Raw genomic sequence first — 48,333 nt, forward strand, 5'->3', positions numbered from 1 at the left:
TGCAGCCGTGTCGCCGGAGTCACCCTCAGCAGCAGGATCAGCGGCAATGACGCGAGACTCGGCGGCCTTGCGATTGCTCGACTCGGTCCAGATGCCTGCCTTGCGTTCGGATTCCAACTCCGCGCGGCCAGCAGCCTTCGCATCGCGACGATCCTGCTGCTCTTCACGCTTCTGAGCTCGCGTGGGTCGATCGCCAAGATCCAGTAGACGCAGGTCAGTACCGCGGGGGGCCGCCAAATGCTCGGCACCACCCATCATGGTGGGCTCCCAGTCAAAGATCATGCCGTGCTCGCCACCAATGACCACCGTGTCACCGGGTGTGGCACCGATCCTGAAGAGTTCCTTCTCGACGCCGGCCTTCGCCAGCCGGTCTGCCAGGTATCCGATGGCTTCCTCGTTCTGGAAATCGGTCTGTTCAACCCAACGCTCGGGCTTTTCACCGCGAACGCGGAACAACGGAGACAGGTTGCGCTCTTCGCGGCGAATTGTGAAGGATGATTCGTTGACGGCACGGGGGCGCAGAACCACCGGGGTGGCCGTGACGGGAGCATCGGCGACGGCCTTGCGTGCTGCCGTGACAATTTCTGCCATCGCGAAGCCAAGCTGCTTCAGGCCCTCATGGCTTGCCGCGGAGACTTCGAAGACACGGTAGCCGCGGGCTTCCAAGTCAGATCGGACAAATCCGGCCATGTCCCGGCCGTCCGGGGAGTCTACCTTGTTCAGTGCAATCAGGCGGGGACGGGCGTTCAGGGGAACCACGTCACCGTCGGTTCCTGCGAAGCTCATGTCGACGTCGTACTGGTCGAGTTCGCGCTCAATGACGGCCAGGTCGGTGACGGGGTCACGGTCGGCCTCGAGTGCTGCGCAGTCAAGGACGTGCACAATCGCGGCGCAACGCTCCACGTGGCGCAGGAAGTTGTGGCCGAGGCCCTTGCCTTCGCTGGCGCCCTCGATGAGGCCGGGCACGTCGGCCATGGTGAAGCGGACGTCGCCGGCTTGGACAACGCCCAGGTTGGGGATGAGCGTGGTGAAGGGGTAGTCGGCAATCTTGGGCCGGGCCGCAGACATGGCAGCGATGAGGCTGGACTTACCGGCGGACGGGAAGCCCACCAACGCGATGTCGGCAATGGACTTCAGCTCAAGGACAATGTCGGCCTCTGAGCCTGCAATACCCAACAGTGCGAAGCCCGGGGCCTTGCGCTTCAGTGAGGAAAGGGCATTGTTGCCAAGCCCGCCCTGGCCACCTGCGGCAGCGACGTACTCCGTGCCGATGCCAACGAGGTCGGCGAGGACATTGCCGTCCCGGTCCTTGATGACAGTGCCATCGGGAACTTCAAGGATCAGCGAATTCCCGTCCTTGCCGTCGCGCCAGTCTCCCATGCCGGGCTGGCCGTTGCCGCCGCGACGGTGGGGTGCGTGGTGGAAGTCAAGCAAGGTGGTGGTCTGGTCGCTGACACGGAAGGTGACACTACCGCCATCGCCGCCCTTGCCGCCGTCGGGCCCGCCCAACGGTTTGAATTTTTCACTGTGAACTGAGACGCAGCCGTGGCCGCCAGTCCCGCCGGATACGTGCAAAACAACCCGGTCAACAAAGCTGGCCACTGAAATCTCCTTGAATAGAACTTACTCGTGCGCACTAATTCTAGTCCGAACCTGGACTAGGGCCTGATGCCGGCCGAAAAGTGTATCTGTTTTAAAAGCCAGTGGAGCGAGCCATGCGGCCCGCTCCACTGGAAAAGCTTTGGTATTAGACCGCAGCGACGATGTTCACAACACGACGTCCACGACGTGTGCCGAACTCGACAGCGCCTGCATCCAATGCGAACAGCGTGTCATCCTTGCCACGACCAACACCCTCACCGGGGTGGAAATGTGTGCCGCGCTGGCGAACGATGATTTCGCCTGCCTTGACAACCTGACCGCCGAAGCGCTTGACGCCCAGGTACTGAGCGTTGGAGTCACGACCGTTGCGAGAGGAACTCGCACCCTTTTTATGTGCCATTTGAAAATGCCTGCCTTTTTACTAAAAGATTCTAAGTGGATCGAACTTCTGACCGCTTATTAAGCGATTGAAGTGATCTTGACCTTGGACAGTTCCTGACGGTGACCCTGACGCTTCTTGTAGCCGGTCTTGTTCTTGAACTTCTGGATGACGATCTTCGGTCCACGAAGATCCTCCAACTTCTCAGCCGTAACCTTCACATTAGCCAGGTCCTTCGCGGCTGTGGTGAGCTTGTCACCATCAACCAAGAGCAAAGCGGGCAGCTCAAGCGTGCTGCCAACTCCACCGGGGACGCGGTTCATGGTCACGTGGTCTCCGACGGAAACCTTTTCTTGACGGCCGCCTGCGCGGACAATCGCGTACACCACTGGGGAACTCACTTCTCTCGACGTTTATTACAAAGTTTTTGTGCCGGTAGGAATCATAATTGACAGCTACCAACCGTATGCGCCCGCAGTTCAAAATAGAACGGGCACGGGATGCAGACTATGTGCCTCAACGCCGTGGACCTCAATGGAGTTCTGCCATGGAGTGGTTGCCCTAGGTGTTGGCGTAAGCACCGAAGATCAAGAATACGCTAATTCTGGCTCCGGGAGCAAATGACACTGGTTTCTCGCGTTCTTGGTGGCCGTTGAACAAACCTAAATTTGCTCGGTTGCCATAGAGGTGCGCGAAACCGTACTCACCAACTTTAGCGTGGATGTGGGGAAATATTGCCATTTCACCCCGTGACGCGCCGCGTTTTTGTCTCAGAGCTGGTGGTGTTAATCACCTAGGGGTCTAGCTGGCCCTGTTTTAGCGCCATCACACTGTGTGGGGCGGCAAAGAAGTCCACCTCATACTGGGCCGAATGGGCGAACGCCGCCTGCATGCGCACACGTTCTTGTGCCGAACCACGCCGCGCGGCGGAGTCCATGATGGTGACGGCAGTTTCTGTGGCCTGGGCAAAGGATTCGTCGGCATAGGTCTGCAGCCACGTCCCATAGGGGTGCTCACCCGCGAAGGACAAATAGTCCTGGTGCAGTACCCGACCAACCTCTGCATAGAGCCAGTAGCACGGCAGGACGGCAGCCACCACTTCACCATAGCTACCGGAGAAGGCCACACCTTGGAGATGGTCAACATAGTGCTTGGTGACAGGTCCTTGCTGCGAGTTCGTGGGGTACCGGCTGAGCCAGTCACGGTGGAGGGCCAACTCAACGTCCAAGCAGTTCTGCGCACCATTGGCCCAAAACTTTTGTTCCGCCTCGGTGGGTGCCAGCGCGCTGGCCCGGGCAAGAACCCGCGCGTATGTACCCAAGTACAGGGCGTCCTGGGCCAGGTAGTAGGCAAAGTGGTCGCTGCGCAAGGTCCCGGCGGCCAGCTCCTTGATGAAGTCGAGGGCGAAAATCGACTCGCGTTGGCCGGCACACTCGTGCCACAGCTGCTGACTAAAGGCGTCCAAGCACGGTGCGGCACTGTCCCACAGGGCGTGGAAATGGTTGATGGGGCCGGCCCCCTCACCCACTTCCAACTCATCGGCGCTCTCCAAGGCGCCGCTCAGCCAGGCTTTAGCGTGGCGCACGCTGCTTGCCCAGTCCCCCGATTGCGCCTGCAAGGTGGCCACGGCGGCTGAAAGCGAACAGCCCGTGCCATGAGTGTTGGGGGTGTCCACGCGTGGAGCTGAAAACTTCTCAACGCTGCCGTCGTAGCCAATGAGCGCGTCGGGGCACTCCTCCCCCGGCAAATGCCCGCCCTTGACTAGGACACTGACACCATGGGCGGCCGCCAATTGCTTGCCCTGCTGCAGTGCCTCCTCGAAGCTCTTGGCCTCGGGCTGCCCCAGCAGAACGGCAAGTTCCACAATGTTGGGCGTGACCAAATGCGTGCCTTCCATCAGACGCAGCAGCGCTTGGCGCGCGGCCGGCGCCATGAGCTCATCGCCGCTGGTGGCGACCATGACAGGATCAAGGACCACCACTGCCGGCCGGGTTCGCGCCAACCAGTCCCCCACGACACCCATCACCTCGGCCGTGCCGAGCATGCCAATCTTCACCGCATCAATGACGATGTCGGCCGAAACTGCCTCCAGCTGCTCGGCCAGAAAGGCCGCCGGTGGCACGTGGACGCTGCGCACGCCTGTGGTGTTTTGGGCCGTTAGGGCTGTCACCGCGGCCATGGCGTAGCCACCATGGGCGCTGATGGCTTTGATGTCGGCCTGAATTCCGGCACCCCCTGAAGGGTCGGAACCGGCAATACTAAGCACGCGCGGGTGTCGAACCCCGCGTGGCTGGTGGGGCGGGGCAGCGTCTGGTGAGGCCGAAATTTGCGGGGCAGAAAGCAAGGTTTCCATGGACATCCCTTCGCCGGTGCTGGCCGGGCAGGTTCAACGGGTCTTTTCTCAGCCGGACCTAGTGTCCAGGCACCCCGTGTCGCTTTCAACCCTAGACCCAGCCCCGGCACTTAAAGGAAACTGACCCGCAGAAAACGCCGAGAATCGCGTCAAAGACGCGTATTCTCGGCGTTTTCTGCGGGTCAGTTTCCTGATGGGCCGCTGGCGCCTAGAGCTCCGAGGCGGGAACTCCAACACCGAGGATGATCGGCTCGGAGCTCTTGGCCGGCCGGGTGGCCGCCGGAAGTTCCACGGCAGCGCTGCTGTGCTGCGTCGACCCCTGGGCGGTGGCCGAAGAATCGGTGGTCTCCACTGCCGTATCGGCTCCGCCCTGGGCACTGCGGGCGCTGCGGTTGCGTCGTCCACGGCGTGAGCGTGAACGGCTGTTGCCGCCCTCTTCGCCGGCGTCAGCGGCTGACTGCTCCTGGCCGGGGCTCAGCAACTGATCCAATGCCTGAGTCAAGCCGGCCAGGGCTGCTGCCTGGTCGGCGTTGCTGGCCTCGGCGAAACCGGAGCTTTCGGTGCGGTGGCCGCGAGGAAGTTCAATGGCCTCCCCACCCAAGGTCAGGGTCGCCGCGTCATCTGACTCACTGTCTTCCGAGCCGCCCTGCGCTGAGCCCGGCGCTGACGCCGGAGCAGGCGATTCGGCGTGGCGCTCATGGTGCGACGCTGCAGCAGCCGCGGCAATGTTGGCCAAGGCGGCACGGGCTTCATGGGCCTTTTGAGCCTTTTGCTCGTCAGTGGGTTCCTCATGCACCTCCACCGGGGCGTGCTCTGCAAGCTCAGACTCGGGCTTGGAACGGTTGCGGTTGCGCTTGCGTTCGCTGCGTGTGGACCTGTTGGCTGTGCGGTCGCCGTCGCGCTGTTCCTGCGCCACCTTGGCGGCCTGGGCCTGCGGCGACTCGACAGCCACCGTGTGGACGCGGCGGTGCTCAACGGGGATCTCGTGCGTGACCATGCCGCGGCCGGCACAGGTGCCACACTGCTCGCCGAAGACTTCCAGCAGGCCGGTACCCATGCGCTTGCGCGTCATCTGCACCAGGCCAAGGCTGGTCACCTCGGCAACCTGGTGCTTGGTCCTGTCACGGCCCAAGCACTCAACCAGGCGACGCGAGACCAAGTCACGGTTGGATTCGAGCACCATGTCGATGAAGTCGATGACAATGATGCCGCCAATGTCACGCAGACGCAGCTGGCGCACCACTTCCTCGGCAGCTTCCAAGTTGTTCTTCGTGACTGTTTCTTCCAGGTTGCCACCGGAGCCAGTGAACTTGCCGGTGTTCACATCAACCACCGTCATGGCTTCCGTGCGGTCGATGACCAGTGAACCACCCGAGGGCAGGAACACCTTACGTTCTAGCGCCTTGGAGATTTGCTCGTCGATCCTGTGGACGGCGAAGATGTCGTCGTTCTTCGTCCACTTTTCCAGGCGGTCCAGCAAATCCGGAGCAACATAGGTCACATAGGCCTCAATGGTGTCCCAGGCGTCCTCGCCGGAGACAACCAGCTTGGAGAAGTCTTCATTGAAAACGTCGCGGACCACCTTGATGGTCAGGTCAGGCTCGGCGTAGAGCATCTCGGGGGCAAGCGTCTTGTGTGAGGAGGCACGGTTGTTGATGCCCTCCCACTGGGCGCGGAGCCTGTTGATGTCATTGGTCAGCTCTTCTTCGCTGGCACCCTCGGCCGCCGTGCGCACAATGACGCCGGCATTTTCGGGCAGGTGGTCCTTCAGCACGCGCTTGAGACGGTTGCGTTCGACGTCGGGCAGCTTGCGGGAGATGCCTGTCATGGAACCGCCGGGCACGAACACCAGGTAACGCCCGGGCAGGGAAATCTGGCTGGTCAGGCGGGCGCCCTTGTGGCCCACCGGGTCCTTGGACACCTGCACCAGCACGGAGTCACCCGACTTCAGGGCGTTCTCAATGCGGCGCGGCTGGCCGTTGAGGTTGGCGGCGTCCCAATCAACTTCGCCCGCGTACAGGACTGCGTTGCGGCCACGGCCAATGTCGACGAAGGCAGCCTCCATGCTGGGCAGCACGTTCTGGACCTTGCCCAGGTACACGTTGCCGATGAGGGAGTCCTGCTGGGTCTTGGAGACAAAGTGCTCGGCCAGGATGCCGTCCTCGAGGACACCAATCTGGATCCTGTCATCGCTCTGCCGGACCACCATGACCCTGTCCACCGATTCGCGGCGGGCCAGGAATTCAGCTTCCGTGATGACCGTGCGACGGCGGCCCGAGTCGCGGGAGTCGCGGCGGCGCTGCTTCTTTGCTTCCAAACGGGTGGAGCCGCGCAGGCTCGTGACGCGATTAGACGCGCTGTCGCTGGGCTCGGCAGGTGTACGCGGGGCACGCACACGGGTCACCGTGTTGGGCGGGTCCTCGTCGGTGCCACCTGTCAGCTCCAAGTCTGCATCACCGCGGCGACGACGACGGCGGCGACGTGAGGTCACGCCGTCGTCGGGCGCATCAGACTCCGGCTCAGTGCTGGCATCGTCGTCGTGCGGCGCCGCGTCAGGCTCCGTTGCGCGGGTGCGACGGTTGCGGCCGCGGGCCCGGCCGCGGCGGTCTCCGTCGTTGTCCTGCTCGACGTCGTCGCGGTCGGCGTTGTCATCTTGCGCAGCAACGGCAGGTACTGCCCGGCTCATGTCCGGGGCCATGAACAGTGTGGACATGCCACTGCTCGGGGCCATGAACAGGGAATCGGTCACGGCGGGTTCGGCCGCATCGTCCGCCAGCGGCTCCTCGACGGGGGCAGCGTCAGCTGTCACTGCCGGTGATGCCACAGGCGTTTCGGCGGCGGGGGCGGACTTCTCGACGGCGGACCGGCGACGGCTCCGCGTGGTCTTCGGCGCCGCCGGTGCCTGGGCGGTGGCATCCTGTGCAGCGGATTCAGCACCGGCATCCAGCACCATCTCGCCCTGGACGGGCACCTCGGCAGCCGGGGCCGCCGCCTTCCTGGTGGCGCGGCGGGGGGCCTTGGTTTTGGTGGCAGGCGCCGTGACCGGCTCCTGCGCCGCCTCCACAACTGCCTCAGTCGAGGGTGCGGCAGTGGCGGCTGCGGCCTTGGTGGCGCGGGTCCGCCTGGCGGGTGCTTTGGCGGCCGGGGCCTCGGGGGCGGCTTCATCGCCGGCAAGGCTCAGCTCACCTTGAATCGCAACAGGTGCTGTGACGGGTGCTGTGGCACGACGGCGGGTGGCTCGCTTGACGGGCGCTGCCGCGGTTTCCGGGGCCGCGGCTTCCGGGGCTGGCACGGCATCGGCCGGAGCGGGGTCCTTTTTGGCACGGTTGCGGCGGGCAGGAGCCTTTTTGGCCGGAGCGTTGGTGGCAGCAGCTGTTTCCCCTGCTTCCGTCGAAACGGCGGCGGGAGCTTGTGCCGGGCTGGTCACCGCGGCGGTGGCACGGCGTGAGCGAGGAGCTTTGGCGGGGACCGCTGCAGCCGCCTCTGCGGCATCAAATGTGGGTTGTTCATTATTCATAGTGGGCGTTACTTTCGCGCCAACACAGCGCCCCCCACATCGAGCGCCGAGATCGGCTGATGTGTCAACACCCGCAGGCGTTGACGGAAGTCGTCTAATTACTTTTCAGGCGGCACCAACTCCTGGGTGCGCAAGCGCTGAAAAGCCAATGGTTTACGGAAACGCGCCGGTGGATGGCTGCACGCAGTGGCAGCGTCGTCACCGGCAGCCCGTGGGCGTGCCATTGGACTGAAAGGCGCATGTGGATCGCCGGCCAGCCGAAACCATTGTCTCATACGCGCCCTGCCATGGAGCAGTTTTGTCCATGGCGCGCCAAGAAACTCACGCTACAATCAGGACACAATCACCTCATCCGATGAAAAGGACACAATGCCTAGCACCAAAGTTTCCACCAGCGATCCGGCGGACATCGACAAGCCGGGCCTGGTACGTGCCAAACCGTTCGGGTGGTTCTTGATCATCACAGGCGCCATCGCCTGGGTAGCGTCCTTCACTTTGGTGCTTGAGCGCATTCACCTTTACCTGAACCCGGACGCGAAAGTCAGCTGTGACTTCAACTCCTGGATTTCCTGCGGCGACGTCATGAAGACCCCGCAGGCAGCCATTCTCGGCTTCCCCAACCCGTTCATTGGTGTGGTGGCGTTTGCCGTGGTCATCACCGTCGGCGTTGTCTTGCTCGCCGGGGCACACATGCAGCGCTGGTTTTGGATCTGCATGCAAGTGGGCATCACCGCCGGCATGGCCCTGGTGTGCTGGTTCTGGTTCCAGGCTGTCTACGTGCTGGCCATCCTGTGCCCGTACTGCATGATCGTCTGGGCCATGATGATTCCACTCTTTGTCTGGACCACCGTGCGGAACCTCCAGCACGGCGTGATCCCGGCTCCCCCGGCAGTGACCAGGTTCCTCACCGACTGGGCCTGGGTCATAGCGGGTCTGCTTTACGTGGCCGTCATTGCCTCCATCATCTTCAAGTTCATGCACCTGATCGTCCCCTCCAACGCCTAACCCCCACCATCGGTGTGGCAGTAGATGGACTGGAAATCGCTTTCCGACGCCGATTTGATGCAACAACTGCCACATAGATTTTTAAGGACAGATTTTCACGGACGTAGATTTTTCACGGACTTGGGACGAAGGCCCCCCCCACGCGGGGGGTCCCCCTCCCCCCCAAGTTCGTTAGGCAGCGGTGTGCTTAGACGAACCAGATGCCGATCTCGCGCTCGGCGGACTCCACCGAGTCGGAGCCGTGGACCAGGTTTTGCTGCACCTTCAGGCCCCAGTCGCGGCCCATGTCACCACGAATGGTGCCGGGGGCTGCTGTGGTGGGGTCAGTGGTTCCGGCGACTGCACGGAAGCCCTCGATGACGCGGTGGCCTTCAAAGATCGCTGCCACGACGGGCCCGGAGAGCATGAACTCAACCAGCGGCTCGTAGAACGGCTTGCCTGCGTGCTCTGCATAGTGTGCCTCGAGCTGTTCACGCGTGGCGGTGACCTTCTTCAGTTCTGCCAGGGTGTATCCCTTGGCCTCAACACGGGCCAGAATGGCTCCGGAGAGGTTGCGGGCCACGCCGTCGGGCTTGACCAGGACAAGAGTGCGCTCAATGCTCACAGTAACTCCAAAATAGAATAGTTAAAAAGGATTTCAGCTTCAGTTTACTTCGCTGCTGGGGCCGTCTTCACTGTCCCCGGGGTGTTCACTGTCCCAGGCCGCCTGGACCTTGGCCCGTTCAACATTTTCCCGGTCAATTCTGGCGCCCGCGTACAAGGCGTACCACCAGGCGGCCGCGAACAGCACGCCCACAACGAACATGGACGGCTCCCAGAAACCACCGGCAATGAGTGCCAGCTGCAGCACCCAGCCAAAGGCTGGCCCCCACGGTTTGCGCACGACGCCGCACGCAGCAATGAACAGCACGGCCAGCACGGCGGCCACCACCAAGTAGATGGGGTTTTTGTCCTTGAGCCCGAACAGCCCCAACCCCAGGAAGAGTGCCACGAACGCTTCCAGCATCAGCACCACTGAGGCGAACATCAACTTGGTGGAGCGCGCTTTTTTAGGCGTATTGGGCTTCCAGTCGCGTTGGGCGCGGGTTAGTTTCGCCATGACTTAGGCACCTTCCTTTTCGCCGGGACGGCCCAGCAGGATGCGGGCTTCGCCCACTAGCGTGAGGGAGCCGGTGATCAGCACCCCGCCTGCCAGGTCGTGGTTGGACTCGGCGCGCTCAACAGCCCACTCAATGGCGTCGTCGAGCTTCTCGGCAATGTGAATATCTTCTTCCAGCCAGCCCAGATCCGCTGCCAGTTCGGCCAGCTCGGCGGCCGGAATGGCGCGCGGCGAGTTGGACTGTGTCAGGCAAATCTCCGCTGCTTCCTCGCCGTAGGATTCCTTGAGGGTGCGCAGGATTTCTTCCGCGTCTTTTTCGGCCAACACGCCCAGGACCACCACCAGCTTGCTGAGGGCAAAGGACTCCTGCAGCGCCTTGGCGCTGGCGGCAATACCGGCCGGGTTGTGGGCCGCATCCACCACAATGGTGGGCGAGGTGCGCATGACTTCAAGGCGCCCCGGGGAGGTGGCGGCGGCAAAGCCTTCCTGCACCAGATCGTGGTTAAGTTCCTTCTCGCCCCCGCCCAGGAATGCTTCCAGTGCGGCCAGCGCCACGGCAGCGTTCTGGGCCTGGTGTTCACCGTGCAGGGGCAGCAGGATTCCTGGGTAGCGTCCGGCCAAACCCTGCAGGTCAATCATCTGGCCGCCCACGGCAATGGTGCGTGACTCCACCCCAAACTCAATGCCTTCAAAGCGGAAGTCGGCATGCTTTTCGCGTGCCTTGTCCAGGAGGACCTGGGCGGCGTCTGCCGGCTGGGCGGCGCTGACCAGGAACGCGTCCTCCTTGATGATGCCTGCCTTCTCCGCGGCGATGAGCGCTGTGGTGTCACCCAACAGCTCCACATGATCCAAGGAGATGGGGGTGACGACGGCTACCTGCCCGTCCCCCACATTGGTGGCATCGGTGATACCGCCCAAACCAACCTCCATGACGGCAACATCAACCGGCTCATCGGCGAAGATGGCAAACGCCAAGATGGTGATGCACTCAAAATATGTCAGCCGCTGCTCACCGGCGGTGGCAAGCTCGGCATCAACAATGTCCAGGTAGGGGCGGATCTCGTCCCAGATCCGCACAAACGTGGCATCGCTGACGGGTGCGCCGTTGATGCTAATCCGCTCCGTCACCCGGGTCAGGTGGGGGCTGGTGTAGCGGCCGGTGCGCAGATCGTGGGCCAACAGGCCCGTCTCGATCATGCGCGCTGTGGAAGTTTTTCCGTTGGTTCCGGTGATGTGGATGATGGGGAAGGCCTTGTTGGGCTCACCCAAAATGTCCATGGCCCGGAACAGCGGGGCAAGCCGCGGCTCCATCTTGTTCTCCGGGGCGCGGCCCAAAAGTTCGGCGTAGACACTCTCCACAGAGAATTCGTCGTGATTGGCAGTCATTAGGCTACGGTCCGTTCAACAGTGATGGTGGTTTCAACGTCACCGGGGATGAGTTCTAGCTTCAACGTCAGGGTCTCGTTCTTGACCAGCTCGGCGTTGGCGTGCAGGGCATCAACAATGTCCTGCGGGGCGCTGATGATGGTGCGGATCCTGTCACTGACCTGCAGGCCGGTGTCCTTCCGGGCCTGCTGGATGGCGCGGACCATGTCACGTGCTGTGCCTTCGGCCTCGAGCTCCTCGGTCAGCTCCGTGTTGAGCACCACGAACCCGCCGCCGGGCAGCATGGCAACAGCGCTTGCGCCGCCGTCGGCCGCGTCAGCCACCACTGTCTCCAGGGTGTATTCGGAGGGCTCCAGCACCAGGGAACCGGCGGTGACAACGCCGTCGGTAACTGACCAGTCCCCGGACTTGGCACCCTTGATGGCGAGCTGGACGTTTTTGCCCAGGCGCGGGCCGGCGGCGCGGGCGTTGACAACCAGCTTCTGCGAGATGCCGAACTCCTCCGGTGAGGCGTCGGCAGCGTCAACGAAACGCACCACGCGGATGTTCAGCTCATCAGCCACCACGCCGGCACCGTCGGTGAGCAGGCTGGCCTGCGGGGCCACCACCGTGAGCTCCGCCAGGGGCAGGCGCACGCGCAGCTTGGCAGCCTTGCGCAGGCTGGAGCCTGTGGAACAGATCTGCTGAATCCTGTCCATCTGCTCCACCAGGGCCGCGTTGGACACAAACAGATCGGCGTTGGGCCAGTCGGTCAGGTGCACCGAGCGCCCGCCCGTCAGGCCACGCCAGATTTCCTCGGTGACCAGCGGCAGCAGTGAAGCAGCCACGCGGCACACAGTTTCCAGCGCCGTGTACAAGGCGTCAAAGGCGTCGTGGTTCTCGTCAAAGAAGCGGGTGCGGCTGCGGCGGACATACCAGTTGGTGAGCATGTCAAAGTAGACGCGCAGGGATTCGCACGCGCCGGAGACATCGTAGTCATCGAGCTTGGCCGTCATGTCCCGGACCAGGTCCCCGGTGTTGGCCAGCAGGTACTGATCCAGGGGATCGGCGTAGCCGTCGTAGCGCAGCGCGGCGTCGTAGCCGGCACCACCATTGGCGGTGTTCGCGTACAGGGTGAAGAAGCTGTACACGTTCCACAGCGGCAAGATGACCTGGCGGACGCCGTCGCGGATACCCTGCTCGGTGACAACCAGGTTGCCACCGCGCAGGATGGGGCTGGACATGAGGAACCAGCGCATGGCGTCGGAGCCGTCGCGGTCTAGGACCTCGGAGACGTCCGGGTAGTTACGCAAGGACTTGGACATTTTCTGCCCGTCGGAGCCCAGCACAATGCCGTGGCTGATGACGTTCCTGAAGGCCGGGCGGTCGAAGAGTGCCGTGGAGAGGATGTGCAGCATGTAGAACCAGCCGCGGGTCTGCCCAATGTACTCGACGATGAAGTCTGCCGGGTTGTGGGTGTTGAACCATTCCTCGTTCTCGAACGGGTAGTGGACCTGGCCGTACGGCATGGAGCCGGAGTCGAACCAGACATCCAGCACGTCCTCAACGCGGCGCATGGTGGACTTGCCGGTGGGGTCATCCGGGTTGGGGCGGGTCAGCTCGTCGATGAACGGGCGGTGCAGATCCACCTCGCCCTCATTGTTAACCGGCAGGCGGCCAAAGTCGGCCTGCATCTCGGCGATGGAACCGTACACGTCCGTGCGCGGGTACTCCGGGTCATCGGACTGCCACACCGGGATGGGTGAGCCCCAGTACCTGTTGCGGCTGATGGACCAGTCGCGGGCGTTGGCCAGCCACTTGCCGAACTGGCCGTCCTTGACGTTGCCGGGGATCCAGTTGATGTCCTGGTTTAGTTCCACCATCCTGTCCTTGAACGCGGTAACTTCCACGTACCAGGAGGAGATGGCGCGGTAGATCAACGGTGTGCGGCAGCGCCAGCAATGCGGGTAGCTGTGCACGTAGCTGGCCTGGCGAATCAAGCGGCCGACGTCACGAACAACCTTCGTGATGGTCTTGTTCGCGTCAAAGACCTGCACACCGGCAATCTCGCTCAGCGGGCCTTCGGCAAAGAGCGGCAGGAAGTTCGCGCCCTCATCAACGGAGAGAACCACGGGGATGCCGTATTGCTCGCACACCTTTTGATCCTCCTCACCGTAGGCGGGGGCCTGGTGGACAACACCGGTACCGTCGGTGGTGGTCACGTAGTCGGCGATCAGGAACTGCCAGGACTTGGCCGTGCCGTACGTTTCATCGTCGGCAAAGTAGTCCCACAACGGCTGGTACTTCAAACCCTCAAGCTCGGCACCCGCGTACGTGGCCGTGACAGCGGCAGTCGCGGCAGCAGCGTCGTCGTACCCCAAGTCCTTGGCGTAGGCACCCACCAGCTCAGCGGCGAGCAGGAACTTCGCAGCCGTTGCGCCAGTTGTGACCCCGTTCGGCCCAACGGGCACGACGGCGTAGCTCACCTTGGGCCCCACGGCCAGGGCCTGGTTGGTGGGCAGGGTCCAGGGCGTGGTGGTCCAGGCGATCGCCGCAACGCCAGCCAGCTCCTGGGACAGCGCGGATTCGCCGGCCAGGATGGGGAAGGTGACGGTGACCGTCTGGTCCTGGCGGTCCTTGTAGACGTCGTCATCCATGCGCAGCTCGTGGTTGGAGAGGGGTGTCTCATCCTTCCAGCAGTACGGCAGCACACGGTAGCCGTTGTACGTCAGCCCCTTGGAGTGGAGCTGCTTGAACGCCCACAGCACGGACTCCATGTACTCGACGTTGAGGGTCTTGTAGTCGTTGTCGAAATCCACCCAGCGGGCCTGACGGGTGACGTATTCCTGCCACTCGCCGGCGTACTTCATGACGGAGGAGCGGCAGGCGTCGTTGAACTTGTCGATCCCCATGGCCTCGATCTGGGCCTTGTCGGTCATGCCCAACTGCTTCATGGCTTCCAGCTCGGCGGGCAGCCCGTGCGTGTCCCAGCCGAAGCGGCGCTCCACGCGGCGCCCGCGCTGGGTCTGGTAGCGGGCCACCAGGTCCTTGGCGTAGCCGGTGAGGAGGTGGCCGTAGTGCGGCAGTCCGTTGGCGAACGGGGGGCCGTCGTAGAAGACGAACTCGTTGGACCCGTCGGCTCCGGCGTCGCGCGCATCGACGCTGGCCTGGAACGTTCCGTCTTCGTCCCAGTACTTCAGGACGAGCTCTTCGACCTTGGGAAAGCTCACGGAGGCGGGAACGTGTTTGGTGCTGGCGTGCAGGCCGGCGGCAGCAGAGGCCTTCGGGAAGTGGGTCATCACATCATCCTGGTTGTGGGTGTTCTTGATCAGGATGCAAGGACGGCTTGCGCCGCGGTACCACCTCGCTTACCGCCCCCGTTGCCTTTCGACGCCGGGTGCGGCCGCTCATTAGCTGCTGTGACGGGCTTACCCGTCCGGTTCTACTGACCCCTTTGGCGCATTTTCGCCACAAGGGTGTTCCTCCGGAAGCTCACCGGTGATGGCCGGGTCAACGCTTTGTACGCCATTCTACGGGATTGGCATTGCTGATGCGCGCACCGGGGCCTCTAGCGGCGGATGAGCTTGTGGTTGGCGGCCTGAGCCACGGGCCGCATCACGATCTGATCCAAATTGATGTGGTGTGGGAGCCCGACGGCGTAACCCACCACATCTGCCACGTCCGCCGCCGTGAGTGGTTCAGCCACGCCCTGGTAGACCTTGGCTGCGGCCGCCTCATTGCCGCCGAGGCGGTTGACAGCGAATTCTTCGGTGTGCACCAAACCCGGCGCCACCTCAATCACGCGAATGTTGTGCTCGGCCTCTTCCAGGCGAAGTGCACCGTTCAAGGCGTGCTGGCCAAATTTGGCGGCGTTGTAGCCGGCGCCGCCCTCATAGGCCACGAGTCCTGCCGTGGACGTGAGGTTCAGGACAGTGCCGTGCCCGTGCTCGCGAAGGCCCGGCAGGAACGACTTGGTAACTTTCAAGGTGCCCAAGACGTTGACGTTGAACATCCACTCCCAGTCGTCAATGACTGATGCACCCACGGCATCCGCCCCGCGGGCACCGCCGGCAATGTTGATCAGCGTGTCCACGCCAGCCGCGCCGAACGTTTCCGTGGCGAAGGCGAGCAGCTTGGCAACGTCGCCGTCATCGGTGATGTCCGCCGGGCACGCAATGGCGCCCGTTTCCTGCGCCAACTGTGCCAACTTCTCCGCCCGGCGGGCCACGGCGATGACGGTCCACCCGTCGGCACAGAGTTTCCGGACGGTTGCGGCGCCAATCCCCGAACTGGCACCTGTGACAACTGCATGCTTGGAACTGTTTTTAGCCATGACTTAAATGTAGCGTGCCAGCGCCACAGCCGGTCCACCGGCCGACCTCTGACGCCTGCGCATCATTCGCTGTACATATGGCGCCACTGTCAGAGCTGCGCACGATGCTGACAGAATGGCGCGCAGATGCCATCAGGTTGCCTAGTGGGCGGAGTACAGTTCCCTGACCCGCTCCACCGCAGCATCGTGGGGCAGGAAATACGTGCACTGCCATTTCTGGGTGCTCCGGGCCTGGGCGTTGGTGGTCAGGACGTCGGGCGCATAAACACGGATCGCCCGTTTGCCGCCCTTGCCCTCCACTGACACCACCCCGTGGCGAGCCAGGGCACGCGCCGGGAACACGAACTGGCCCGGCCCCGCACCCGAGGCGCCCTGGACAACAAACAGTTCAACGCCGTCGTCCATGTCAAAGGGCCGGATGGGGCCTTCAACTGACCGCTGCCACAGGGTCACGAACTGCCCCACCTTCGTGGGGGTGGTTTTGGCGACACGGAACAGGGCCTGGCGGCCACCAAGTGTCAGCCGATGCGCGGCGTACTCGGCGCTTTCGGGCTCGGACCGAACATCGTCGCACGCCAAGCCCGCCGGATTCCAGACAGCCGCCCGCGTGGCGAGCAGTGACGGGTGAGATATTGCCATGCTCAAACGGTTCCTCTGTTCGCAATAGTTGACACCAGCAGCGTATCAACCCGCCGCCGCCAGCGGGGAGAGTCCCAGTTCTGGGGCAAGTCATGAAAGAATTGAAAAATGGCTGACATCATTCCGGGCACAGACACGCCCGCACCCACCCCAAGCAACGTTCCCGACAAGCCCGTTCTGGAGGGACTCGAGGAGTCTCTGACCAAGCGCTGGCTCGCTGAGGGCACCTACAAGTTTGACCGTGAGACCACCCGGGAGCAGGTGTACTCCATTGACACTCCCCCACCCACGGCATCGGGTTCCTTGCATGTGGGGCACATGTTCTCCTACACGCAGACTGACGTGCTGGCCCGCTTCCAGCGCATGAGCGGCAAGAACGTCTTCTACCCCATGGGGTGGGATGACAACGGCCTGCCCACCGAGCGCCGCGTGCAGAACTACTACGGTGTCCGGTGCGATCCGAAGATCTCCTTCGACGCCGGCTACCACCCGCCAGCGACGCCCGCCAAGAACCAGCGTGACTTCGATGTCATCTCACGCAAGAACTTCATTGAACTGTGTGAAGAACTGGCCGTTGAGGACGAGAAGGTCTTCAAGCACCTGTTCCAGACCTTGGGCCTTTCGGTTGACTGGGATTTGACGTACAGGACCATTGACGAGCACTCCCGTGCCGTATCTCAGCGGGGCTTCCTGGCGAACCTGACCGCGGGCGACGCGTACATGGCTGAGGCGCCCACCCTGTGGGATGTCACCTTCCGCACGGCTGTTGCCCAGGCGGAGCTGGAAGATCGCGAAATGCCCGGCGCATACTACCGCTACCCGTTCTTCGCCGAGGACGGCACCAAGATTTACATTGAGACCACGCGTCCGGAGTTGCTGGCCGCGTGCTCGGCTTTGGTGGCCAACCCCGACGATGAGCGTTACAAGCCGCTGTTTGGCAAAAAAGTCACCTCACCGTTGTTCGGTGTTGAGGTGGAGGTTCGCCCGCACGCCCTGGCCAAGGCCGACAAGGGTTCAGGCGTTGCCATGGTGTGCACCTTCGGTGACCTGACCGACGTCATCTGGTGGCGTGAATTGCAGCTGCCCACCCGTGCCATTGTTGGCCGTGACGGCCGGATCCTGGGTGACACGCCCGAGTGGATCACGACCGAGGAGGGCCGCGCAAATTACGCCACGATTGCCGGCAAGACTGTCTTCAGCGCCAAGGAAGGCGTTGTGGAAATGCTGACCGCGGCAGATCTGCTCGATGGTGAGATCAAGAAGATCATGCACCCGGTGAACTTCTTCGAAAAGGGTGACAAGCCCTTGGAGATCGTCAGCTCCCGCCAGTGGTACATCCGCAACGGCGGCCGCGACGAGGACCGCCGCGAACACCTGATCAACCGCGGCAAGGACATTGAGTTCCACCCGGCGTTCATGCGCTCACGCTACGACAACTGGATCTCGGGCCTGAACGGTGACTGGCTCGTCTCCCGCCAACGCTTCTTCGGTGTGCCTGTTCCTGTGTGGTACCCGCTGGATGCCGATGGCAACCCGGATTACGACCACCCCATCCTGCCCACCACGACGATGCTTCCGGTTGATCCGGCGGCGGATGCAGCCCCGGGCTACACGGAGGATCAGCGCAATGTGGCCGGCGGTTTCGTGGGCGACGCCGACGTGTTGGACACCTGGGCCACGTCGTCGCTGACACCGCAGATTGTGGGCGGTTGGGGCGTTGACGAGGACCTGTTCGGGAAGGTCTACCCCTTCGATCTGCGCCCCCAGGGCCACGACATCATCCGCACCTGGCTGTTCTCCTCCGCAGTGCGTGCCGATGCGCTGCAGGGCAACGCGCCGTGGAAGCACGCCGCCATCTCCGGGTGGATCCTTGACCCGGACCGCAAAAAGATGTCCAAGTCCAAGGGCAATGTGGTGGTCCCCACCGACGTGCTCAACGACTTTGGCGCCGACGCTGTCAGGTACTGGGCCGCCTCCGCCAAGCTCGGCGCGGACACCGCCTACGAGATTGCGCAGATGAAGATTGGCCGCCGCCTGGCGATCAAGCTCCTGAACGCCTCGAAGTTTGTGCTGAACCTTGGCGCCACCGAGTCCGATGTGCTGGTGGCAGAGACAGCGGTTCTCAGCAATCCGCTGGACCGCGCCGTGTTGGCCCAGTTGGCTGAGGTGGTGCGCTCGGCAACCGCCGCGTTTGAGAAGTATGACTACGCCCGTGCCCTGCAGCTGAGCGAAAGCTTCTTCTGGCACTTCACCGACGACTACGTTGAGCTCATCAAGGACCGTGCTTACGGAGCAGAGGGCGACGTCGGCCAGGCGTCAGTTTTGGCGGCCCTGGCCACCACCTTGGACTCCTTGCTGCGTTTGTTCGCCCCGTTCCTGCCGTTCGCAACGGAGGAAGTGTGGAGCTGGTGGCGTGCCGATTCGGTGCACCGCGCCGCGTGGCCTGTTGCTGTTGAGGTGCTCGACGGCGACACCACCTTGCTGGCCACCGTGGGGGACGCGCTGAGCGGCATCCGCAAGGCCAAGTCCGAGGCCAAGGTCAAGCAGCGCACCCAGGTGCTGCGCGCCACCGTTACCGCCGGCGAGGTCCAGGCCGCGCAGTTGATGGCCGGCCTCGGTGATCTGAGGGCTGCCTCGAACGCCCTTGAGATCACTGTTGCCGTGGGCGACGGCGAACTGACGGTGAGCGATGTTGAGCTGGCACCCGCTGAGGAGCCCGCGCAGGCCTAGCCCGCACCACAACTGGCCCGAAGGAAAAACCGAAAACTCAAAGTTTTGCCAGGTTTTTTGGTGTTTTCTGCGGGGAAGTCGGGGTTTTCCACCCCCCCCCACACCGCCCCAAAAAAACCCCCAGAAAGCTCCGTGTTTCCCTGTTTTTTTTCTCTTTCTTCACGGGCCAGTTGTGGTTGTCCACGGAAGCGGACCGGCCTACCTGGCTGCGGCGGGACTTTTCGCGGCCAGGGCGAGTTTCTTCAGCCCCTTCCTGGGCGGCACCCGAACGGGCACCGGCCAGCGCGGGCTCAACGAATCACCCAAGGTGGTGCCCCGAAGCTTGCGGCCAACCAGGGGCAGCACCCAGCCGGTGACCCACGCGTACTGCTCACGGGTCCGCTGCCGGACACTGCGAGCCGCCCGACGCCCGTGCTTGTGCACGATACCGTGGGGCACCCCCAGGGTGTTCAGCACCTGCGCGGCGAGGAATTTGTGCCCGGCCTTGGACATGTGGAGCCTGTCCGGACCCCACATGCGCGGGTTCGTGTACGCCTCAAATCCCGAATAGTCCACCAAAATTGCGCCATAGGTGGCGGCGACTCTCCTGACACCGTCGTTATAGGCATGGTTCTTGCGCCGCAGCGGGCCAAGAAGCGGTGAGACCTCCACGTCGTATCCGGTGAAGAGGATCAAGGTGGCCCCCGTCGCCGCCAAATCCGCCACGAGCTGCTCGTATTGGGCCAGAATGTCGGCAATTCTTGTCCCCAGATCCATGACATCGTTGCCGCCGGCGTACAAGGTGATGAGTGTTGGCTCCATGGCGATGGCCGGCGCCAGCTGTTCGGCGATGATGTGGCGCAGCCGCTTGCTCCGGATGGCAAGGTTGGCGTACTCCCATCCGGGCGCCTCCCGGGCAAGCCCCTCGGCCACACGGTCAGCCCACCCCTTGACCCCGTTGGGCAGGTGTTTGTTGGCATCCCCCACGCCCTCGGTGAACGAGTCGCCAAGGGCCACAAACCGCCCCGGGGCGCTCGGGAGCCAGTGCTCGTTCGGGTTCACGCGTCCCTACGCAGCGGCCTGGGGCAACCCAGCGGATGGCACATTCTTGGCAAGAACCTGGCCGCGTCCTATCCCGTGATACTCCCACCCGGCCGCCTTCCACGCTGCGGGATCGAGTGCGTTGCGCCCATCCAGCATCACCGGCCGCTGCACCAGTGCGGCAGTCAGCGCCGGATCAAGCGATAGGAATTGCGGCCATTGCGTCAGCAACAGCACCATGTCGGCGCCACGCAGTGCCAAACTGACGTCGCTTTGAAAGGTAAGTTGCGGATACTGCAGCCATACATGGTCCCCCGCCTGCGGATCGGTGACGGTCACGTGCGCACCCTGCGCCGCAAGCTGGCAGGCCACATCCAACGCAGGGGAATCCCTGATGTCATCCGTGTTCGGTTTGAAGGTGGCGCCGAGAACCGTAATGGCCCGTCCCCGGACCGAACCACCGCACAGCCGGACCGCCGCCTCGGCCGTGTGGTAGCGGGCATCGGCATTGATGCCGTCGACCAGGGAGAGCATCTCATCAAGTGACTCAACCCCATTCCGATGAGCCTGTGCCCTGAAGGAACGCAGATCCTTGGGCAGGCAGCCGCCGCCGAATCCAACCCCTGCCTGGAAGTAGCGCCCGCCAATGCGCTCATCCAACCCCAGCGCCTGGGCAAGCTGTACGACGTCGGCCCCCACCTGCTCGCATAGCTGCCCCACCGCATTGACGTAGGAAAGCTTCAGGGCCAAGAATGCGTTGGCGGACACCTTGATCAGTTCCGCTGTGGCAAAGTTGGTGACCAGCCGTGGGGTGCCACGTTCCAGCAGTGGTGCGTACACGACGTCGAGCATTGAGCAAGCTTGGGTGCCCTTGGCGTCACTGGGCACTCCATAGACCATCCGGTCCGGAGCCAGAGAATCCTGAACAGCTGTTCCCTGACGCAGAAATTCCGGGTTCCAGGCCAGGGCCGCTCCTGTGCCGAGGAGCATTTCCGCCACGATGGCTGCAGTTCCGACAGGCACTGTTGACTTGCCAACCACCAAGGCACCGGGGCGCACATGCGCGAGCAGGGCTGATACGGCGGACAGGAGGAAACTCAGGTCGGTTTCATTGCCCGTCTTGGATTGGGGTGTGCCAACACAGAGGAAATGAACATCGGCATCCGCCAGCCGGGCCGGGTCTGTAGTGAAGGTGAGCCGGCCGCTGCCGTGCCCGTCCCGAAGCAGCTCAGCCAAGCCGGGCTCGTGGAACGGGGCCGTGCCGCAGGCCAGTTTCTCGATCCGGGCGGCGTCTGTGTCGAGTCCAATCACGTGGTGACCCATGGAGGCAAGCGTGGCCGCATGTACCGTACCCAGATAGCCCGCGCCAATGACTGAAATTTTCATTTGATTCCTTTCATCGCGGCGGTGAGCCGCGGGTGGTCTGCAATGGCTTGGTTGTATATGTCCATCAGCTGCTCGCAAACGACGGACCACTGGCGGCCCTGAACCTGCTCGAACGCTGCCGCCCCAAAGGCGGCACGCTTCGTATCGTCGCCGACAAGGTCGCTGACGTAGCCCAGAAGTTGGCCCAGATTGCCCGGGGCGTAGAGCCAGCCCGTGCGGGAGGAATCAACCAGATCCACGGGACCGCCCTTGCCGGTGGCTATGACGGGGACACCCGAGGCCATGGCTTCTTGAATGGTCTGGCAAAAAGTTTCCAACTCACCGGGGTGCACAAAAAGGTCGAAGGACGCCATGGCCGCAGCAAGGTCTTCTCCCCCAAGGAATCCCGTGAAGTACGCGTGGGGCAGGACCGATTCGAGCATTTCGCGCTGCGGCCCGTCGCCGACTATGAGGAGCGTGGAATTGGGGACGGAGGCGAGTACGGCTAGATCCTCAACCTGTTTCTCCAGGGCCAGCCGACCCACATAGCCAATGATCTTGTGGCCCGCGGGCGCCACTTTCTGGCGGAAAGCCTCACTGCGCTTGCTGGGGTGGAAACGCTCGGTGTCCACGCCCCTGCGCCACAGCTCTACGCGCGGGATGCCATGGCCGCGCAGCTGATTCACTGAGTCTGTGGAAGGGGCCAGTGTTTTGGTGGCTGCCATGTGGATGCGTTCCACGCGGAGCCACGCCCAGTTTTCAAGGAACGGCAACCCGTACTTGGCCGAATAACCGGGGACGTCGGTTTGGTAGACGGCCACCGAGGGAATGTCTAGTGCTGCCGCTGCTCTCACAGCCCTCCATCCAAGGACAAAGGGCGAGGCAAGGTGCACAACATCCGGCCCAAATTCGGCCAGAAGTGTTTTTACCCGAGCAACACCGCCAACGGCAACACGTATGTTTCGGTACCCTGCCAAGGGGACCGCAGGCAGCCGCCTGACTGTTGCACCTTCAACCATTCCCGGGGCATTCTCCACGGTGGATGGTGCTATGACCAGCACAGTATCGCCGCGCTCATCCAGGTGCTGCATGATCTTCAGTAGTGAATGGGTCACCCCATTCATATCCGGCAGGAACGATTCAGCAACTATTGCAACCTTCACGGTTCAACCATGACCGGACCAGGTTGACGCCGTGGGCCGCTGGCGAAACGTTGCGGTGAAGAGTGGGTGAACAGGCTGATGGCCGGGTCGTTTTTGGGCAAAGGGGAAGCCCCATCGGCTAGTTGCCGTCGGTGGGGCTTCGACTTTCATCCCGCTACGTGACGATTAGCGGTCTAACGGGTGCCATTAACTTTCAGGACTTTTCACCGCGTCACCGGTGTCAATGAACCTTTTCGAGCATCCCGTCGAAACGGTATCTCATGTATCAGATGGTTCAGTCACTGAATTTCTGGTACCTGCTAGCCCTTTCCTTGGCGGATTGGGTAAGAACCAGTATGCGCCTGGATCGGGGCGGATGCAAGAGAAATTGTGAATCTATTGTGGGCAATTATTCACCCTTGTTTCGATGCGGTCCACGGGGCTTGTGCGGAACAAACTCCTATCCACACAAACCCTGCGGCCGACTACTTGCTCCTAGTGTTGGCCTGCCCTACGGCGAACCATCAGGACCAGGCCCAGGCCCAGCAGTACCGTTGCCAGTACAGCTGCGCTCCACAGAGTTATGGCCGCCCCGGTGATGGCCAAGGCACCTGCCGCGGGGCTATCGGAAACCGTTGCGATGCCCGCCCCGGCCGTGCTGCTCGCCAGAGTGGATCCTGCCGCCGTTGTGGCCGGGTACGCCGCGGTGGGCGTCTGGGACGGCGCCGCGGAGGCAGAAGCCGACGCAGACGCCGAGGCGCTGATAGTGGGCTCGGCAGTGGCTGTCTGTGTGGGTTGCGGCTCGGCGAAAGCGCTCAGTTTCAGGTCATCACAGAACGCTGTTCCCACGGCTTCGCGATAGCAAAAGAAGGTGGCCGAGGTGCTGGTGGCCACAAAGTCGATGCTTGCCATAGTCCATTCGACGGCGCTGATCAACACGTCGGGACTGGGTGTCAGTCCCGTTGATTTCAGGCACAGCGCCGTCTTGGCGCCGTCGGGCTTCACCCATCCGCTGAAGGTGTACTTGTTGCCCACCACCAAGCCGCTGATGTTTTGTTCCAGAGTGGCATAGCCGCCTGCCGGGACCGTCAATTTGGCGCTTTGGCCGCCACCGTGGGGTGCTGGATCGCTTACGGCCACCGCGTTGCGGTTTGCCCATCCGCTCAGCCCGTTTTCAAAGCCGCCATTGCTCAACTGCGGAGCCGCGGGACCATCAACGGGCGACGGGGTGGGACCGGCAGTGCCGACGCCGTTGTAGGCACCGACGGAAACCCCACCAGCGGCTGGCACGAGGTTGCCAAACAAGTCCTTTCCGCCATTGTTGGGAAAGGACAGTCCGGAGCTGAGCAACGGCGAGAACTGGTGGAGCCGCTACCTCAGCGCGGCATCGATGGAGGTTGCCGTGCCACGGGCCATGAGGCGGGGATTGCCCGTCACAGCGGTTGAATCCGCCGTGGATCCGGAGGCATTGGTGAAGCTGTTGTTCGCCAGGGCAAAGCCGCCTGAGCGTAGGGTCAGTGATGCGCTGCCGGCGCCTTCTTTCAGAACAATGTTGTTCTTGAAGGCAATGTTGCGCTTGTTGGCGTTGCTTTCATTGATGACGGTCTGGGAAATGCCGGGGCCAATGTAGATGGTGTAGTTGTAGAAATTGGCGCTTTCAACACGCCCGGCAGCATTGCAGACCAGAAAGAAGCCGCCTTCGTTGTGTGACTGTAGTTGTACTCAAACAGAGTCCTGTCGGTGCCTTGGTCAATGTCAAAGGCCATACCGTCACGGGTGGTCTTGCCACCGGAATCCTCGTTGTAGCGGAAAGTGCTGCCATCTGAATTCCAGGGCCAAATGCCGGCGTTGTAGCCTGCCGAGCGTTGCTGGAACAGATGGACGCGATTATTCTCCACCACAGCATCAACCGCTGTTTGCGGAACAATGCATCGCCGCCAGTATCCAAAACGTTGTTGGGGCTGATCACGATGCCCGTGTTGGCCGTCCACGGCTTGGTGATGGTGGCGGAACCCACTTCGGGGTGTTCCTCCCACCCACTCGCGACGGCGGCAATGCCGGTTCGGTTGACGTGATCCACCCGGTTGTTGGTGATCCGCGCGCCGGCGTAGTTGCTGGCCTTGGCGTCTCCGGTCACCGAGGCAAGGATGCCGCCACTGCCCTTGGCGTCGTTGCCCTTGATGTCATGGACATACATGTTATCCACCACCATGTGCCTGGCAATTCCGTAGTTCTCCAGCACCAGGTAGACACCGCGCCGCAAAGAGGCGAGACCCTTGGCATTGGTCACTTCAAGCCCCGAGAGTTCAACGCCTTCCATATTGCGTAGCACCACCATGTCAACGGCGCCGTTGCCGTCAATGACTGGGCGGGCCGTGCCAGCACCATAGGGGGAAATGGTGCTGGGCGTGGTGCTGCTGCCAATGCCCACGGGCGCATAGGTGCCTAGGCAGGTGGCGCCGCGCTTGAACAGGACAGTGTCCCACGGAGCCATCCGGTGTCCCGGCCGCCGTGGCGGAACAGTCAACGTGCTTGGCGTTCCCGTCCGCTGCCACCGCCGGAATGGCCGTCATGGCGGTGCCAACAATGACCACCCCCGTTACGGCGGCCAGCGCCGCCCTGAGCCTTGCATTTTTCAAATTACCACTCCCTGATGATGGGTAGTGACTGAAACTACCCACTTCCTGTCAACATCATTGAGCATAGGGAGCCGGGTAAGCACAGAAGCAAATATGACGTACGGGAGCCTGAACCCCGCACGTCATAGAAGATGGGACCTTGTGAGCAGCTATTGGACTTTACTGTCACAGGACTGACTTCATATTGGACCTATCTGCAGTCCGAGGCCCGTTAGCCGAATTTCGGGTCTTCGGTGCGGCTGCGCTTGATCTCGAAGAAGTACGGAAAACTAGCCAATGTGAGCGTTGCATCCCAGAGCTTGCCGGCCTCTTCGCCACGCGGGATGCGCGTGATGACCGGACCAAAGAACGCTGTTCCGTTGAAGGCCACAATGGGCGTGCCCACATCCTGGCCCACCTTGCTAATACCCTCCTCGTGGCTGGAGCGTAATGCAACATCATGAGCGTCGGTTGTAGCCGCTGCTGCCAGTTCGGCGGGGAGGCCAACTTCAGCCAGCGCCTTGGCGATCACGTCCCCGTAGTTCTTGTTGCCGTTATTGTGGATCTGCGTGCCCATGGCGTCGTACAACGACTTGATGACCTGCTGCCCGTGGTCCTTGGCTGCGGCAATGATGACTCGCACCGGGCCCCAAGCCTTGGCAACGTGTTCCTTGTAGGCTGCGGGGAGGTCGTGGTTGTTTTCATTGAGCACCGAAAGGCTCATGACGTGCCAGTCAACGTTGATGTTGCGGACCTGTTCCACTTCACCGATCCAGCGCGACGTCACCCAGGCGAATGGGCAGGCGGGGTCAAACCAAAAATCGGCCGTTTCGGTGGCAGCTACAGCATTTTCGGGCACGTGAGATCTCCTTGTTGGATCGTGAGTTCATGAAGTCGGCGGGGCGCTTAGGGCCCCGTTCCAAACAACCCGCACCGGCCACGGTATATTCCGCAGCGAGTCCATGGGGCTGTTTAGGCGGACTTGTTCCTGCGCTTGGCGGCCACCTCATGCGGAATGAGTGTTGGCTCAGCTTTTTTCCCCACCACGTCGGCCGTGATCACCACTGTGGCAATGTCTTCACGGCTGGGCAGGTCAAACATGACAGGCTGCAGCACTTCTTCCAAGATGGCGCGCAAGCCGCGGGCACCGGTGCCACGAACCAGGGCCAGCTCGGCGATGGCTGTCAGTGCCTCGTCGTCAAACTCAAGGTCAACGCCGTCGAGCGTGAACATCTTTTGGTACTGCTTGACCAACGCGTTCTTGGGCTCGGTCAAGATCTGGATCAGGGCCTTGCGGTCAAGCTGGGTGACGGTGGTGATGACCGGCAGACGGCCGATGAACTCCGGGATCAAACCAAACTTCAGCAGGTCCTCCGGCATGACGTCGGCGTAGCTGGCCTCCGTCTGCTTCAACGCGCTCAGCGGCGCACCAAAGCCGATGCCCTTCTTGCCGGCGCGGGAGCCGATGATCTCCTCCAGGCCGGCAAATGCGCCAGCCACAATGAACAGCACATTGGTGGTGTCGATCTGGATGAATTCCTGGTGCGGGTGCTTGCGTCCGCCCTGCGGGGGGACGGAGGCAACGGTTCCTTCAAGAATCTTCAGCAGCGCCTGCTGGACGCCCTCACCGGACACGTCACGGGTGATGGAGGGGTTCTCGGACTTGCGCGAAATCTTGTCAATCTCATCAATGTAGATGATGCCCTGTTCGGCCTTCTTCACATCAAAATCGGCGGCCTGAATGAGTTTGAGCAGAATGTTCTCAACGTCCTCACCCACATACCCGGCCTCGGTCAGTGCTGTGGCGTCGGCGACGGCGAACGGAACGTTCAGGCGTCGCGCCAGGGTCTGTGCCAGGTAGGTTTTGCCGCAGCCCGTGGGGCCCACCAAAAGGATGTTGGATTTGGCGATTTCAACGTCGTCGTGAACGCCACCGGAGATGGTGTTGCTCTTGAGCGCGTGCCCTGACTGGATGCGCTTGTAATGGTTGTACACGGCAACCGCCAACGACCGTTTGGCCGGTTCCTGGCCGATCACATACTCTTGCAGGAAATCAAAAATCTCGCGCGGCTTGGGCAGCTCAAAGGCGTCAAGATCGGCTACTTCGGCCAGCTCTTCATCGATAATTTCATTGCACAGTTCAATGCACTCATCACAGATGTACACGCCAGGTCCGGCAATAAGTTTGCGCACCTGTTTCTGGCTCTTTCCACAGAAGGAACACTTCAGCAGATCGGTGCTTTCGCCCATCCTGGCCATTGATGTGTCCTTCCGCGAGTAACCCGCCGGTGGCGTTGTTAGCTCTGAACCGTATTCGCTCCAGGCAGGTGCCAGGAACGTCCTACAAATACTCTAATCCACGCCACGGACATTGGGTGGAAATCAAACGCCGGGACGAGGGAATGTCTCGCCCCTGTCCCGGCGATTGTCCGCACGGAATCTAGCGGGTGATGGCCGGAGCCTTCATCTTGCGCGGCGCCAACACTTCATCGATCAAACCGTATTCCTTGGCCTGAGCTGCCGTGAGGATGTTGTCACGCTCGATGTCATTGCTGACCTGCTCCGGCGTGCGGCCGGACAAATCAGCCAAGGTGTTCTCCAGCCATTCGCGCATGCGCATGACCTCGTTGGCTTGAATCTCCAGGTCGGAGGCCTGGCCGCCCTGGCCACCGGAGAGTGCCGGCTGGTGAATAAGCACGCGGGCGTTGGGCAGGGCCAACCGCTTGCCGGGGGCACCGGCCGCGAGCAGTACGGCCGCGGCGGAGGCGGCCTGACCGAGGCAAACTGTCTGGATTTCCGGGCGGATGAACTGCATGGTGTCATAGATGGCCGTCATGGCCGTGAAGGATCCGCCGGGAGAGTTGATGTACAGCGTGATGTCACGGTCGGTGTCATCGGCTTCCAACACCAGAAGCTGCGCCATGACGTCGTCGGCCGATGCATCGTCAACCTGGACACCCAGGAAAATGATCCTGTCCTCGAAAAGCTTGGTGTACGGGTCCTGACGCTTGAAACCGTAGGGTGTGCGCTCCTCGAACTGGGGAAGCACGTAACGGCTGGAGGGCAGGTTGCCGGCAGTGTGGCCGAAAGCTGTACCGCCAAAGTTGTATGTCATGTCTGGTTACTCCTGAAGTTTCTCTTTGGCTTGCTTTACTTGGCGTTAGTTCCGCCGCCACCGGCAACGGTTCCTGCGTGGCGGGCGATCTTGTCGAAGAAGCCGTACTCCAGTGCCTGCTCGGCAGTGAACCACTTGTCGCGGTCGTTGTCGATGAGGATCTTCTCCTCCGTCTGACCTGTCTGCTCGGCCGTCAGTTCGGCCATGACCTTCTTCATGTGCAGGATCAGTTCGGCCTGGATCTTAATGTCCGACGCCGTTCCACCAATGCCGCCTGAGGGCTGGTGCATGAGGATGCGTGCGTTGGGCGTCGCGTAGCGCTTGCCCTTGGTGCCCGAGGAGAGCAGGAACTGCCCCATGGAGGCTGCCAGGCCGGTGGCGACAGTGACCACGTCGTTCGGGATGAACTCCATGGTGTCGTAGATGGCCATGCCGGCCGTCACCGAGCCACCGGGTGAGTTGATGTAAAGGTAGATGTCCTTTTCGGGGTCCTCAGCCGAGAGCAGCAGCAGCTGCGAGCAGATCAGGTTGGCGTTGTCATCACGAACTTCTGAACCCAACCAAATGATGCGTTCTTTGAGCAGGCGGTTGTAGATGTACTGGTCCGAGCCGGCCGGGTCCGCGCTAGCCATCGTGGGGGTGGTGTGCTGTGCCATGGTGGGTTTACCTCTCCTTCGTGTGGCCCGTTGAGCGAACCCAACGACACCATCACTAATGTTCACTACTTGGACAGTAGCCCTTTTTGGTGGCTCGTTGCCCCCCATCAGGACACTGTTCGCTGTAGGCGCACGATACCCGAAGGGGCAAGCCGTGCGGGAATAAAACAGGCCCGCCGCGGCAGTTGCGGGGGCACTTGTGGCGGGGCACAAAAAACCGTTGCCGGCTCCTTCGAGAAGGAACCGGCAACGGTTGGAAAAACTATTTACCCGGCAGCGGGGTAAGTATTAGATGCGGGCTTCGCCCGGATCTACAACTGCTGTGGGCTCAATGACGTCATCTTCTGTGGTCTCTTCTTCTTCGGAAGCAACCGAGACGAAGTCTGTCAGGTCCACGGCGGCGCCCTCGGAATCCTTGACAGTAGCCTTGGCCAGAACAGCTGCCAGAGCCTTACGACGACGAACTTCGCCAACGATCATGTTGACCTGGCCGGAGGAGTCCAGCATCTGGGCGAACTGGTTCGGCTCCATGCCGTACTGGCTTGCCGAGGAGACGATGTAGTCGATCAGTTCAGCCTGGCTGACACCGATCTCTTCCTTCTCAGCGATCGCATCGAGGATGATCTCGTTGCGGAAAGCCTTCTCGGTGTTTTCCTTGACCTCGGCGCGGTGCTCCTCGGTGTCGTGCTCTTCAGGGCCGTGTGCGTTCTCAGGCTTGAAGTGCTGCTCCAGCTGATCAGCTACGACGGAGTCAGGCACGGGAACCTCAACGAGCGCAACGAGCTTCTCCAGAACCTTGTCACGAGCCTCAACACCCTGATCAACAGTCTTGGACTCGGCAGCCTGCTTGGCCAAGTCTTCCTGCAGTTCGGCGATGGTGTCGAACTCGGATGCCAGCTGAGCGAAGTCGTCGTTTGCCTCGGGCAGTTCGCGGACCTTGACGGAGGAAACCTTGAGCGTGACCGACGCTTCTTCGCCTGCATGCTCGCCACCGGCCAGCTTGGTGTTGAAGATTGCTTCTTCGCCGGCGGACAGGCCTGCTGCTGCCTCGTCCAGGCCGTCAAGCATGTTGCCGGCACCGATCTGGTAGGACAGGTCCGACGCCGAGTCAACCTCGACGTCATCGATCTTGGCGGCGATGTCGATGGTGAGGAAGTCACCCTCGGCGGCCGGGCGATCCACAGCCTTCAAGGTGCCAAAGCGGGCGCGCAACTCATCCAGTGCCTTGGCGGTGTCGGCCTCGTCTGCTTCAACAGCTGCAACCTCAACCTCAATACCTTCGTAGTCAGGCAGTTCAATCTCGGGGCGGATGTCCAGCTCAACGTGGAACTTGACAACACCGTCGGTGCCGGTCGGATCCGGAACCTCGGTGATTTCAACCTCGGGACGGCTCAAGGGGACAAGCTTGTTCTCGACAACAGCTTCCTGGTACCAGCCGTTCAGACCGGAGTTGATGGCTGTTTCCAGAACGTAGCCACGGCCAACGCGCTGATCAATCAACGCGTTCGGGACCTTGCCCTTACGGAAACCAGGCACCTGGACCTGTGTACCAATAGTCGTGTAAGCCTCTTTAATACTGGGCTTCAATTCCTCAAAAGAAACCTCAACATCGAGCTTGACCCGAGTGGGTGTGAGGTTTTCGACAGCGCTCTTCACAGCGTGGTACTCCTGATGGTCTGTTGATGGGTATATTGGCCCAGCACATGGGCAGTCACTGACCAAACGTGAACCGGATAATGCTGAAGTCGGGGCGACAGGACTCGAACCTGCGATTTCCTGCTCCCAAAGCAGGCGCGCTAGCCACTACGCTACGCCCCGTAGTGCCCGCAACAGTCTACGGGGAAAAGTTCGCAGATGCACAATCGGGGTTCCCCGTGCACCGTTTAGGGGTTCCATGGACGACGGCGGCGGGTTGGCTGCCGCTTTCACCCGGCGTACGCTCCGCCGTGAAGGCCGCTCTTGCGCGATTGCTCGTGGGCATGAAAAATCCCCAGCCAGTTGGCCGGGGATTTACGTTCTTTGGAGGGGGCGACGGGAATCGAACCCGCGTCATTAGTTTGGAAAACTAAGGCTTTACCATTAAGCTACGCCCCCACATATGTCAGCTTGTGGGCGAACAACTCCGTAACAGTATCAAGGCAAATGCCCGCCCCGCAAATCGGGAAGTGGCTGTCCCGAAAAATGCCACCGTTTGACGCAAATGCCACCGTTTGTACTATGGCATTTTTGTCAAACGGCGGCATTTTTGGGTTCAGAAACCCTGGCACTTCGGGCACCAATACAGTTTCCGGCCGCCCAGCTCCTGCATGGCAATGTCGGTGCCGCAATGTCTGCACGGCAGACCTGCGCGCTTGTACACGTAGTGGGCATCGTCGGCCGGGACGTCCTTGTTGGGTCTGGAGGGCAGCGCTGCACCAGTAGCTTCCTGACCCACGTCGACGCCACGGCCCGAGGGTCGATCACGCAACTCGGTGGTGATGATGCGGCCGTCGCGGACACCGTCGGCCATGATGCGCGCCGTGTCATCCCACAGCGCCTGGGCTTCCGCTGCTTGCAGCTGGTTGCCGGAGAGCATCGGGTCAAGGCCCAGCCGGAACAACACCTCGGCCCTGTACACATTGCCCACTCCTGCAAGCACGTCTTGATTCATGAGCTGCAAGGCGATGCTCGTCCTGCTTTTGCGAATCCGGCGAACAAACTCCGCCGCATCGCCTGGCAGATTGTGCAAGGGATCCGGGCCCAACTTGTTCCGTGCCGCCACGGCTTCGGCCGGCGTGATCGCCTCACAGGCGGTGGGCCCGCGGAGATCGGCCCAGCCGTGCGCCGAGACCAGGCGGACACGAACTGCACCCTTGGGTTCGGGCGGGCCCGTGTACTCCCCACGTCCTTCCCGATCTCGCAAGCTCGATGGGGGCGCCACAGACGCGCCGCCCCACCCGGTGTCAGCGGCAACCTCCTGCTCGCCGATGCGCCGCGGCGCGCCAATACTGGAGGCCCCGGCAAACGTGGCGTCACCGCCAAAGTCCCACGCCCCGTAGAGCCCCAAGTGCACGCGCATCACAAGATCATGGGAGAAGTAGAGGAACATTTGCTTGCCGTGGGGTTCGGCGGTTTCTAGGACGTGCCCGTCAATCCGCGTGGCGCCGGCAGCAAATTTCCCCTGCGGACTCGAGACGGCCAGCCTGGCCCCGCCGAAAACGTCCCGGAACTGCCGGGCCACACGGTGCACTGAATGGCCCTCAGGCATTGCTTCTCCTTGAGATGTTGGTCCGCCATGGTGGGCCCGGGGTTAGGCACGCTGGGTACGCAGTCGTTACTCGACCACGTCTCCGGTGGTCTCGTACGTGGCGATCTTGCCGATGCGGCGCACATGGCGGTCGTCGTTGCTGAAGGGCTCAGCCAGGAACGCTTCGATGATCTCGGTGGCTTCTCCAACGCTGTGCTGGCGTCCGCCCACGGCCACCACGTTGGCGTCGTTGTGCTCGCGGGCCAGTTTCGCCGTGGAAAGGTTCCAGGCCAGTGCCGCCCGCACGCCCTTGACCTTGTTGGCGGCAATCTGCTCGCCGTTGCCGGAGCCACCGAGCACGATGCCCAGTGCGTCCACGCCGACGGACTGGTCAGCAACGACTGCGAGCGCTGCGTTGATGCAGAAGGAGGGGTAGTCGTCCTGGGCGTCGTAGGCCTGCGGACCGTGGTCAACCATGTCGTAGCCCTTGGCGGCCAGGGCCGTGATGAGGTGGGCGCTGAGTTCCATGCCGGCGTGGTCTGTTGCGATGTGAACGCGCATGAGGATTCCTTCGTCTGTGCGGGTGATTACGTCACCGCCAAGCCTACCCATGGCGGCGCCAATTCCTGGACCGGCTAGTGGTACCCCGGCGTCTTCCCGGCCCGGCGGTTGAGGATTTGGGCCAGATCGTCGGCAATGTCCAAATCCGGTGCGCTGATAACAACCTTGCCGCCGTCACTTTGTCGAAGCACGACGGCGGCGCCGGAGTGTGTCAGGAAGGTGGCGGAGCCGCTGTGCTTGCGCAGTCCCCATCCGCCGTAGTCCTTGGCAACGATATCCAGTGACACTGCCCCGTCCACCCCCTGGCACGGGGCCAGCAGCACGGGAATCACGCCCAACAGTTTTACGCTGAGCTGGGCCCTGTCCACTTCCACGGTTGCACAGAGCATGCCCACCACCAGCAAGGCAAGCACCACGGCAGCGGCGAAGATCCACGGGTTGATCAGGGCCAGAAATGTTCCCGGCAGAATCCCCGTCAGCAGGATCATGATGATGACGGAACTGCGCGGGTGCAGGAAGTAGGCCAGCTGGTCATTGCTGGCCGTTGGATCCTCCGCCGCCGCCAACGCCTGCGCCATGGCCCTGTCATCGGCGGCGCTCCACTGTTCAACAGGTTTGAAGGACATGGCGAGCACCACCCCCATGGCGGCGGCAAGCCCGCACCCCATGAGGAGCACAAAGCCGTCCACACGCACTGGGGGCAGCCCGCCCTGGGCACCCTGTCCCAGGAGTGTGGCCACGAAAAGCGTAAAGACCGCCAGCTGCAGCGCCACGGCAACGCCCAGGAGCACCCGCCGGGACATGGCCGGCAACGCAAGCCGGGCACCCTGGCTGCCCAGACCGGCACCCAGCAACAAGATCAGCGCCACCCCGATCCCCAGGAACAAGGGAACCGGGAGGGGTTCCCCACCCACGGGCAGCACCACACCGTTGGGGAGTTGGGCCCTGATCAGGAATCCGCCCAGGAGCAGCGCCGCGGAGAGCAGCACGGCAAAGATGATGGCGAACCGCAAGGCCCGCGCGTCCATACGCCGCTCCTGTGTGCTGCCCTGACCGCCGTCGTATCCCATGGCTCTAGTTTTTCACTGTTTCGGCAAGGACGTAAGCGTGCCCGCAACCTGTCCCAAGCACATGCCCCGATCAAATGCGGGCATGTTGGCAGCGCCGTCGGGCTCCGGAGCAGTAACGTGTAAGAATAATCTCAATGTGCCGCCGGACACGCTCACGCAGGGTCCGCGGCTTCGCTCCACCCACCCAATGAACGGAAGGCAATACCTTGCCTGGTATGAATTTGACCCGTGCCGAAGCCATTGAGCGTTCGGCCACCCTCACCGTCAAAAGTTATGACGTGACACTTGATCTGACCACCTCGGACACCACTTTTGCCTCCACCACCACTGTGGCGTTCAGCGCAAAGGAGGGGTCGGCGTCGTTCATTGACGCGGTGACCGCCGCTGTGCACAAGGTGATCCTCAACGGAGTAGAGCTGGACCCGGCAAAAGTGTCCGACGGCGTACGCATCCAGCTGCCGACGCTCGCCGCCGAGAATGAACTGACAGTGGTCGCCGACGCCCACTTCATGAACACCGGCGAGGGCCTGCACCGTTTTGTGGACCCCGCCGACGGTGAGGTGTACCTGTACAGCCAGTTTGAGGTACCGGACAGCCGCCGCATGTTTGCCGTGTTTGAGCAGCCTGACCAGAAGGCGGCATTCACCTTTCACGTGACAGCGCCTGCGCACTGGGACGTCATCTCCAACTCCCCCACCCCGGCCCCCGAGGCCGCCGGTGAGGGCAAGGCCGTCTGGCATTTTGAGCCCACGCTGACCATGTCCAGCTACATTACGGCCCTGATCGCCGGGCCCTATGAGAGCGTCCGCAGCGAGCTGACGAGCTCCGATGGCCGCACCATCCCGCTGGGCGTGTTTGCCCGGAAGTCGCTCATGGAATTCATGGACGCCGAGAACGTATTTGAGCTGACCCGGCAGGGCTTTGAGTTTTTCGAGAAGCAGTTTGGCGTGGCGTACCCGTTCCCGAAGTATGACCAGCTGTTCGTGCCCGAATTCAATGCTGGCGCCATGGAAAACGCCGGTGCTGTGACATTCCTGGAAAGCTACGTGTTCCGTTCCAAGGTCACCGAGGCCATGGTGGAACGCCGCGCCATCACCATCTTGCACGAGCTCGCCCACATGTGGTTTGGCGACTTGGTGACCATGCGCTGGTGGAATGACCTCTGGCTCAATGAGTCCTTCGCCGAATTCATGTCCACACTGGCCGCCGCCGAGAACACCAAATACGTGGATGCCTGGACCACCTTCACCTCCCTGGAGAAGAGCTGGGCCTACCGTCAGGACCAACTGCCCTCCACGCACCCCATCAAGGCCGAGATCAACGATCTGGAAGATGTGCTGGTCAACTTTGACGGCATCACCTACGCCAAGGGCGCCTCCGTGCTGCGCCAGCTGGTGGCCTGGGTGGGTCAGGAGGAGTTCATGTCCGGGGTCCGGGCCTACTTCGCCAAGCACGCCTGGGGCAACACCGAACTGCCCGACCTCATGGTGGAGCTGGAAGCTGCCAGCGGCCGCGACCTGTCCGTGTGGACGCAAAAGTGGCTGGAGACGGCCGGGGTGAACACCTTCAAACCGTCACTGGAGGTGGCCGAGGACGGCACTATCACCGCCTTCTCGATCCTTCAGTCCGCGATTGCCGAGCACCCCACACTGCGCCCGCACCGGGCAGCCGTGGGCTTCTACAACCTGGCCACCTCCGGTGCTGACGCGGGCAAGCTGGTCCGCACGCACCGGGTTGAGCTGGACGTTGACGGCGCCAACACTGCTGTCCCGGAGCTCGTTGGCATGAAGCGCCCGGCCTTGATCCTGCTCAATGACGACGATCTGGCGTACGCCAAGATCAGGCTCGACGCCCAGTCCCTCGCCACGGCCAAGGCCCATTTGCGGGACTTCAAGGAATCGCTGCCCCGCACCCTTGTTTCGGCGTCGGCCTGGGATGCCACGCGCGACGGCGAAACCCCGGCCCGCGAGTACGTTAAGTTTGTGCTGGCCACCATCGGGGACGAGAGCGACTCCACGGTGATCATGGTGCTGCTGCGCCAGCTCGCCACGGCACTGCACTTCTATGTGGCTCCCGCACACCAGCACGCCACGGCCATTGCGGCCGCAGATTCCTTGTGGTCGCTGGCCCAAACCGCGGCCGCCGGCTCTGATGCACAATTGCAGTTCGTCAAGGCCTTCGCAGACCACGCCCAATCAGCTGCACAGCTCGATCTGGTCCAGGCCTTGCTGGATGGGACACAGGAACTGGATACCCTGACGCTTGACACTGACTTGCGCTGGGAGTTCGTGACCTCACTGGCGGCCGGCGGCCGGGCAGATGCGCGCGTCATCGACGCGGCCCTGGCGCTGGACAACACCCAAACCGGGCAACTCGCGGCAGCCACGGCACACGCTGCCATCCCCACAGCCGAGGCCAAGGCTGCGACGTGGGATGCCGTCGTCGTCCGCGGAGATCAAGCCAACTCCATCCAGCGCGCAGCCATCGCCGGGTTCGGCAAGGTCTGGGACACGGCGCTGTTGGAACCGTACGTCGGAAGCTACTTTGCCGCCATTGAGCAAGTGTGGGCGGAAAAGTCGTACGAGATCAGCTCCACCATCATCACCGGGCTGTACCCCTCGCAACTTGTCTCGACCGCCACGGTGGAAGCCACGGATGAGTTCTTGGCGGGGTTGGGCCAGGACACGCCTGCCCTGCGCCGCTTGCTGGTGGAAAGCCGGGACGGGGTTGTGCGGGCGCTGAAGGCACAGGCGGGCGACCTCTAAGGTCCTCACACAAAAAGCCTCCCGCAAGCGGCACTTTTGCCCTTTGCGGGAGGCTTTTTTGCCGGTGCTTTTTCACGCTTCCACAGCCGCGGAAGTGGTGAAAATAATCGTACCCAAAAGTCTACCCCCGCAGCTGTTTCGGGGGTAGTTTCAGGGCATGTACTCACTATCGTTGAAGAAGTTGGCCGCGCGCACAGGCGCAGCGGCTTTATTGAGTCTGGGGCTCATTGCCGGGTTTGCCGGGGTACCGGCCACGGCCGCACCGCCGCCCGCAGGCACATACACCGTGCTCGGTGATTCGTACTCGGCAGGCTCCGGCGGGGGTGGCGAGAGCTTTCCATGTTTCCAGAGTCCCAATGGCTACGGCAATGTCTTCGCCACTACCAACGGGCTGGCCATGACAAATCTGGCTTGCTACGGCGCCACGATCGGCGAGGTCAAGGATTCTCAAGTTCCGTTGATTCCTTCCTCCTCGCGGCTGATCTCCTTGACGGTGGGTGCCAACGACGTGGGCTCGGGTCAAGTTGCTGTTGCCTGCCTGACAGGGACGCTCGAGATGTGCCAAGGCGCCTTGGGTGCCGCCCAGGCGGGGTTGACCCAGTTGCCGGCTCAGATCTTGGGACTGACCAAGTCCATTCGTGCCGAGGCTCCGCGCGCCCAGATGGTGTACATGGGATACCCGCACCTGCTTGAGGCCGGGAACCTCCCGCCGGACGTGGCACCCATCGCGATGACGATCAACGCCATGGTGGATCAACTCAATGCTGTTCTGGCGCAAAGTGCCGTGGATAGTGGCGCGCGGTTTGTTCCCGTGACTGACTACTTCGACGGCCACGGCTACCCCTCAGCGGACAGCTGGCTGATCCCACCGTTCGTTCCGGTGCCGCTGCCGGTGCCACTGGCCTTTCATCCCACCGCGGTTGGTTATGCCTATGGTTACGCAGCAGCCTTGCAAAACACCAAGCTGAGCCCTGCGCTCTATGCTGGAGTATGGCGCTAAACGAACATCATTACCAGGTAAATGTTTTTTGGACGGGCAACCGGGGCACCGGAACCTCCTCCTACCGGGACTACGGCCGCGACCACAGCGTCACGGCCGTTGGCCTGCCCACCCTGTTGGGATCCGCGGATAGAACCTTTCACGGAGACCGGGAGCGGTGGAACCCCGAGCAACTGCTGCTCACTGCGCTCTCGCAATGCCATATGCTCTCCTACTTGCATGTTGCCGTCATGCACGGTGTCGTCATCACCAAGTATGAGGACACCGCCACGGGAACCCTCGTGTTGAATCCCGACGGCAGCGGCCAGTTCGCATCGGTCACCTTGCATCCGGCGATCGCCGTGGCAGACCCGGCCACCGAAGAGCTGGCCCGCACCTTGCACGCCGAAGCTGGCGCTAAATGCTTCATCGCCCGCAGCGTGAACTTTCCCGTGCACCATCTCCCCGGAGTGCTTGCGCCCACACAGGGCTGATTCCCAGCGGCGTCCGCGTTAGGCTGGAAGAGACGTCCCACCCCCAACAGATGCAAGGTATACACAGAGTGCTAGGTATTGAAGACATGGACAACCCCGGCGACACCCTCTGGGACAATTTGCTAGAGGCCGGCATTGCGATAGTGATTGGGTTGCTGGTCTGGGTGGCGCTGCACTACTCCATCCGCATCCTGCTCAAACATGCCAAATCCGACCGCACGCCGCTGGAGCACCGCTCCATGCGCTGGGCCGGGCCCATGCTGCGTGGCATAGACCCGATGATTCGCGCCCTTGACCATGAGCGCCGGGTGCAACGGGCCCACACCATTGGCACCTTGCTGAATTCGATCCTGACCACCATTGTGGTGGTGGTGACAGGTTTCTATGTGCTGCTCTCCTTCGAGGTGGACATCTCCCCGCTACTGGCCAGTGTGGGCGTGGTGGGCATCGCTGTTGGTTTTGGCGCCCAGCAGCTGATCCGCGACTTCCTGGCCGGCATCTTCATCACCATCGAGGACCAGTATGGGATCGGCGATGTTGTTCAAACCAGTGAGGTCATTGGCACGGTTGAATACCTGGGCCTGCGCATCACCCGTGTTATGGGTGAGGACGGCACCTTGTGGTACCTGCGCAATGGTGAAATCCTGCGCCTGGGCAACCGGTCCAAGGGCACCTATCAGGATCCGGTGCCGGAGCCCGCCGCCCCGGACACAGGCGCGGCCCCGGCACCCGCGCTCGTCCCGGCGTCGTCCACGCCCTTGACCAATGAACCATCAGAGTCAGCAAACTAGAAAGCGCCATCAACGCCATGAGTTCTGAGCACAATCCTTCAGCCCCTGAAGCCAACAGCCCCGCAGCGGGCGAACCGGCCGACTATTCGGACACGTTCTACGGGCAAGTCGGCGGGCATGAGACGTTCGCGACGATCATCCACGTGTTCTACCAGGGCGTTGCGGCCGATCCCCTGCTGCGCGCCATGTATCCCGAGGAGGACTTGGGCCCGGCCGAGCACCGCATGCTGATGTTCATTGAGCAGTACTGGGGCGGTCCACGCACCTATCTGGAGGAACGCGGACACCCGCGCCTGCGCATGCGCCACGTCCCGTTTGCCGTCACGCCGGAGGCACGCGACCATTGGCTGGCCGCCATGCGCAAGGGCGTGGACGCCGCGGAGCTCTCCGCCCTTCACGACGCCACCCTGTGGGACTATCTGGAGCGGGCAGCACATTCACTGGTCAACTCCGCCCCTGCTCCCGCGCAGGCCCTCTGAGCGCTGCGCGCTGCGGCGGACAGCTCACAGGTCACAGATCTCCAGGCCGGGCTGGTTCAGGACGTTTGCCGACCCTAGCAATTGGCCTGCGGTGCTAACTCCGGGCTCAGCACCGCGCAGCAATTGTTGGGCCGCCAACAGGGCGATGGTGGCGGCCAGCTCACCGCCGCCCCCGGCCTGCAAGTAGCTCGTGGCGACCTCGCCGCCGGAGTTTGAGACCCGCATCCAGATCCGGGTACAGGCCAGTCCCTTTCCCCCGCTAGGCCGTGGCGTGGCGGCGCTGGCCGTCCGGGACTGACCGAGCAGCCCCGCTCTGATGGCTCGGCGGGCCAGAGGAATGGCGAATCTGGCCAACAAGGGGTTCATCCCCGTGCTGTAGTACGCCGTGACGCGCTTGAGTCCCGTGGCGTGCGCGACGGCGAACGGGTCGCCCACGGCGACGGGGATCCCGGTTTGCCGACCCCACGGCAGTTCGAAATGGGCCATCTTGTTGCGACGATCGCTCCACCGGCCGTCCTCCACACTTCCGCCCGGCTGGGCCAGGACGGCCAGTGATGTCTTCTTCACCCCGGGCGTTGACTCACCGTTGTGTGAAGACCGCACAATCACCAAGGCGTCGGCTTCGTGGATCCTGGTGATCACGTGAGCTGCAAGACTTTCGGTGACAGCCGTACCAAATCCGGCACCCGGCACAACTGCTACGCCCGCCGTTCGCGCAGCGGAGTCCAGGGACCAGGCTTGTTGGAAACTGGCTGCCTCATTGGAAATATCCACGTAGTGGCAGCCATTCCTTAGGCAGGCACGGATCAGCGATGTTGCTGTATCAACAAAGGGGCCGGCCGTGTTGATGACTAGTTGGACGCCCCCGAGCATGGCGTCCAGGCCGGCCGGATCTGTCAGCTCCGAACTCCGCCACTGTATCTTGAGCCTGTCCGCTTCCGCCGTGAGCCTTGCTGACGGCCGACCAGCCAACAGCACGTCCAGGCCCGCGTCGGCCGCCAAGGCGGCGATGCGCGCTCCCGCCGTTCCACATCCATAGATCAATAAGATTGTGCTGCCCCTTGTACGCTAGATGCTGACATTAAGCCAATCGTACCGTTACACTGTGTATCATTATGGTCCCATCATTAGGGCGTCCACGAAACGCTGATCTAGATACCGCCCTCATCAGGGCCGTCGAAACGCTGATCCTTGAGAAGGGATTCAGCGGCATTTCCGTTGGCGCCGTTGCCGCGCAGGCCAAGACAACCCGGCCGGCGTTCTATCGCCGCTTTGACGGCATTCCTCATCTCGTTCTGGCTTTTCTGCTGGAACGATTCGCCATCGATCTTGATCGTTTCATCGACTCCGGCAGCCTGCCGATTGACCTTGAAGCGATCCAACGTGACCAGTTGGAGCTCTTTTCCAATCCGCTGGTCCAACGGAGTCTTGCAGGGTTCTTGGACTCCCTTCAATCAGATGTGGAGTTGCGGAACGTGTTCGTGGAGGCGTTTCTCAAACCGCGCAGGGCAGGTGTTGGCATCATCGTCGCCCGCGCCTTGAGCCGAGGGGAAATAGCCCCGAATCCCGATGTGGAGTGGGTCTGCGACCTACTCACTGGCCCCATCCTGATGAGGGTTCTCATGCCCGGACTCGACGAATTGAATGAAGCCCTAATTTCCTCGACCGTAGCCGCTGCACTTCAAACCCTTGGTTATCGGTCACCCTAAGGAGGCGCGATTTTCGTGTGGCACACCATTGAGAGTTCCCTTGTTCACAAACACTCGCCGGAGCAAGTCCTCGTTTCATCGGCCCACAGCGAGCCGGACGGCTCCTTGGTCCTTGATGTTGCACTGGCCCCCACACACCCCGCCACAGGTACTAACCCGATAGTCCCAACACTTCTCGGCATTGAGCTGATGCGCCAGGCCACCATTGCCTTTGCGCACTTGACAGGGGAAGTCCCCCGGGACTGGGCGTTCTTGATGAATGAGATCAACTTCCTGTGGAGAAGTGAGCCGCTTCCCATGACACCAGAAAAGTTTGCCGGCCGCGTCCAGGTGCGCCTGCAGGCCAAAAGAATGCGCAATGGCCACGTTGGTGATTTACAGGTGGAGGCCGACTTCCTTTCGGGACGGGCGATTGTGGGAACCGGCTTCGGGGACTTGTCCTGCCTGCCACCCCGGGCATACCAAGCAATCCGCCGAAACGCGCCGCCTGCCACCGATCAAAGCACGGGACCACTCGGCACAGTGCTTGCGAACGTCAGCTATGAGAGCAGGGCTCTGGAAGCGCTGCTGGTTTGGAGCAGGGAGGATAAGTTCATCTTCGATCACCCCAGCGACCACCTGTCCGGCATGTTGCTGGCCAGTGCAGTGCTTGAGGCCCATCAGATGATGGCCGGAACGCAGGCCCTGAACATCAGCTTTCTCTGCCACAACTTTGCCGAATACGATTCCCCCATCCGCGTCTCGGGTAGCCTGAACGACGCCGGCCAGTCCACCATCGCCATCAGCCAGTCGGGCCGAGCAGTTGCCACGGGTCGGTGCGCGGGAAGCATGTACGGAGACGGTAGTGTGCCGGCCGCGGCGTGTTTCCACCGCCAGCTTTCGCCCAGTCGATAGAACACCAAAAAATAGCTGCGCAGCTATTGCAAAGCCGGATTCTCCGTCCTAAAGTTTACATTACATATCGTCACGTAACTATCAGATCGTTGACCCGCTCTGATCGCTCAGCCACAAGTCCCGCCAGGAGGGATGTTCATGAACCTCTCAATGAAGTACCGTGCCAGTTATCCGGCGCTGAAAACCTTGTTGCTGCCCGTGCCGAAGAATCCAGGACAGACAATACGCGGCGCGGCCCCGTCAGTACGGCAACTGGCAAACCCGCTGATTGGCGACGTGGTGGAGCTGCTCAAGAGTGCCGAGAGCAAGATTGAACGGCACGCCAGGCTTTCCCGTCACCTCACCGGTGTTCGGAGCACCGACGATGCCAATACGATCGAGGCACTCGACTGGGTCCTGACGTCACTTCAAGACGTCATGGCGACTTTGGAGGAAATCTCCCGGCGCCCCATGCCGCAGGACGCCTCCATGGAGGAGTGTCTCCGGGGACTGCTGCAGCACTTGAGTCAGAACCCCGACAGTTCTTCAATGGTCACGAACCAGGCTCAACGGGCGCCGCAGGAACGTATCACCGCCTAGCGGCGGACAGCAAGCACCGGGCATTTCTCTCGGTGAGTGGCCCTACAGCACCGACTTTGGCCGGACGAGGATGTGGCCGCGGTTGGTGCTGATGCGCAGCCACTTATGGGAACGGTAGATGGCGCCACTCTCTCCGGGTGCCACAAAGCCAAGGGCGTAGGCTGCGAATGCGGCGCCACCGGGCACGTCACCGGCAATGCCCTCCAGGTGCCGGCCCCACACCGAGGCGCGAATGTTGTTGACCAGCATGGCCCCCGGATTTACCGGGATGATCTGGCCAATCTCCTGCACACCAGCTTTCGCCGCGGCGATGAGCGAGTCGGCCGAGACTGTGCCCACTTCTTCCCATGCACTGCGCGGCGCGCTCACGGCGGCCCACGATTCGTTCACTGTCATGGGCGGAACAGGCAGCCGCACATCATCGCCGTCCATGCGGGCCAGGCGGTCGGCCACGGAGGCCAGTGAAACTGTTGCATCAACGCTTGACGCCGATGCCAACGCCATGGTGCGCAGGCCAAGAATGGTGGGCGTGCCTTCACCCAAGAGCTTGGCACGCATGACGCACACATAAGCGGCGAGCACGTGACCGGCCCCCTGAAGCCGAATGGCGCCGTCGTCCGCGGCACGAGCACGGGTCACAAAGGTGCGCAAATCTGCAAGAGTACCGGCGTCGGCCAGGATCAGTTCATCGGTGTGGGTGACAGTGGACATCAGCGGGACCCCTCAACTGTGGTGACTGGACGGCTGGCGCTGCGTTTGAACGGTACGGGGGCTCCGTGCCACGCCTCAAGGGCGCTGCGCTGGGGCTCGGTGAGCCGGACCGGGCGGCCCGTGGTGCGTGAAACCAGCACCATGGAGGTGGCGGCTTGGGCGTAGATGACTGTGGTGTCCGCCTCGGTGACTGTGTAGCCGAAGTCGAAGCTGGAGCCGCCGATGTGGGTGATCCAAATGTTCACGAAGATCGGTGTTGGGCGGAAACTGATGGGCGCCAGATACTCAATTTCGTTCCGGCCCACGAGGGTGAACAGGTCCTGGCCCACCAAGTCCTGGAACGTGCCGCCGCCGGGCAGTTCCGCGTAGGTCAGCTGAACGCGCGCATCCTCGAGATATTGCAGAAAGACCACATTGTTGACGTGGTTGTAGGAGTCAATATCGCCGAAACGTATTTGCTGGGAGATTTGGATGCCTGTTGCCATGCTTTCATCATGTCAAAGCCGCAGGGGCGCCACCAATCGAAGTTGGCAAGGTCACAGCAAAGCCGCCCGTGGTGGGTGGATTCATGCCCGAAAGTCCATTTGTCGTCATGGCACACCGACACATAGAGTCACGTTTATGAATGCGACATCGCCAACAGCTGACCCCATGGAAACTCTCCTGCGCATCTTGGAGCTTTCCGACGCCGGCGGGGCACAGACGGATGAAGATATTTTTGTGGGCCTCGGTGACGCCAACGCGCCACAGCCACGCCTTTTTGGCGGCCAGGTGCTGGCGCAGTCGCTGGTTGCTGCTACCCGGACTGTGGGCGGCGAACACCTCATGCATTCCATGCACGGCTATTTTCTGCGACCAGGCGACGCCGCCTCACCGATCACTTTCGGTGTTGAGAGGCTGCGCGATGGCCGTTCCTTCTCGGCCCGACGCGCGCACGCCTACCAAGGCGGGGCCCCCATCTTGTCGATGATCGCCTCTTTCCAGCGTCCCGACAGCGGCATTGAGCATCAGGACACCATGCCTGTTGGCATTCCCGCACCGGAGACACTTCCCACCTCGGCCCAATTGTTGGGTGCCATCGATCACCCGGTGGCACAGGCGTGGGCCTATGAGCGCCCCTTCGACATCCGCCACGTGGGCGCGAATATCTACTTTGACGTCAAGGGCGAGAAGGTGGCACACCAGGCCGTTTGGCTCAAGACACTGGGTCCCATGCCCACGGATCAGAATCTGCACCGTGCAGCACTGGCTTACGCCAGCGACTACACACTGTTGGAACCGTCCTTGCGCCGCCACGGCATCAGCTGGGCCACGCCCGGCATCAGCGTGGCCAGCTTGGATCACGCCATGTGGTGGCACCGCCCACTCCAGGTGGACGACTGGCTGCTCTACGTGGCCGAATCACCCAGCGCGTCCGGGGCGCGCGGACTGAACGTGGGCCGCTTCTTCAACCGCGACGGCGTATTGGTTGCCACTGTGGCCCAAGAGGGCATGATGCGTGTGCCAGAGGGTGAGCCGACCGACTGAACTATCGGTTCCGCGGAGTCCCGGGGACAAGTTGACCGACCAACCACCGTGACTGGACAGATAATGCCGCTTTGAAATTTCATGGCGGCATTATCTGTCCAGTGAGAGCGCCGAGGCTGTTCCATCCGGCCCAGATACCGAGAATGGCCGGCCCCCTGCAGGGGACCGGCCATTTTTATTGGGCCCACACGCCCGGGGGACCCGGTGTGCAGACGCGCCAGCGGCTGCACACCGGGAGGGCGTGGGGACTAGTCGCGTGTCAGGCGGCGGTGTGTGACGCGGTGCGGACGGGCCGCATCGGCACCGAGGCGCTCAACCTTGTTTTCCTCGTAGGAATCGTAGTTACCCTCGAACCAGTGCCAGTTGGCCGGGTTCTCGTTGGTGCCTTCGTAGGCGAGGATGTGGGTAGCCACCCGGTCCAGGAACCAGCGATCGTGCGATACCACGACGGCGCAGCCGGGGAATTCCAGCAGCGCGTTTTCCAAGCTGCTGAGGGTTTCCACGTCAAGGTCGTTTGTGGGCTCATCCAAAAGCAACAGGTTTCCACCCTGCTTCAGGGTCAGCGCCAGGTTCAAGCGGTTGCGCTCACCACCGGAGAGCACACCTGCCTTCTTCTGCTGATCCGGTCCCTTGAAACCAAAGGCTGCCACGTAGGCGCGTGAAGGCATTTCAACGTTGCCCACCTGGATGTAGTCGAGCCCGTCGGAAACAACTTCCCACAGGGTCTTGTCCGGGTCGATGCCGCCACGGCTCTGGTCGGCGTAGGAGATCTTGACAGAGTCGCCCACCTTGAGGTTGCCGCCGTCGAGCTCTTCAAGACCAACAATGGTCTTGAAGAGAGTTGACTTACCAACACCGTTCGGGCCGATGACGCCAACAATGCCGTTGCGGGGCAGGGTGAATGTCAGGCCGTCGATCAGTACGCGGTCGCCGAAGCCCTTCTTCAGGTTCTCGGCTTCCAGAACAATGCCACCCAGGCGCGGGCCCGGCGGAATCTGGATTTCTTCGAAGTCGAGCTTGCGCGTGCGATCGGCCTCGGCAGCCATTTCCTCGTAGCGAGCAAGACGAGCCTTGGACTTGGTCTGGCGGCCCTTGGCATTCGAGCGCACCCACTCCAGTTCCTCGGTGAGGCGTTTGGCCTGCTTGGCGTCCTTCTTGCCCTGAACTTCCAGACGAGCGCGCTTCTTCTCCAGGTAGGTGGAGTAGTTGCCCTCGTACGGGTACAGGTGACCGCGGTCAACTTCGGCGATCCATTCGGCAACGTGATCCAGGAAGTACCTATCGTGGGTCACGGCCAGGACAGCGCCAGCGTAGCTCTTCAGGTGCTGTTCCAGCCAGTTCACGGACTCGGCGTCCAAGTGGTTGGTGGGCTCATCGAGGAGCAACAAGTCAGGCTTCTGGAGCAGGAGCTTGCACAAAGCAACGCGACGGCGCTCACCACCGGAGAGGATGGTGACGTCCGAGTCGCCCGGCGGGCACTGGAGTGCATCCATGGCCTGCTCCAGCTGGGAGTCAATGTCCCACGCGTCGGCAGTGTCAATGGCTTCCTGCAGCTTGCCCATCTCTTCAAGGAGAGTGTCAAAGTCAGCGTCGGGGCTGGACATTTCCTCGGAGATTTCGTTGTAGCGCTGGATCTTCGCGTAGATCTCACCAACGCCTTCCTGGACGTTGCCCAGAACGGTCTTTTCCTCGTTCAGCGGCGGCTCCTGGAGCAAAATGCCCACTGTGTAGCCGGGGCTCAGACGAGCCTCACCGTTGGAGGGTATGTCCAAACCAGCCATGATCTTCAAGATGGTGGATTTACCAGCACCGTTGGGCCCTACAACGCCAATCTTGGCGCCCGGGTAGAAGGACATGCTTACGTTGTCAAGAATGAGTTTTTCGCCAACAGCCTTGCGGGCATTGGACATTGTATATATAAATTCCGCCATACCCTCAAGGCTAGTGGGTGCAGGCGTATATCTCACATTCGCTACGCCATTAGTGAGGAAGGCGTCATCGGCGTAGTGGCTGGTAACGAAAGGATCAGTGGATATCGCCGACGAAGCAGCGACCGGATGCCAGCACCGGAAGGACTATCACTGAGACGTTGCCTTCACGCACCTGGCCAATGACGCATTCCTCGGCCACACGTGTTGCCGACTCAACCGCGTCGACGGCAAGTCCTGTGGGCGTGATGTCAACGGAAAGTTCAACTTTCTCTTTGACGGCGCCAGCTTCCAGCATGGCGGACAACATTTGCTCACGGCTGGGCGCCTTAGTGACGGCGGCCAGCTTAGCGAGTGAGGCCTTGACTTTTACCGAAAGTTCCTCAGCGGCTGATGCTGGTTCGGCAGGCTTGTCCGATGCTTTCGCTGCTTCCTTGCGCGCGGTTGCCGAGCCTGCCGCCCCGCCCGGTTCGGAGCTCTGATTGGCCGATGGCAGCATGGAGCATCCGCCAAGGGCCATGGAAGCGGCGAGTAGGACTGACACTGCAACGGAACGCCCTTTGACACGTCGAGAGGCTTGCGTGTGGCGGGGCGTCATCTTTTCCAAAGTCACCACGCCATTCTGCCACGGCCTACTGTGCAGTTGCCCACTTCCATTAGAAGGGCACGTCTTTTGTGAAGAGCTCGCCTGTGGCCTTGTTCACGAATTCGCCGTCGTCCGGACCGTCCTGATCGACCCCGGTGGCTGCCTGATTCTCGGCATCCTCAGGATCCATGCCCTGGTTTTCGCCGTCTTGGTTCGTTCCGTCTTGGTTCAGGCCGTCCGCGTCATCCCTGTCGGAGTAGTCGTCGTGAGGCTGCCCTCCCACTCCCCCACTGCCGGAGTGGAGCGGCACCACATTGGAGGATTCGGCGTCGTTCCTTGAATAGTCCTGGCCGGCAGGATGGGCACTGGCCACGCGGACGTAGTGGGCGGTTCCGTACTTGAGATCTGGCCCAATACTTTCAGCATCGATGTCCACATTGGTGCCGGGTGTCCCGTCCTTGTGCAGGAATGTACTGATTTTGAGCTTTCCCACCACAATGATGCGGTCGCCCTTGTGGATGCTTGAGGCCGCGTTTTGGGCGAGTGCCCGGAAGACGGTGACGCGGAACCAGTTGGTGGGTCCATCTGTCCACACATTGGTGATGGGATCGAGGCGGCGCTCATTGGAACCCATGCGGAAGTCCCCCACAACAAGACCAGTGGGGGTGGTGCGCAACTCAATTCCGGTAGTCGCGAATCCTTTGATGGTGACGGTGTTGGCCATTGCATTGCCTTTCGCTAAGCCGCCGCTGCGGCGATGATCCGTTGGCTTCCAGCAAACGCCCTTCTGAAGGGCGCAGCTAGTGGCACTCGCCAGAATGTGGACGAGTTCGCAAGCGGCTGGGCCTGTGGAGGAAGCGATAGGCCAATAAACCTGATAATTTAGATGCGGCCAGCATTTTTGGCCACGCCTCGGTAGCTCAGCGGATAGAGCAGGAGCCTTCTAATCTCTTGGTCGTGGGTTCAATTCCCGCCCGGGGCACACTGTGATGTGTCGCGACATCGTTGACTGATGTAGCGGGACATAGGTGACAAAAGCTCTCTCCTTCGGGAGGGGGCTTTTGTTATTTTTTGGGTTGGTAGCTTTTGCTTGGAT

Annotated in this window: 41 protein-coding genes, 3 tRNA genes and 1 riboswitch (1 of these 45 cut by a window edge); of the genes, 12 read left to right on the forward strand and 32 right to left on the reverse strand. The window is 62.0% G+C overall.

The window, feature by feature from the left end; all coding sequences use genetic code 11:
- From obgE to ACX80E_RS05980, 5 genes are all read right to left on the reverse strand, one after another.
- Window positions 1-1,602, reverse strand: the 5' portion of a protein-coding gene (gene obgE, locus ACX80E_RS05960) for a GTPase ObgE (protein WP_459300987.1). 12 nt of this gene lie to the left of the window's left edge; the window shows 1,602 of its 1,614 coding nt (coding positions 1-1,602); its start codon is at window positions 1,600-1,602; its stop codon lies off the left edge, out of view.
- 145 nt (window positions 1,603-1,747) lie between these two features.
- A complete protein-coding gene (rpmA, locus tag ACX80E_RS05965; protein WP_103465521.1) occupies window positions 1,748-2,002 on the reverse strand; it encodes a 50S ribosomal protein L27 in 255 nt (84 codons plus the stop codon).
- Window positions 2,003-2,061: 59 nt separating this feature from the next.
- Entirely contained in the window at window positions 2,062-2,370 is a 309-nt protein-coding gene (rplU, locus tag ACX80E_RS05970) for a 50S ribosomal protein L21 (RefSeq protein WP_044573640.1), read from the reverse strand.
- A 404-nt stretch (window positions 2,371-2,774) separates the two neighbouring features.
- The gene (locus tag ACX80E_RS05975; protein ID WP_459300988.1) at window positions 2,775-4,334 is read right to left on the reverse strand and encodes a bifunctional hydroxymethylpyrimidine kinase/phosphomethylpyrimidine kinase; all 1,560 of its coding nucleotides are present in this window, start codon (window positions 4,332-4,334) and stop codon (window positions 2,775-2,777) included.
- A riboswitch (TPP riboswitch) is annotated at window positions 4,323-4,421 on the reverse strand. Its footprint overlaps the gene before it by 12 nt.
- A gap of 121 nt (window positions 4,422-4,542) precedes the next feature.
- A complete protein-coding gene (locus tag ACX80E_RS05980) occupies window positions 4,543-7,851 on the reverse strand; it encodes an Rne/Rng family ribonuclease (RefSeq protein ID WP_459300989.1) in 3,309 nt (1,102 codons plus the stop codon).
- A 369-nt stretch (window positions 7,852-8,220) separates the two neighbouring features.
- On the opposite strand from ACX80E_RS05980, the gene ACX80E_RS05985 reads away from it, so the two are divergent.
- Window positions 8,221-8,856, forward strand: coding sequence for a vitamin K epoxide reductase family protein (locus ACX80E_RS05985; RefSeq protein WP_459300990.1), 636 nt, complete (start codon window positions 8,221-8,223; stop codon window positions 8,854-8,856).
- A 187-nt stretch (window positions 8,857-9,043) separates the two neighbouring features.
- On the opposite strand, the gene ndk is transcribed toward ACX80E_RS05985, so the two are convergent.
- From ndk to ACX80E_RS06015, 6 genes are all read right to left on the reverse strand, one after another.
- Window positions 9,044-9,460: a nucleoside-diphosphate kinase gene (gene ndk / locus ACX80E_RS05990; RefSeq protein ID WP_459300991.1), complete on the reverse strand. Its 417-nt coding sequence runs from the start codon at window positions 9,458-9,460 to the stop codon at window positions 9,044-9,046.
- Window positions 9,461-9,499: 39 nt separating this feature from the next.
- Window positions 9,500-9,955, reverse strand: a complete 456-nt coding sequence (locus ACX80E_RS05995) for a DUF4233 domain-containing protein (RefSeq protein WP_459300992.1) — start codon at window positions 9,953-9,955, stop codon at window positions 9,500-9,502.
- A 3-nt stretch (window positions 9,956-9,958) separates the two neighbouring features.
- Window positions 9,959-11,341, reverse strand: coding sequence for a bifunctional folylpolyglutamate synthase/dihydrofolate synthase (locus tag ACX80E_RS06000; RefSeq protein ID WP_459300993.1), 1,383 nt, complete (start codon window positions 11,339-11,341; stop codon window positions 9,959-9,961).
- Window positions 11,341-14,619, reverse strand: a complete 3,279-nt coding sequence (gene ileS, locus ACX80E_RS06005) for an isoleucine--tRNA ligase (protein ID WP_459300994.1) — start codon at window positions 14,617-14,619, stop codon at window positions 11,341-11,343. The genes ACX80E_RS06000 and ileS overlap by 1 nt, the downstream gene beginning before the upstream one ends.
- A gap of 269 nt (window positions 14,620-14,888) precedes the next feature.
- A complete protein-coding gene (locus tag ACX80E_RS06010; RefSeq protein WP_459300995.1) occupies window positions 14,889-15,653 on the reverse strand; it encodes an SDR family oxidoreductase in 765 nt (254 codons plus the stop codon).
- 141 nt (window positions 15,654-15,794) lie between these two features.
- A complete protein-coding gene (locus ACX80E_RS06015) occupies window positions 15,795-16,292 on the reverse strand; it encodes a MepB family protein (RefSeq protein WP_459300996.1) in 498 nt (165 codons plus the stop codon).
- A gap of 108 nt (window positions 16,293-16,400) precedes the next feature.
- Between ACX80E_RS06015 and valS the strand changes: the two genes are divergently transcribed.
- Window positions 16,401-19,022, forward strand: coding sequence for a valine--tRNA ligase (valS, locus tag ACX80E_RS06020; protein ID WP_459300997.1), 2,622 nt, complete (start codon window positions 16,401-16,403; stop codon window positions 19,020-19,022).
- Between the two features lie 198 nt (window positions 19,023-19,220).
- Here valS and ACX80E_RS06025 read toward each other — a convergent pair whose 3' ends face one another.
- The 15 genes from ACX80E_RS06025 to ACX80E_RS06095 all read right to left on the reverse strand — a co-directional run bounded on the left by ACX80E_RS06025 (window position 19,221) and on the right by ACX80E_RS06095 (window position 33,795).
- The gene (locus ACX80E_RS06025; protein WP_459300998.1) at window positions 19,221-20,063 is read right to left on the reverse strand and encodes an SGNH/GDSL hydrolase family protein; all 843 of its coding nucleotides are present in this window, start codon (window positions 20,061-20,063) and stop codon (window positions 19,221-19,223) included.
- A gap of 6 nt (window positions 20,064-20,069) precedes the next feature.
- Entirely contained in the window at window positions 20,070-21,428 is a 1,359-nt protein-coding gene (locus ACX80E_RS06030) for a UDP-glucose dehydrogenase family protein (RefSeq protein WP_459300999.1), read from the reverse strand.
- Window positions 21,425-22,570 carry a glycosyltransferase family 4 protein gene (locus ACX80E_RS06035; RefSeq protein WP_459301000.1) on the reverse strand — a complete coding sequence of 382 codons (1,146 nt, stop codon included), beginning with the start codon at window positions 22,568-22,570 and terminating at the stop codon, window positions 21,425-21,427. The genes ACX80E_RS06030 and ACX80E_RS06035 overlap by 4 nt, the downstream gene beginning before the upstream one ends.
- A gap of 474 nt (window positions 22,571-23,044) precedes the next feature.
- Window positions 23,045-23,854: a carbohydrate binding domain-containing protein gene (locus ACX80E_RS06040; protein WP_459301001.1), complete on the reverse strand. Its 810-nt coding sequence runs from the start codon at window positions 23,852-23,854 to the stop codon at window positions 23,045-23,047.
- 352 nt (window positions 23,855-24,206) lie between these two features.
- Window positions 24,207-25,043, reverse strand: a complete 837-nt coding sequence (locus ACX80E_RS06045; RefSeq protein ID WP_459301002.1) for a right-handed parallel beta-helix repeat-containing protein — start codon at window positions 25,041-25,043, stop codon at window positions 24,207-24,209.
- 356 nt (window positions 25,044-25,399) lie between these two features.
- On the reverse strand, window positions 25,400-26,026 hold the full coding sequence (locus ACX80E_RS06050) for a mycothiol-dependent nitroreductase Rv2466c family protein (protein ID WP_459301003.1): 627 nt from the start codon (window positions 26,024-26,026) through the stop codon (window positions 25,400-25,402).
- 113 nt (window positions 26,027-26,139) lie between these two features.
- On the reverse strand, window positions 26,140-27,426 hold the full coding sequence (gene clpX, locus ACX80E_RS06055; protein WP_459301004.1) for an ATP-dependent Clp protease ATP-binding subunit ClpX: 1,287 nt from the start codon (window positions 27,424-27,426) through the stop codon (window positions 26,140-26,142).
- 181 nt (window positions 27,427-27,607) lie between these two features.
- Window positions 27,608-28,282 (reverse strand): ATP-dependent Clp protease proteolytic subunit, encoded by a 675-nt coding sequence (locus tag ACX80E_RS06060; protein WP_459301005.1) that lies wholly within the window; start codon window positions 28,280-28,282, stop codon window positions 27,608-27,610.
- A gap of 35 nt (window positions 28,283-28,317) precedes the next feature.
- Window positions 28,318-28,938 (reverse strand): ATP-dependent Clp protease proteolytic subunit, encoded by a 621-nt coding sequence (locus ACX80E_RS06065; protein ID WP_459301006.1) that lies wholly within the window; start codon window positions 28,936-28,938, stop codon window positions 28,318-28,320.
- 288 nt (window positions 28,939-29,226) lie between these two features.
- Window positions 29,227-30,594, reverse strand: a complete 1,368-nt coding sequence (tig, locus tag ACX80E_RS06070) for a trigger factor (protein WP_459301007.1) — start codon at window positions 30,592-30,594, stop codon at window positions 29,227-29,229.
- An 89-nt stretch (window positions 30,595-30,683) separates the two neighbouring features.
- A tRNA-Pro gene (locus ACX80E_RS06075) sits at window positions 30,684-30,756 on the reverse strand.
- 202 nt (window positions 30,757-30,958) lie between these two features.
- A tRNA-Gly gene (locus ACX80E_RS06080) sits at window positions 30,959-31,032 on the reverse strand.
- A gap of 157 nt (window positions 31,033-31,189) precedes the next feature.
- Complete coding sequence (locus ACX80E_RS06085) at window positions 31,190-32,185, reverse strand: Fpg/Nei family DNA glycosylase (RefSeq protein WP_459301008.1); 996 nt, start codon at window positions 32,183-32,185, stop codon at window positions 31,190-31,192.
- A 66-nt stretch (window positions 32,186-32,251) separates the two neighbouring features.
- Window positions 32,252-32,725, reverse strand: a complete 474-nt coding sequence (locus ACX80E_RS06090) for a ribose-5-phosphate isomerase (RefSeq protein ID WP_459301009.1) — start codon at window positions 32,723-32,725, stop codon at window positions 32,252-32,254.
- A 74-nt stretch (window positions 32,726-32,799) separates the two neighbouring features.
- Complete coding sequence (locus ACX80E_RS06095) at window positions 32,800-33,795, reverse strand: hypothetical protein (RefSeq protein ID WP_459301010.1); 996 nt, start codon at window positions 33,793-33,795, stop codon at window positions 32,800-32,802.
- Between the two features lie 215 nt (window positions 33,796-34,010).
- Between ACX80E_RS06095 and pepN the strand changes: the two genes are divergently transcribed.
- The 5 genes from pepN (at window position 34,011) to ACX80E_RS06120 (ending at window position 39,303) form a co-directional block, all read left to right on the forward strand.
- Window positions 34,011-36,560: an aminopeptidase N gene (gene pepN / locus ACX80E_RS06100; RefSeq protein ID WP_459301011.1), complete on the forward strand. Its 2,550-nt coding sequence runs from the start codon at window positions 34,011-34,013 to the stop codon at window positions 36,558-36,560.
- A gap of 157 nt (window positions 36,561-36,717) precedes the next feature.
- Entirely contained in the window at window positions 36,718-37,560 is an 843-nt protein-coding gene (locus ACX80E_RS06105; RefSeq protein ID WP_459301012.1) for an SGNH/GDSL hydrolase family protein, read from the forward strand.
- Window positions 37,551-38,033 carry an OsmC family protein gene (locus ACX80E_RS06110; protein ID WP_459301013.1) on the forward strand — a complete coding sequence of 161 codons (483 nt, stop codon included), beginning with the start codon at window positions 37,551-37,553 and terminating at the stop codon, window positions 38,031-38,033. The genes ACX80E_RS06105 and ACX80E_RS06110 overlap by 10 nt, the downstream gene beginning before the upstream one ends.
- Window positions 38,034-38,101: 68 nt before the next feature.
- Window positions 38,102-38,824: a mechanosensitive ion channel family protein gene (locus ACX80E_RS06115; protein ID WP_459301014.1), complete on the forward strand. Its 723-nt coding sequence runs from the start codon at window positions 38,102-38,104 to the stop codon at window positions 38,822-38,824.
- A gap of 17 nt (window positions 38,825-38,841) precedes the next feature.
- Window positions 38,842-39,303: a globin gene (locus ACX80E_RS06120; RefSeq protein ID WP_459301015.1), complete on the forward strand. Its 462-nt coding sequence runs from the start codon at window positions 38,842-38,844 to the stop codon at window positions 39,301-39,303.
- Window positions 39,304-39,327: 24 nt separating this feature from the next.
- Here the strand turns inward: ACX80E_RS06120 and ACX80E_RS06125 are convergent, their stop codons facing one another.
- Window positions 39,328-40,347, reverse strand: coding sequence for a saccharopine dehydrogenase NADP-binding domain-containing protein (locus tag ACX80E_RS06125; RefSeq protein WP_459301016.1), 1,020 nt, complete (start codon window positions 40,345-40,347; stop codon window positions 39,328-39,330).
- 71 nt (window positions 40,348-40,418) lie between these two features.
- Between ACX80E_RS06125 and ACX80E_RS06130 the strand changes: the two genes are divergently transcribed.
- The 3 genes from ACX80E_RS06130 to ACX80E_RS06140 all read left to right on the forward strand — a co-directional run bounded on the left by ACX80E_RS06130 (window position 40,419) and on the right by ACX80E_RS06140 (window position 42,485).
- A complete protein-coding gene (locus tag ACX80E_RS06130; RefSeq protein WP_459301017.1) occupies window positions 40,419-41,012 on the forward strand; it encodes a TetR/AcrR family transcriptional regulator in 594 nt (197 codons plus the stop codon).
- 15 nt (window positions 41,013-41,027) lie between these two features.
- Window positions 41,028-41,906, forward strand: coding sequence for an AfsA-related hotdog domain-containing protein (locus ACX80E_RS06135; protein WP_459301018.1), 879 nt, complete (start codon window positions 41,028-41,030; stop codon window positions 41,904-41,906).
- A gap of 138 nt (window positions 41,907-42,044) precedes the next feature.
- Window positions 42,045-42,485, forward strand: coding sequence for a hypothetical protein (locus ACX80E_RS06140; protein WP_459301019.1), 441 nt, complete (start codon window positions 42,045-42,047; stop codon window positions 42,483-42,485).
- Between the two features lie 42 nt (window positions 42,486-42,527).
- Here ACX80E_RS06140 and ACX80E_RS06145 read toward each other — a convergent pair whose 3' ends face one another.
- Both ACX80E_RS06145 and ACX80E_RS06150 read right to left on the reverse strand, forming a co-directional pair.
- Window positions 42,528-43,196, reverse strand: a complete 669-nt coding sequence (locus ACX80E_RS06145; RefSeq protein WP_459301020.1) for a hypothetical protein — start codon at window positions 43,194-43,196, stop codon at window positions 42,528-42,530.
- Complete coding sequence (locus ACX80E_RS06150; protein ID WP_459301021.1) at window positions 43,196-43,681, reverse strand: acyl-CoA thioesterase; 486 nt, start codon at window positions 43,679-43,681, stop codon at window positions 43,196-43,198. The genes ACX80E_RS06145 and ACX80E_RS06150 overlap by 1 nt, the downstream gene beginning before the upstream one ends.
- Window positions 43,682-43,817: 136 nt before the next feature.
- Between ACX80E_RS06150 and ACX80E_RS06155 the strand changes: the two genes are divergently transcribed.
- Window positions 43,818-44,723 carry an acyl-CoA thioesterase gene (locus ACX80E_RS06155; protein WP_459301022.1) on the forward strand — a complete coding sequence of 302 codons (906 nt, stop codon included), beginning with the start codon at window positions 43,818-43,820 and terminating at the stop codon, window positions 44,721-44,723.
- 248 nt (window positions 44,724-44,971) lie between these two features.
- Here ACX80E_RS06155 and ettA read toward each other — a convergent pair whose 3' ends face one another.
- From ettA to ACX80E_RS06170, 3 genes are all read right to left on the reverse strand, one after another.
- Window positions 44,972-46,654, reverse strand: coding sequence for an energy-dependent translational throttle protein EttA (gene ettA / locus ACX80E_RS06160; protein WP_459301023.1), 1,683 nt, complete (start codon window positions 46,652-46,654; stop codon window positions 44,972-44,974).
- A 94-nt stretch (window positions 46,655-46,748) separates the two neighbouring features.
- A complete protein-coding gene (locus tag ACX80E_RS06165) occupies window positions 46,749-47,195 on the reverse strand; it encodes a DUF6993 domain-containing protein (RefSeq protein WP_459301024.1) in 447 nt (148 codons plus the stop codon).
- A gap of 112 nt (window positions 47,196-47,307) precedes the next feature.
- The gene (locus tag ACX80E_RS06170; RefSeq protein ID WP_459301025.1) at window positions 47,308-47,961 is read right to left on the reverse strand and encodes a single-stranded DNA-binding protein; all 654 of its coding nucleotides are present in this window, start codon (window positions 47,959-47,961) and stop codon (window positions 47,308-47,310) included.
- 185 nt (window positions 47,962-48,146) lie between these two features.
- On the opposite strand from ACX80E_RS06170, the gene ACX80E_RS06175 reads away from it, so the two are divergent.
- Window positions 48,147-48,219 (forward strand) — tRNA-Arg (locus ACX80E_RS06175).
- Window positions 48,220-48,333 lie beyond the last annotated feature (114 nt).

The sequence above is a fragment of the Arthrobacter sp. TMN-49 genome (assembly GCF_054511095.1).

Bases quoted from the DNA above. Each gene is read 5' to 3' on its own strand.
- rpmA (WP_103465521.1), bottom strand. From the start codon at position 2,002: ATGGCACATAAAAAGGGTGCGAGTTCCTCTCGCAACGGTCGTGACTCC.
- ACX80E_RS05975 (WP_459300988.1), bottom strand. From the start codon at position 4,334: ATGGAAACCTTGCTTTCTGCCCCGCAAATTTCGGCCTCACCAGACGCT.
- ACX80E_RS05980 (WP_459300989.1), bottom strand. From the start codon at position 7,851: ATGAATAATGAACAACCCACATTTGATGCCGCAGAGGCGGCTGCAGCG.
- ACX80E_RS05985 (WP_459300990.1), top strand. From the start codon at position 8,221: ATGCCTAGCACCAAAGTTTCCACCAGCGATCCGGCGGACATCGACAAG.
- ACX80E_RS05995 (WP_459300992.1), bottom strand. From the start codon at position 9,955: ATGGCGAAACTAACCCGCGCCCAACGCGACTGGAAGCCCAATACGCCT.
- ACX80E_RS06000 (WP_459300993.1), bottom strand. From the start codon at position 11,341: ATGACTGCCAATCACGACGAATTCTCTGTGGAGAGTGTCTACGCCGAA.
- ileS (WP_459300994.1), bottom strand. From the start codon at position 14,619: ATGACCCACTTCCCGAAGGCCTCTGCTGCCGCCGGCCTGCACGCCAGC.
- ACX80E_RS06010 (WP_459300995.1), bottom strand. From the start codon at position 15,653: ATGGCTAAAAACAGTTCCAAGCATGCAGTTGTCACAGGTGCCAGTTCG.
- ACX80E_RS06015 (WP_459300996.1), bottom strand. From the start codon at position 16,292: ATGGCAATATCTCACCCGTCACTGCTCGCCACGCGGGCGGCTGTCTGG.
- valS (WP_459300997.1), top strand. From the start codon at position 16,401: ATGGCTGACATCATTCCGGGCACAGACACGCCCGCACCCACCCCAAGC.
- ACX80E_RS06030 (WP_459300999.1), bottom strand. From the start codon at position 21,428: ATGAAAATTTCAGTCATTGGCGCGGGCTATCTGGGTACGGTACATGCG.
- ACX80E_RS06045 (WP_459301002.1), bottom strand. From the start codon at position 25,043: ATGGCTCCGTGGGACACTGTCCTGTTCAAGCGCGGCGCCACCTGCCTA.
- clpX (WP_459301004.1), bottom strand. From the start codon at position 27,426: ATGGCCAGGATGGGCGAAAGCACCGATCTGCTGAAGTGTTCCTTCTGT.
- ACX80E_RS06060 (WP_459301005.1), bottom strand. From the start codon at position 28,282: ATGACATACAACTTTGGCGGTACAGCTTTCGGCCACACTGCCGGCAAC.
- ACX80E_RS06065 (WP_459301006.1), bottom strand. From the start codon at position 28,938: ATGGCACAGCACACCACCCCCACGATGGCTAGCGCGGACCCGGCCGGC.
- ACX80E_RS06085 (WP_459301008.1), bottom strand. From the start codon at position 32,185: ATGCCTGAGGGCCATTCAGTGCACCGTGTGGCCCGGCAGTTCCGGGAC.
- ACX80E_RS06090 (WP_459301009.1), bottom strand. From the start codon at position 32,725: ATGCGCGTTCACATCGCAACAGACCACGCCGGCATGGAACTCAGCGCC.
- ACX80E_RS06095 (WP_459301010.1), bottom strand. From the start codon at position 33,795: ATGGGATACGACGGCGGTCAGGGCAGCACACAGGAGCGGCGTATGGAC.
- pepN (WP_459301011.1), top strand. From the start codon at position 34,011: ATGAATTTGACCCGTGCCGAAGCCATTGAGCGTTCGGCCACCCTCACC.
- ACX80E_RS06105 (WP_459301012.1), top strand. From the start codon at position 36,718: ATGTACTCACTATCGTTGAAGAAGTTGGCCGCGCGCACAGGCGCAGCG.
- ACX80E_RS06110 (WP_459301013.1), top strand. From the start codon at position 37,551: ATGGCGCTAAACGAACATCATTACCAGGTAAATGTTTTTTGGACGGGC.
- ACX80E_RS06120 (WP_459301015.1), top strand. From the start codon at position 38,842: ATGAGTTCTGAGCACAATCCTTCAGCCCCTGAAGCCAACAGCCCCGCA.
- ACX80E_RS06130 (WP_459301017.1), top strand. From the start codon at position 40,419: ATGGTCCCATCATTAGGGCGTCCACGAAACGCTGATCTAGATACCGCC.
- ACX80E_RS06140 (WP_459301019.1), top strand. From the start codon at position 42,045: ATGAACCTCTCAATGAAGTACCGTGCCAGTTATCCGGCGCTGAAAACC.
- ACX80E_RS06145 (WP_459301020.1), bottom strand. From the start codon at position 43,196: ATGTCCACTGTCACCCACACCGATGAACTGATCCTGGCCGACGCCGGT.
- ACX80E_RS06150 (WP_459301021.1), bottom strand. From the start codon at position 43,681: ATGGCAACAGGCATCCAAATCTCCCAGCAAATACGTTTCGGCGATATT.
- ACX80E_RS06155 (WP_459301022.1), top strand. From the start codon at position 43,818: ATGAATGCGACATCGCCAACAGCTGACCCCATGGAAACTCTCCTGCGC.
- ettA (WP_459301023.1), bottom strand. From the start codon at position 46,654: ATGGCGGAATTTATATATACAATGTCCAATGCCCGCAAGGCTGTTGGC.
- ACX80E_RS06170 (WP_459301025.1), bottom strand. From the start codon at position 47,961: ATGGCCAACACCGTCACCATCAAAGGATTCGCGACTACCGGAATTGAG.